Below are 56,764 nucleotides of genomic sequence, written 5' to 3' on the forward strand. Positions count from 1 at the left end.
TTTGCGCCGATGATAGTGCTGCAACCAGTGTGAAAGTAGGTTATCGTCAGGCTTGTTATTCGAAAAAACCCCCATCGTTGATACGGTGGGGGTTTTTTTACGTCCGCGAGGTTTATCCTCGGTGGCGATCACCAGGTTTTTGAAAGGGATATCTTGTCTGCTTTGCACACACTGGAACAATTACGCGCGGGCCAACTGGCCGGTGTGCGTCGCCTGAAGCTGGCGTGCGGCTTGACCGACTTTCCCAGCGAGATCTTCGACCTGGCCGACAGCCTGGAAATCCTCGACTTATCCGGCAATGCGCTATCGTCGCTGCCTGACGATTTACCTCGCCTGCACAAGCTGCGCATCCTATTTTGCTCGGATAACCTGTTCACTACTTTACCGGCCGTGCTCGGTTCCTGTCCTGCGCTGGAAATGATCGGTTTCAAAGCGAACCGGCTATGCCACGTGCCGGCCGCAGCCTTGCCACCGAAGCTGCGCTGGCTGACCCTGACCGATAATGCCATCGAAGCCTTGCCGGAAGAACTCGGCAAGTGCGGGCAATTGCAGAAACTCATGTTGGCGGGAAATCGCCTGAGCCACTTGCCAGCTAGCCTCAGCAATTGCCACCGCTTGGAACTGGTGCGTATCGCCGCCAACCGTTTCACGGCGCTGCCCGACTGCCTGCTGGCCTTGCCACGCTTGAGCTGGCTCGCGTATGCGGGCAATCCCTACACGGAAGCGTGTGAGCTGGCGGCCCTGACTGATGCGGGCGCGGCGGGCGTAGCATGGCAGCGCCTGGAACTCGCGCAGCAGCTGGGCGAGGGCGCATCGGGCGTGATTTACCGTGCCCGCCTGGATGGGCGCGATGATGTCGCTGTCAAAGTATTCAAGGGGGCAATGACCAGCGACGGCTTGCCGCGCAGCGAAATGGCCGCCTGTGTCGGCGCGGGCGCCCACGCCGGCCTGATTCCCATCCTGGGCACCCTCGATGCGCATCCGCAAGGGGCGCCTGGACTCGTCATGCCGCTCATCGATGCCGCTTTCCGCAATCTGGCGGGTCCGCCAAGTCTGGCGTCGTGCACGCGCGATGTGTATGCCGATGGCATGCGCTTTGATGCGCCGCAAGCGCTGGCGATAGCCCATGGCATCGCCTCGGCTGTCTGCCAGCTGCATGCGCGCGGCATTGTGCACGGCGACTTATATGCACACAATATCCTGCATGCGCACGCTGGTGCTTGCCTGTTGGGCGACTTTGGCGCGGCGTCCATGTTTGTGCCCGGCTCGCCGCAAGGGAACTGGCTGCAGGGTATAGAGGCGCGCGCCTTTGGCGTGCTGCTGGGGGAATTGATCGCACATTGTGCGACGCCTTTGCCCGCGCTGCAGACCTTGCAGGAAGCTTGCCTGCAGCAAGACGTGCTGTCGCGGCCGCAATTCGAGGCCATGGAACTGGCACTGCGGGACATGCTTCCTGCATAAAAAATGGCGCAGTCTTCGCAGGCGGCGCCATTTTCATTCAGGCTGACAAGATTCAGCCCTGAACTTCTTTTTCCGGCAGGGCGATCTGGTTGTCGACGCTGAACTGGTAATCCTTGAAGACATGTTCGGCCGTCAGGATCTGGTATTCGCCGTTGTCGAGCTTATGCGTGGTGTCCTTCAGGCGATACGTGTAATGGCCGCAGGTCCAGCAATTGAAGTTGCGCATGTGGGTGCACAGGCAAGTCTTGTCCATCACGACAACGGTTTTTTGTTCCGGATGGGCCGCCACTTCGCGGTTGTACGAGTTGATGTAGGCGCAGTTACCGGTCGCGTCCAGCAGATAGCCATAGGATTCGCAGCCCGGACGGATGCCGGCGCCGATGGCGGGCGTGTTCTTCAGCATGCGCATCGGGTAGCCCGTCGGCGAGACGCCATTGACGATGATGTCGTCTTCTGAGGCCTTGTAGTATTCCTGCTTGACCTTGTTTGGCAAGCCGCATTCCTCGGTGACGGTGAAGCGCGTCGCCACTTGCACGCCAGCGGCGCCCGCTTCCAGGAAGGAGACGGCATCGCTGCCCGTGAAAATGCCGCCAGCGGCGATCAGCGGAATGTCCAGCTGTTCTGCCTTCAGGTAGGCCAGCAGTTCCGCGGTAATCGTGTGCAGGTCGTAATTGGCCCAGTCCATGCCAAAACCCAGGTGGCCGCCGGCCAATGGTCCTTCGACAATGATGAAATCGGGCAAACGGTCCAGCTTGGCGTTCTTGCGCAGGAAAATTTGCAGGGCGCGCACGGACGAGACGATGATGCCCAGCTTGGCATCACGGAAACGTGGATGGTCGGCCATCAAGGCGAAGGAACCGAAGTGCAGACCGGCGGACAGGGTAATGCCATCGATGCCGGCGTCCAGCGCCGCATTCAGGCGCACGCGCAAGGTTTCGCGCGGGCCGTTCATGGTCAGCTTTTCCATGCAATTGACGAAGATCAAGCCATCGCCTTTTTTCGCTTCCATGGTGCGGCCGATATGCAGGCGCTGTGCTTCCGCCAGGCGGCCCAGGTCGAACTGCACCACGGCCTTGTCGCTGTTATTAATGTTGAACTTGTACAGTTTCGTCTTGTCTTTGACGAAGGTGGTGTCGAAACGGCGATCCGACACGTCTTCCACCATGGCATCGGAGATATGGCCGATACCGTTCAGCCGGGCCGCTTCCAGGGCCAGCTCCGAGGTGGAAATATCCACACCCATTCCGCCTATCATGATGGGCACATATTCTTTTTTGCCAAATCGCAGGCGGAAATCATCAACACGTTTCATTGCTATCCTTAGACTACCGTGGTTATCACTGAGCCAGATGTACGGTCAAGCCCGTCGCCGGTCAGGCGCGGGCGCATGTAGCTGTGCGCAGCTTCAATTCTACCCCAAGCGGGCAGGCGCTCAGGCCTGCGCTTGTCACCATGCCGGCGCAAACGCTGGCCGGAGCTTGCGCATCATCGAAATTAATCGCGGAAATTGTTAAATTCCAGCGGCATGTCAGGCACGTCCTTGCGCAGCATGGCCATGGCTGCCTGCAGGTCATCGCGCTTGGCCCCCGTAACGCGCACGGCTTCGCCCTGGATGCTCGCTTGCACTTTCATCTTGCTGTCCTTGATGACGCGCACGATTTTTTTTGCATCATCCGATTCAATGCCGTTCTTGATCTTGATGATCTGCTTGACCTTGTCGCCGCCGATCTTCTTGATGTCGCCCTCGTCGAGGAAGCGCACATCGACCTTGCGTTTGGTCAATTTGTTGGTCAGCACGTCGCGTACCTGGCTGAGCTGGAATTCCGAGTCCGCAAACGCGGTCAATTCGTTTTCCTTGTGCTCGACGCGGGCGTCGCTGCCCTTGAAGTCGAAGCGGGTCGTGATTTCCTTGTTGGATTGCTCGACGGCATTCTTGACTTCGATCATATCGGCTTCGGAGACTACATCAAATGACGGCATGGTCTGTTCCTTTCGTGTTGGAGCGAACGCGCTGGCAGCGCGCCGGGCGCGCGCATTCTTTGCAAAATGGCACAGCCCCGTTAAAGATGCGACATTTTAACGGACAACGGACGGCCTGCCCTTGTCTTGCGCTGGTTTTTTGTCGGTTTCACTCTATAATCGAGCAAAATAATCGCTATCCCATGTCTGCAGAGCTCACCATCGAACACAATTACTCCCTCCAGCGCCTGAATACCTTCGGCATCACGGCCAATGCGGCCGCCTACGTACGCATCACCTCGCAGGCCGAATTACAGGCGGCGCTGCAAGATCCAGCCCTCTCCGCCATGCCGCGCCTGATACTGGGCGGCGGCAGCAACATCGTGCTCACGGGCGACTTTCCCGGCGCCGTGCTGCACATGGCCACGCGCGGCATGCGCCTGGCGCAGGCGGATTTCGAGACAATACTTGTCACGGCCACGGCCGGCGAAAACTGGCACGATTTCGTGCAGTGGACCCTGGCGCAAGGAGTGGGTGGGCTGGAAAACCTGTCATTGATTCCAGGCACGGTGGGTGCGGCGCCTATCCAGAATATTGGCGCGTATGGCGTGGAAATCAAGGATTATCTGCATAGTGTCAGCGTCATGCACAGTGCCAGTGGCATTGTCTTCGACATGGACCGTGATGCTTGCCGCTTCGCCTACCGCGACAGCATCTTCAAGCAGGCCGAGGGGCGCGAACTGATCGTGCTGGAAGTGACGTTTGCCTTGCCGGCCGAGTGGCAGCCGAACTTGCGCTATGCGGAACTGGCGCAGGCCGTGGCCGAGCGCCATCTTGCCGAACCGACGCCGCAACAGGTGGCCGAAACGGTGATGGCGATACGCCGGCGTAAATTGCCCGATCCGGCCGTGATCGGCAATGCGGGCAGCTTTTTCAAGAATCCCGTGGTGTCACACGCACAGTGTGTGGCTCTGCTGGAACGTTTTCCCACGCTGGTACACCATGCGCAAGCCGATGGCACGGAAAAGCTGGCGGCCGGCTGGCTGATCGATCAGTGTGGCTGGAAGGGGAAAAACCTGGGGCCCGCGGGAGTGTATCCCAAGCAGGCGCTGGTTCTGGTGAATAATGGCGGCGCTCGTGGCGCGGACATTACCCGGCTGGCGGCAGCGATACAAGATGATGTCGAGGCGAAATACGGCGTGCGCCTGTCGCCTGAGCCTGTGTTTGTTTAATTAGGCAAAATGGCAGACGTAGTCTAGCGTCTCCACCGTTTCGATATCAAAATAGCTATTGCCTGGCACCTTGAATTGCGTGCCCGCGCCATAGCTGTTCCAGTCGGTGGCGTCGGCCAGGCGCACCTTGCACAGGCCACTGACGATTTCCATCGTTTCTGGCGCGCCCGTGTTGAAGCGCAACGAGGACGCGAAGATCACGCCCACGCTTTTCTTCGCGCCATCGGCCAGGATGACGTTGTGCGAGATGCATTTGCCGTCAAAGTAAATATTCGACTTCTTGACGACACTGACATTGTCCAGTTGTGTGCTCATGCTTCACTTTCCTTGCGGTTAAAAAATCAATTTTGGACGTCATCGGCGCTCAGCGCGCTGTTGCGTCCGCCGCGCTTGGCCGCGTACAGGGCCTGGTCGGCACGGTTGATCAGTTGCTCGACCGTCGAGTCGGGCGAGGGCACGACGGTGGCCACGCCGATCGAGATGGTGACGATGCCGGCGGCCGCCGCCGGGTTTTCGATCTGCAAGCCTTCCAGGTGACGCCGGCATGCTTCGGCAATCAACAATGCGCCGGCCGCTTCCGTTTCCGGCAGGATCAGGGAGAATTCCTCGCCGCCGTAGCGGGCGGCCAGGTCGGCGGGGCGCTTTAAATGTTCCGTGAGTACGGCGGCAACTTTTTTCAGGCACAGGTCGCCTGGCAAATGGCCGAAGTGGTCGTTATAACTCTTGAAATGGTCGATGTCGCAGAACAGCAGGCTCAATGGTGCTTTGTCGCGCTGACCACGCTGCCATTCGAATTGCAAGGTTTCATCGAAACGGCGGCGGTTGGCGATACCGGTCAAGCCATCGAGGGCGGCCAGCTTCTGCAACTCGATATTGGCGTCGGCCAGATTCTTTTGACTTTCTCGCAGGAAACGAAAAGCCTGGTCGCGCTGCAGGCGGCTGATGTGGGCCGCCGAGTGATAGCGTATGCGCGCCAGCAACTCCAGGCGGTCCGGCAATTTCACCACATAGTCGTTGGCGCCGACGGCAAAGCTGTGGGCCTTCAGTTTCGGGTCGTCCTTGGCCGACAGCACGATCACCGGCACATGCGCCAGCGCCGCGTTTTCGCGGTACAGCTGGATCAAGGCGAAACCGTCGATGCCAGGCATGACCAGGTCTTGCAGGATGACGGTCGGTTGCAAACGCAGCGCCGTGTCCAGCCCCTGCGTGGCATCGGTCACGTAATGAAATTCGATATCCTGTTGGTCGCTGAGCATGCGGCGCACTGCCTCGGCAATGATCAACTGGTCGTCCACCAATAGCACGCTGACCTTGAATTCGGTCAATGCCGGCTCATGCTGGGTGAAACTGGAGGAGAATTCTGGCATTGCATTCTTTTCAGATGTTAGGGGAGGACTCCCACCCATTGTTGAGTTTTGCGCCCAGGCGGTTGCGCAGGCTGGCGCTTATTCTATCCAATGGCAGGATTTGCTGCGCCGCATCGAGTTCGGCCGCCGCGCGTGGCATGCCGTACACGGCACTGCTGGCCTGGTCTTGCGCGATGGTCGTCTTGCCGGCGCGGCGCATGGCCAGCAAGCCATCGCCGCCATCGCGCCCCATGCCTGTGAGCAATACGCCGATGGCGTCGCCGCGCCAGTGCTGCGCCACGCAGTTGAAGAACACATCGACGGAAGGGCGGTAAACATACTCGCGCGGTGCTGCATCGTACCCCAAACGATAATTTTGATCTAGCAGCAGGTGATCATTGGTCTTGGCGATCAACACCGTGCCGGACGCCAGTTCGTCGCCCTCGGCGATCACGCGCACGGGCATGCTGAGCTGATCATCGAGCCATTTGGCGAAGTGCGAGGCGAAGGTTTCATCTATATGCTGCACCACCACGATGGCGCAGCCGGGCGGTGCCGTCCAGCCGGACAGCACCTTGGCTACGGCCGAAGGGCCGCCCGTCGAGGCGCCGATGGCCACCAGGGTCGATACCTGGCCGTCGCCGCGTTCGCCGCCATTGCCGTTTGCCTGGCGCGGCGGCGGCGTTTCGGTGCTATGGCGTATCAGCTTGCCGATGGTCTTGATCTTGGCCAGCAGTTCGCTGTCACCTCCCACTTGGCCCTGCAGCACGGGCGTGGCAGTGACGTCGAGCGCGCCCGCGCCCAGCGCGCGAAAAACCTGGTTGACATTGTCTTGTGGGCGTCCCGTGACCACCAAGATGGCGCACGGGCTTTGCTGCATGATCAGGCGCGTCGCTTCCACGCCATCCATCTCCGGCATGTTCAGGTCCATCAGGATCAGGTCGGGACGGTTGCCCTCGCACATGCGCACGGCTTCGAGCCCGGTGCGGGCAATCCACAGTACCTGGTGTTCTTGCGTGCTGGCCACCACGCGGCGCAGGGCCTCGGCGGCCATGGGGACATCGTTGGCAATGGCAATTTTCATGAAGTACAACTCATAAGCGGGCATCTCCTATCAGGTCGGCCACCGCGTCGAGCAAGGTCTCGTCGTGGAAGCTGCCCTTGGTCAGATAATAGTCGGCGCCGGCGGACAGGCCGCGCGCGCGGTCTTCCGGGCGATCCTTGTACGAGACGATCATCACCGGCAGCTTGTGCAAGTGCAGGTCCTTCTTGATCAGCGCGACCAGTTCGATGCCATCCATGCGCGGCATGTCCACGTCGGTGATTACCAGGTCGTATTCGCCGCTACGCACCACATTCCAGCCATCGATGCCGTCGATGGCCACATCGACCTCGAAGCCGCGCGCCAGCAGCAGCTTGCGCTCCATCTCGCGCACCGTCAGCGAATCGTCGACGACCAGGATGCGCTTGGCGCGGCGCTGTTGCGCTTGGCCCGCCTGCGCCAGCTGGTGCAGGCCGCCCTCGTGCAGCAGCTTGTCGATCGACAGCAGCAAATCGGGCACGTCGAGGATCAGCACCGGCTCGCCGTCGTCCAGCAGGGCGGCGGCGGAAATGTCACGCATCTTGCCGAAGATCGGGTCGATGGCCTGTACCGCCAGGCTTTGCTCGCCGCGGATGGCGTCGACCACCAGCGCATAGCTTTGCTTGCCGCGCCCGATCACCACCACAGGCAAATCGTCGGCGCTGCTGGCCGCCTCGCCCAGTTCCAGCACTTGCGCCGCCGACACCAGGCCCAAATGCTCGCCCTTGAGTTCAAAGAACTGCTTGTTTTCCAGCGTATGGATGGCAGCTTGCGGCACGCGCACCACGCTTTCCACCTTGACGATGGGGATGGCGTAGGCTTCGCCCTGTACGTCGACCACCAGCGCGCGCACGATCGATTGCGTCAGCGGCAGGGTAATCAGGGCGCGAAAACCCAGGCCCGGCTCCGATTCCAGGCGCACCGTGCCGTTTTGCTGGCGTATCGTCTCGTGCACGATATCGAGGCCGACGCCGCGCCCCGACAGTTGATTCGCCGTTGCCTTCAGGCTGAAGGCGGGCAAGAACAAAAATTCCAGCAGTTCGCCCGGTGACAGGGCGGCGGCCATGGCGGGGCTGGCCATTTTGCGCTCGATGACGGACTGGCGGATTTTCTCCAGGTCGACGCCACGCCCGTCATCGCTGATCTCGATGCTCAGCATGCCGGCGCGGTGGCGCGCTTCCATGCGTATCGTGCCCAGCGCTGCCTTGCCCGCGTCGATGCGCTCATACGGGCCTTCCATGCCATGGTCGATGGCATTGCGCAGCATGTGGTTCAGCGGGCTTTCGATCTTCGCCAGGATATCGCGGTCAACCAGGGTGTCTTCGCCTTCGATCTCCAGCTGCACTTCCTTGCCCAAACTGCGCGCCAGGTCGCGCACCATGCGCGGGAAAGCGTGGATGCCCTCGCGGAAGGGGCGCATGCGCAGGGCCAGCACTTCGTCGACCATGCCTTGCGACACGGCCAGCAAGCGCCGTTCATAGGTTTCAATGTCGGCGATGTGTTCGAGCATGAACTGCTTCAGGGGCTGCGTCTTTTGCAGCGCCAGCAGGGACTTTTCCATCAGGCCCGCGTCGCCCGAGCGGGCAATGGCGACATGCAGCTGCTCGATGGCGGAAAACAGGCTGCTCTGGTTGCGCTTGAAGCGCTGCAGCGCGCCGATGAACGGGTGCATCTGGTGCGCATTGATGCGCGACTCGCTGGCCAGCGACAGCAGTTTGTCGAAGTTTTGCGTCGCGGCCTTGGCAGGTGCGCCGGCACGTGGCGCGGACGCTGCTGCCGCCGATTCCACCTCATCGTCCGCCAGGCCGCCGGCACTGGGGGCTGGCAGCTCGACCGCTTCAGGCGCCAGTGGCGCGGCCGTCGCGGGCGAAGCCAGCGAGGGCAGGGCCGGCAATTCGGGCAGCTCGGCGATGCTGGCGATGGCGTTCAGGGTCTGGTCGATCTGCGCTGCATTCGCGGCCAGCCACGCTTCGGCGCCGGCATCGTCCAGGCGCGACAGTTGCACGATCAGGTCGACGCCCGACAGCAGCACGTCGACACGCTCCGGCGTGAGTTTCAGGCGGCCGTGCTGGGCGGCGACAAAGCTGTCTTCCATGCCGTGCGCCAGTTGCACCACCACCTGCAGACCGACGATGGCGGCCGCGCCCTTGATCGAGTGCGCCGCGCGCATCATCGCTTCGACGGCGGCCGCGTCGCCCGCATGGCGTTCCATGGCCAGCAAGCCGTCGGTGAGAATCTGGGTCTGGCTGTCCGCCTCCATGCGGAACAGGTCCAGCATGGAAAAGGCACTCAGGTCGCCGTGCTGGTCCTGGCTCATCGTAATAGTCTCGCAAGTTGAAAGCCGATCAGCGCCGTGTCCAGGCAGCCGATGCGCATGTCGCCCTCGGTGATGACGCCCGACAGAAAGCGCAACAGGCCCTTGTTGATGGTGGCCGCCGGCGCTTGCACGGTGCTTGAGGCATAGCGCACGATGCCATGCAGGTCGGCCACGGGCAGGGCGTAGGCCTGCTCTTCCCAGCGCATCAGCAGCAGGCGCGCAAAGGTGTGGCGGCCGCGAGCCGCTGGCGCGTCCTGTTCGTCGATGCCCAGCAAACTGGCCAGCGACATGCACGGATACAGCTTGCCGCCGATATTGACGATGCCTGCCAGGCCGCGCCCGCTGCGGTGCGGCAGCACGTGCGGCTTGGCCTGCGGCGCCACGGAGTCGAACACGCGCGTGGGCAGCGCCAGCCATTCGCGGCCGATGCGAAACACCAGCGCCGAGTTGTCGCGCACTTCGCCACCCGCATCGATCTGGCGGAAGTGGCTGGCCCAGTCGCGCTGGTAGTGTTCGTCCACGGGACGCTGCAGGTTGCGCTGGGCGGCGCCCGCATACACGTCGCAGTTACGGCAATGTACGTTGGCTGGCAGCTTGGGGCAGCTCTGGTCGCCGACCACGCCGATATGGTTCCAGCAGTCGTCGATGGTGGCGGGGGACTCGGTGGCGATGAGGTTTGTCATGCGTACCCCTTAGTTGGATGCCTGGAGGCGCTGGTAGATGCGCGCCGCGCGCGCCTTCAGGGTGGCGGCGGCCGTATGGTTGCCATTGCGTTCGGCCAGCAGGGACAGGTGGCACAGCGCTTCGTAATGGTCCGGCTGCAGGTAGATGCAGCGACGCCAGTAATCATCGGCCAGGTCCATCTTGCCGGCCAGTTCATTGATGATGCCCAGCATGAAATACGCTTCCGCCGCCTCGGGTACTCTGGCCAGGTGGGCGTGGCATTTTTCACCGGCTTCGCGCAACTGGCCACGGTCGGCCAGCAGGCGTGCCTCGGCCAGCAAATCGGCTTGCACGGCCGGCGCGGGCGATGGCAGGGACATGGGGCGCGTGCGCAAGGCCACCGGCGCGACGGGCGTTGCGGAAGAGGGGGCCGCCACAGCAGCGCGTCTCGGCGCGGGCGGCACGCTGCGCAAGGTGCGCAAGGCCGGCAGCGGCGCCACCTGCACAGCACTGGCCGGCGCCAGCATTTCCTTTTTCAGGGCGAAGGCCTGGCGTAACTGCAGCGACGCGTAGCCGTTCTGGCAGAACGATGGCACTTCCGCATAGCCGGCCAGCAGCATGCCGTCGTCGGCCAGCAGGGCGGACAGGTTGTGGATGGCGGCGCGCGTGGTCGGCTTGTCGAAGTAGATCAGCAGGTTGCGGCAAAAGATGACGTCGTAATGGCGGCTGTAGGTAGCGGTGTCGAACTGCAGTAAATTGCCCTGCCTGAAGGTCACCTGTTCGCGCAAGGAGTCGATGATGCGGTAGGCGTCGTCGGCGACGTGCGTGAAATAGCGTTCGCGGAAGCCCACGTCCTGCGCGCGGAAGGCGTTGCGCCCATACACGCCGGCCTGCGCGCGCTCGATGCAGCCGGGGCTCAGGTCATACGCGTCGATGCTGAACGCCTGTTTTGGCACGCCGCCGTCACGCAGCGCCATGGCCATCGAGTACGGTTCCTCGCCCCCCGCGCACGGGATCGACAGGATGCGCGTGGCGCGTCCCCGCGCCCAGCGCTCCTGCACCAGTTCGACGGTGGCGTAGAACGCCTGCGGGTCGCGGAACAGCCACGATTCCGGCACCACCACCAGTTCGATCAGCTGCGTCATTTCGGCCGGCGTCAGCGCCTGCAGGTAGGCGGCACTATCGGTAAAACCCGTCTGCTCCATGCGCTGCCCGACGGCTCGTTCGGCCACGGATTTGGAGACGGACAGGCCGGTCGCGCGGCGCAGCAGGGCTTGCGCCGTCATGTCGCGCTCGCGTCTTGAAACAGCAGCGCGCGCACGTCCGGCGTCAGCAGGTGCTCGAGTTCGACCAGTTGCACGATGCCGTCGGCGTCGCTGGCCACCTGGCCCAGGAAGGACGCCGTCGCCACGCCACTGTCTTCAAGCCGCAGCGGGTCGATGTCGGCGATGCCGCGCACCTGCGAGGCCAGCAAGCCCAGCGCATGCGTGGCGCCGCCAGGCGCGCGATAGTCGACGATGATGATGCGCGTGTCGTACTGCGCGGCGGCGGCCGGCAGCCCCGCCAGGCGCGACAGGTCGATCACGGGCACGTGCGCGCCGTGCAGGTCCATCAGGCCGGCCACATAGTCTGGCGTGAGCGGCAATTGCTTCAGTTCCAGCAGCGGCAGCACGCGCACGATGCCGGCCAGGGGCAGGCCATAGCGATCGCGTCCGATGTGAAAGAGCAGCACTTTCATGGGATCAGATATTGACGGCGAAAGTCGAGACGCTGGACTGCAGGTCGCCCGCCGCATATTGCAGCTGGTGCACCGCTTCGCTGGTGGCTTTCAAGGATTCCACCGTCTGCTGCGTGGCATCGTTGAGCTGCATCATGGTGTCGGAAATCTGCGAAGCGCCGATGGCCTGCGACTGCATGCCCTGCAGTACGGCGTCAAATTGCGGCGTGAGCTTTTGTACCTGGTCCATCACGGACGACAGTTGCTCGGCCACTTGCCGCACTTCGCCCACGCTGCGGCGAATTTCTTCCGAGAATTTATCCATGCCCATCACGCTGGCCGAGACGGCCGACTGCATTTCCTTGAGCATTTGCTCGATATCCCAGGTGGAGACCGAGGTCTGGTCGGCCAGGCGGCGGATTTCCGTCGCCACCACGGAGAAGCCGCGGCCCGCCTCGCCCGCTTTTTCCGCCTCGATGGCGGCGTTCAGCGAGAGGATATTGGTCTGGTCGGCCACCTTCGTGATGGTGATCAATACGCTATTGATATTGCTGGCCTTCTCCGACAGGGCCGCCAGCTTGGCGTTGATGGAATCGGTGGCAGAGACCATGTGCTGCATGGTCGAATCCATGCGCTTGAGGTTGTTTTGCGCTTCGGCCGTGGCATTTGTCGTGTAGTCGGCCACGGCGGTGGCGTCTTCCATGGTTTTGAGCAATTGGCTCGTGTTGGCGGAGATTTCCTTGGTGGTGCTGAGAATTTCCACGCTGGTTTGCGCCTGCTCGATGCCCGTGGCTTCCTGCTGGCGCGCCGAGGCGGCAATTTCCGTGGCGGACGTGGTCACCTGGATGCCGGCCTTTTGCACATTGTTGAGCAGGCTGCGCAGGTTTTCGAACATCTTCGCCAGGCCATTGCCGAGCTGACCGATGGCATCGCTGCCCGTGATGCTGACCTTGCCCGTCAGGTCGCCCGAGGCCGCCTTAGACACCACTTCCAGCAAGGAATCGACCTTGGCGCGCAAGGTGTTGGTGGCCGCCATCTGGCTGGACTGGTTGTCTTCGATGGTTTGCGCCATGCGGTTGAATTCTTGCGTCACTTTGCCCAGTTCGTCGCGCGACAAGATGGTAGCGCGCGCACCCTGTTCGCCGCCGGCGATGCGACCGACGACGTCCGTCAGGTTGTTCAGCGGGGCGAGGATGGCTTTGCCGAGTAAGATGGAAATCGCCAGCGCCAGCACGACGCACAATGCACCACCCAGAGCCAGGGTCAGCAGCATGATTTCCTGTAACTTGGCCGACGTCGCCGTGCGCTCCGTCAACAGCTTCGTTTCCACTTCCGCCACTTCGTCGAGCATCTTGTTGGCCTGGGCGACGGCAGGGTAGCCGCCAGCATGCATGGTATGCGCGATCGTTTCCGTTGCGCCGGGGGCGTTGCCCAGCGCGCGGCGCTTGGCGATCAGCGGGGTGATCCAGTCCTTGACCCAGTTCGTCGTCAGGGTTTCGATCTTCCTGAAGCGCTCTACCTGTTGCGCGTTGTCCTTGGTCAAGGCAATGGCGTTTTGCAGATGCAGGCTTAGCAGCTCCTTTTCATCGCTGTCCGGGGTCAGCGACACTTCGTTGCCGGTCAAGACATAGCCGCGCACTTCCACCTGAATTTGCAGGATGGCGTTGTGGATCTTGTCGATCTCTAGCAGCACTTCCGTCGTATGCCGGTCTAGACGATTGGCGTCGGACAGGCGCGAAAAATTATTGTAGGCGATGCCCAGCAGTATCAAAATAATCGCCACGATGGAGCCGAAGCCCAGGTACAGTTTATTCTTGATACTCAGGTCTTTGAACATGGTGGCTCCGGAAGCGGGAAGTTTTCGACTAAATTGCACTGTAGCATTTTGCCATGCGTACAGCAAAATGGGGACAATCTGCGGCTGCAGCGGGGCGTAAATTGCGGCCGAGTACGCCCGAGATGCAAAAAAGCCGCCCGTGGGCGGCTTTTGGCGGGCGCGGCAGGCGGTGCCTCCCGGCAACAGCTTACTTCTGGCCGCGCTTTTCGCGGGCGATGGCGGCGATGCGCATGCGCAAGGCGTTCAGCTTGATGAAGCCGCCGGCGTCGGCCTGGTTGTAGGCGCCGCCGTCTTCGTCGAAGGTGGCGATGTTCATGTCGAACAGCGAGTCCGTCTTCGAATCGCGCGAGACGACGATGACATTGCCCTTGTACAGCTTGATGCGTACCCAGCCGTTCACGGTTTCTTGCGTGTGGTCGATCAGGGTTTGCAGGGCAACGCGCTCGGGCGCCCACCAGTAGCCGTTGTAGATCATCGACGCGTAGCGCGGCATCAAATCATCTTTCAGGTGGGCCACTTCGCGGTCCAGGGTGATCGATTCGATGGCGCGGTGGGCCTTGAGCATGATGGTGCCGCCCGGGGTTTCATAGCAGCCGCGCGATTTCATGCCGACGTAGCGGTTTTCCACCAGGTCCAGGCGTCCCACGCCATGCTTGCCGCCAACTTTGTTCAGTTCGGCCAGCACGGTGGCGGGCGACATGCGCACGCCGTTGATGGCGACGATGTCACCTTTTTCGTATTCGATGTCCAGATATTCTGCTTCGTCCGGCGCCTTTTCAGGGCTGACGGTCCAGCGCCACATGCTTTCTTCCGCTTCGGCGCTCGGGTTTTCCAGGTGGCGGCCTTCAAAGCTGATGTGCAGCAAGTTGGCATCCATCGAGTACGGCGCGCCGCCGTTCTTGTGCTTCATGTCGATTTCGATGCCGGCATCTTCCGCGTACTTCAGCAGTTTTTCGCGCGACAGCAGATCCCACTCGCGCCACGGGGCGATGATTTTCACGCCAGGCTTCAGGGCGTAGGCGCCCAGTTCGAAACGCACCTGGTCGTTGCCCTTGCCGGTCGCGCCGTGCGAGATGGCGTCGGCGCCCGTGGCGTTGGCGATTTCGATCAGGCGCTTGGCGATCAAAGGACGGGCGATCGAGGTGCCCAGCAGGTATTCGCCTTCATACACGGTATTGGCGCGGAACATCGGGAAGACGAAATCGCGCACGAATTCTTCGCGCACGTCTTCGATATGGATGTTTTCCGGCTTGATGCCGAACTTGATGGCCTTGGCGCGCGCCGGTTCCAGTTCTTCGCCCTGGCCCAGGTCGGCCGTGAAGGTGACGATTTCGCACTGGTAGTTATCTTGCAGCCATTTCAGGATGACGGAGGTATCGAGTCCGCCGGAATAGGCCAGGACTACTTTTTTAATGTCGCTCATATTGCTTCCAGTTGTCGTTGTCGATGTATGTGTTGCGATGCTGCCGGGAGTTCTGCAGTTCCAGGCGAATTATTGGATTTTACCGAGTAACAGGTATTCAATCAGCGCTTTTTGCACGTGCAAACGGTTTTCCGCTTCGTCCCACACCACCGATTGCGGGCCGTCGATCACTTCGGCGGCTACTTCCTCGCCACGGTGGGCGGGCAGGCAGTGCATGAACAGGGCGTCGGGCGCGGCGCGGGCCATCTTCGCGCCATCGACGATCCAGCCGTCGAAAGCGGCAATGCGGGCCGCGTTTTCCGCTTCGTAGCCCATGCTGGTCCACACATCCGTGTTGACCAGGTGCGCGCCTTCGCAGGCGTCGGAGGGATGGGCGAAGAAAGTGTAGCGTTCGGTCTTGACTTGCGACAGGTCGATGTCATAGCCCTTGGGCGTCGATACATTGACGTGGAAGCCGAACACTTCGGCCGCCTGCAGCCACGAGTACAGCATGTTGTTGGCGTCGCCGATCCAGGCGACGACCTTGCCGGCGATCGAGCCGCGATGTTCGATATAGGTGAAGATGTCGGCAAAGACCTGGCAAGGGTGATGTTCATTGGTCAGTCCATTGATCACCGGCACGCGCGAATTGGCGGCGAAACGCTCGATGATTTCCTGGCCGAACGTACGCACCATGATGATGTCGCACATGCGCGACATGACCTGGCCCGCGTCTTCTACCGGCTCGCCGCGGCCCAGTTGGGAATCGCGCGTGTTCAGGTAGATGGCGGCGCCGCCCAGCTGGTGCATGCCTGCCTCGAACGACAAGCGGGTGCGGGTCGAGTTCTTTTCAAAGACCATCACCAGGGTGCGGTCGATCAGTGGATGGTAGATTTCGTAGTTCTTGAACTTGCGCTTGATCAGATGGGCGCGTTCGATCACATATTCGTACTCTTCCAACGTGAAATCGGAGAACTGGAGGTAGTGCTTGATCGGTTTTTTTGTCGACATAATGACCACTTGAAGATGCGCAGGCCGCCGGCGGCGTGCCTTTCCCGCCGGGTTGCATCAGCGTAAAACATCTCGTGCTGATGACTGCCTCGCCCGGCGCGCTGCTGTGTTGATCGGTGCCAGCGCGACGCCTGTCGCGCGGTACGATGCGGTTTGCCAAGTTGAAAATAATGCAATGGCAAGTACTTCAGCCGTTCAATTATAAGGGTTTTGCTTTTAGATTGGAAAGACCGTCCGGGCGCGTACTTGTATAGGCAAGCCTGCGCCCGGGCAAAGGGCTGTGGATTAATAGATGCTGGCGGGCGCAGCGCCGTCCAGCTGTGGCGCCACCAGAGGCAAGTCCAGGGTGAAACGCGTGCCGGCGGGGCTGCTGGCCACCTGGATGGTCCCGCCCAGCAGGGCCGTGACGATGTTGTAGCTGATCGACAAACCTAGGCCGCTGCCACCCTGGCCCAGCTTGGTAGTAAAGAAGGGGTCGAAGATGCGCGACAAATGCTGTTCGGCGATGCCGCCGCCATTGTCGGTGAAGATGATCTGCACGCGCCCCGCCTCCGTCCTGGCGGACAGGCGCATGCAGCCCGTGCCTGCGCCGCCGTCGTTGGGCGCGGGGGCGAAGGCGTGCAACAGGGCGTTGTTGATCAGATTGGTGATCACCTGGCCGAACGGACCCGGATAGCTGTCCATGGCGATGCCGAAGTCGATGTCAGTCTCGATGCGGTGGCCCGAACTGCGGATGCGGTTCATGACGGTGGCGATGATTTCATTGCTCACCTGTTGCAAGTCAAACCGGCGCCGCTGTTCGGTGGTGCGGTCGACGGCTACCTGCTTGAAGCTGTTGACCAGGTCGGCCGCGCTGCGCAGGCCGCGCATCACCAGCGCCGACGCCTTGCCCGCATCGTCGATGAAGGCAGCCAGGTCCGAGCGGCGCAGGCCGGGGCCGTTCATCAGGCGTTCCACGTCTTCCGTCTTTTGTTGCATGGTGCTGGCGATTAATAAACTGTTGCCGATCGGGGTATTGAGTTCATGCGCCACACCGGCCATCAGCGAACCGAGGGCGGCCAGTTTTTCTTGCGATACCAGTTGCGCCTGGGCATCCTGCAGTTGCCGGTAGGCGCTGGCATTGTCGAGCGCGATGGCGCCATACGCGCACAGGGTGCGGAAGATCAGCCGTTCGCGTTCGCCATACGCTTTGGCATGGCAGGCTTGCACCGTCATCACGCCCAGCACGCGCTCGCCCACCATCAGGGGCACGTACAGCACGCTCTGGTTATGCAGGGTACCTGGCACCGTGTAGGCGTGGCGCCTGGGCGGTACCTGGTCGATATACACTTCGCGCCGGCCCAGCAGGCAGCGCACTGAGTAGGCGCGTGGATTGCTCAGTGGAATGGCGTTGTCGGACAGCGGACGGCCCGCTTCCATGCCATGCGCGCGGCGCAGCGCCGTGCCGGCCGGGTCGAGCATGTAGACGGCGAAGGTGTTGACTGGCAGCAAGGCATGCACGTGGCGGTCGAGCACCTGAAATACGGCACTGGCGTCGAGGTGGGTGGTGATTTCCTGGCCGATGGCCGACAGCCGTTCCAGGGTGTCGCTGGTCTGCTGCAATACCTCGGCGCGGCGCGCTTCGGAGGCGGCCAGTTCGCGGTGATGATAGCCTTCCGAGCGCGCATGTTCCGTCTGGTGGTAAACCTGCATGGCGGTGGCGCGGTTGCTCGCTTGCTGGGTGTGGCTTTTTTCGCGCGCCACGCCCGCATCGAGGGCAATATCGTAGGCACGCGCATAGTCGCCCGCATGCGCGTATTCACGCGCCAGCGCATCGAGCAGTTCGCCGGGCGGCGAATAGCCTTCGATGGAGGCTGCCACCTGCAGCGCCCGGTGCAGATAGTGCAGGGCCGGATTGCGCTCGGCCATGCCGGGCGGTGGTGGCAGTTCGTGGCGCGCATGCAGCATGGACAGGACGCGCAAGGCCGCCACCTGATGCATGGCGTCGCCTTGCGCGGTGGCCAGCAGGCAGGCCCTTTCGGCCGCCTGCAGCGCCTCTTCCGGGCGGTCCAGGTAGGACAGCGCGTGGGCGCTGCCGCGCTGGGCCATGCTGCGGAAATCGGCCTGGCCCAGCGCTTCGGCGCGTTGCGCCAGCCGGCTGAAGGCGTCGAGCGCCGTGTCGTAGTCTCCCTTGTCCAGGCTCAGCTCGCCCAGGTGGAACAGGGCGTTGGCATAGGTGCGCGCGCCCGCCACGGGCGTCAGGATGTGCAGCGCTTCGCGCAGCAATTCCTCGGCGGCGGCCAGGCGCCCCAGCTTGCGCATGGTCTCGGCGGTATGCGTCTGGCAGGCGCCGATGCTGCGTGGCCAGCCGGTGGGGCGCGCCAGATCCAGCGCGCACTGCATCCATTCGAGGGACGATTCGTTGTCGTTGAGACTGGCGAAACAGTCGCCGATATTGATGGCGGCGGTGATCGCGCCGCGCAACTGGCCGCTCTCCAGCGCCGCCTCATAGCTTTGCATGTAGTAGCCGGCGGCCGTGCCCAGGTCGCGCGAACGGTGTGCCAGCAGGCCATGGAAATCATGCACCCAGGCAGCCAGCGGCGCGGGCAGCTTGCCGCTGGCGCTGTCGGCCTGGAAGTGGCTGCCCCAGCGCGCCTGCGCGGCTGGCGCATCGCGTAATACGGCCCAGCGCGCCGTGGCCGCGTCGGCCAGGCTGGCGCGCATGGCATCGCCTGCGCTGCGCGCTTGCTCGGCAGCGGCCTGCAGCTCGGCATCGCAGCGGCTATGGTCGCCCCGGTCGACGGCAATCGAGGACAGCAGCCAGTGGGCGTCGGCGCAACCGGCGCCATCGCCGTGCGCACACAGGATGGCGTGCGCCGCCATGGCCAAGCTCTCTGCCGCGTCGAGCGCACCTTGCAGCCATGCCACTTCCGCCTGCACCAGTTGCAGGCGCGCCTGCGCCTGTTCCAGTGCGACCGGTTCCAGGCTGGCCAGCGGCAGCAGCATTCGGGCTTCCTCGCTCAGATGAATTGCTCTAGTGCAATCACGCTGGCGCAAGTGCCAGGACAGCAACAGCAGCAGCGGTACGCGCCCGGCGCCGCGCAACGGCGGCAATGCGCTTTCCCACTGCGCTACATCATGTTCGAGCGCGAACATTTTCATTCAAGCATACTCCCCGCAAACAATGGCGCCAGCCCGCGACCGGACAGGCCATGGTCATCACATTGTAAGCGGCATTGCGGGGAATTGTTCAGTGCGCAGGACAGAATTGTGCGTCCCGCACTGGCCCCACGGCAGGGCTACCCTGCCGTGCGACGGCCTGCTGGTGGCGCCTAGCGTGACACCAGGCGGACGCCGGCGCTGCCGTTCACGTTGCTGGCGCTACGCATGTCTGCAGACATGCGCAAGCTGGGCAAGAGTTGGGCGTTATCGATCACCACATGTTCGCCTGCATCGCTGAAAACGAAGGTCGCCCCCTTTTTGCTGACAAACTGGCCGGGGCCGGTGGGGTAGATTTCCACGCTGGGCTTTTCCTGCAATTCACGGTCGTCGATCAGGCGACCAAAGAAATGCTTGTCCTGCTGGCGCACTTCCAGGCGTTGTCCATTCGACATGCGGTATTGCTGTTCGATATCGAAGGCTTCCTGGGCCGTGACGTGGTAGTAGTTGCCCGAGCTGACGCGCACGCTGCCCGCGGTTTGCGGTGCGGCGGCGGTTTGCGCCTGGGCGGTGCCGCCGGCAAGGGCGAAGAGGGCGACGAGGAGGGGGAGGACGCGTTTGGTATGCATGACATTCACCTTCGATCAGGATGGCTGGATTGATTGGAGTTAGATCGCGTGGTCGCTGGCAGGTTTCCGGCAGGGACTGGTGTCAAGTTAACAAATGCGCCAGTCCATCGCCAGCGGCAGGCGACGGATGGCAGGTTTTGCGCGCTGAAATGACTAAAACGGCGGATGAACGGTTTTGGTATTAAAGACGGAAGGCTAGCTCGGCCGCAGAATTAAATTTTGCAAGCCGAGGTTTTTTTGTTGCGATGTGTGCTTGGTGCTTAATACAAGGTTTGCGCCGACTCGTGCAGCAGCTGGCCATACAGGGTATGGCGCATCTTGGCGATCTTGCCTTCAGACAAGGCTTGCAGGATGGCGCATTGCGGCTCGATCAGGTGGCGGCAGTTATAGAACTTGCAGCCGCCCAGGTAGGGCTGGAATTCGCGGAAGGCGCGCTCCAGCATGCCTTCGCTCAGGTGGTACAGGCCGAATTCCTGGAAGCCGGGCGAATCGATGATGGAGCTGTTCGCGCCCAGTTCGTCGAGCTTGTAAAGACGCGTGAAGGTCGTCGTGTGCTTGCCCGTGTCGAGCGCGGCCGAGATTTCGCGTACGGCGATGTCCGCGTCCGGCACCAGCAGGTTGATCAGGGACGACTTGCCCATGCCCGACTGGCCGATCAGGATCGACGACTGGCCCGCCAGTAGCGGCGCCAGGGTGGCCACGGCATGTTCCGGTTCGGCGCGTGCCGACACTTCATCGACGGGATAGCCCATCGATGAATACGGCAGCAGGCGTTCGCGGGCGCGCTCAAGCGAGGCCGTCACATCTGTCTTGTTGAGGATGATGCGCGCCTCGATGCCGGCCGCGTCGGCCGCCACCAGCGAGCGCGAGATCAGGTCGTCGGCGAAGCCCGGTTCCGTCGCCACGACGATGAACAGCTGCGTCAAATTGGCCGCCAGCAGCTTCGATTTGTACTGGTCCGAGCGGTACAGCAGGGTCTTGCGTTCCTCGATGCGGTCGATGACGGCCTGGTCGTTGGAGGTGCGCGTCACGTGCACGATGTCACCCACGGCTACATTGGTTTTCTTGCCGCGCGTTACGCATTGCAGCTTGGCGCCGTCCACGTCGGCCAGGTAATGGCGGCCGTGGGCGGCGATGATGACGCCCGTCAACTTGCCTTCGCTCATGGGGCCACCTGGCTGCTCTGGTAAATGAGGTCTGCCTTGGCGGCGCAGATGAAGTCGTTTTCGGACAGTCCGCCGGCGCCCTGGTTGACCGAGTGCGTGTCGTAGCGCACGGCGCAGGTTTTATAAGTAATGATGAGCTCCGGATGATGGTCTTGCGTATGGGTCATATAGGCCAGGGCGTTCACGAACGCCAGGGTCTGGTAGTAATTCTTGAAGCCGAAGTCGCGGCACAGCTTGCCATTTTGCACGCGCCACTGGGGCAGCAGGGCGTGCAGGGTGGCGATGTCCGTGTCGCCCAGCGACTGCTGGCGCGGTGCGCAGGACAGTTCGGCCAGGTCTTGCGAAGTCGATGGCGTATTCATGGGGCAGCCCCTTTCAGGTGGCGGATGCGCACGCTGGCCGGCGGGTGGCTATCGTAAAAGGCCGAGTGCAGCGGGTCGGGCGTCAGGGTCGACGCATTGTCTTCATACATTTTGACGAGCGCCGACACCAGGTCGTCCGCTTGCGTGTGCGTGGCGGCAAAGGCGTCGGCCTCGAATTCGTGCTTGCGCGAGCTGAGCGAGGTCAACGGTCCGAGCAGGAAAGTGAAGACGGGCAAGGCCAGCATGAACAGCAGCAGGGCCAGCGCATCCGTCGGCTGGCCCGTCAGTGCCAGGGCGACGGGATCGATGCCCAGGCCCGCGTAAAACCATGGCTGCGTCTTGAGGAAGCCCAGCAGCGCCAAAAAGCCCAGCGAAATGACGAACATCATGGCGATGCGCTTGACGATGTGCTTGAGCTTGAAATGCCCCAGTTCATGCGCCAGCACGGCTTCGATTTCCTGCGGCGCCAGGCGCGACAGCAGTGTGTCGAAGAAGACGATGCGTTTGTTGGCGCCAAAACCCGAGAAATACGCGTTGCCGTGAGCACTGCGCTTCGAGCCGTCCATGACGAACAGGCCTTTCGAGGCGAAACCGACGCGCTGCATCAAGCCTTCGATGCGGTTTTTCAGCGATTCATCGGCCAGCGGCGTGAATTTGTTAAACAGCGGGGCAATAACTGTGGGAAACAGCACCATCATCAGCAACTGGAAGCCGCTCCAGACGAACCACGCATACAGCCACCACAGGTCGCCCGACTTGGCCATCAGGGTCAGCACGACCCAGATCAGCGGCAAGCCGATGGCCGCACCCAGGCCCACGCCCTTGAGCATGTCCGTAAAGAACAGCTTGCGCGCCATGGTGTTAAAGCCGAAGCGCTGCTCCAGCACAAATTGGCGGTAGTAGTCGAAGGGCAGGTCGATCAAGCCGGAAATGGCGGCAAAGGCGGCGATCAGGCCGATCTGGTACAGCATGGGCGAACCCGCCCCCATCCATTCATTCAGGTGCAGCGCCAGCCATTGCAGCCCGCCCAGCAGGGTAAAGCCGATCAGCACGGCATAGTTGACCAGCAGGGTCAGCAAGCCGAACTTGGTCTTCGCCACCGTATAGTCGGCCGCCTTCTGGTGCGCGGCCAGCGGGATCTTTTCCGCGAATTCGGGCGGGACCGCAGCGCGGTGTGCCAGCACGTGGCGGATCTGCCGCGAAGCGAGCCAGAAGCGCACGGCGAGGGTCAAAACGAGGACGGATACAAACAAAATCGAAAACGCGAGTGAATACATTCTGTGCCTGTGAGAAAATGGCTGATTATTTAGTTTGATTAGGCCAAGAGAGAATTATGTCACAAGCGACCGACTTAACTGCACCCAACTCTGCACCCACCTCTGCATCCACCCCCGCACCCGTCGTGCCGGCACGTCCAAATGAGATGAACCTGGTCTGGGTCGACATGGAAATGACGGGCCTGGAGCCCGATACCGACCGCATCATCGAGGTGGCGGTGGTGGTGACGGACATGCACTTGAACCTGCTGGCCGAAGGCCCCGTATTCGTGATTCACCAGTCGGATGAAACGCTGAACAAGATGGATGCCTGGAACAAGGGCACGCACGGCCGCTCGGGCTTGATCGACAAAGTGAAAGCGTCGACCGTGACGGAAGCGCAGGCGGAAGCGGAACTGATCGCCTTCCTGAAGAAATACGTACCGGCGGGCAAGTCGCCCATGTGCGGCAACACCATCGGCCAGGATCGCCGCTTCATGGTGCGTGGCATGCCGAAACTGGAAGCGTTCTTCCACTATCGCAATGTTGATGTATCGACACTGAAAGAGCTGTGCAAGCGCTGGAAGCCGGAAATCGCCACCGGTTTCAAGAAACACCAGAAGCACACGGCCCTGGCCGACATCCTGGAATCGATCGAAGAGCTGAAGTACTACCGCGAAAATTTCATCAAACTATAATTTTTCGGATGTTCCAAAGGCGAGGGTGGACCAGACGCCATCCTCTCCTTGCCACTCCAGCGCAAACGGTCCCGTTTGCCGCAATCCCGTGATCCACACTGTTTCGCCAGGCTGGCGGAAATATTGCGTGCACTGCCCGAACGTCTGTCCCAGCCGGCAAAGCACCAATCCCTCGCCCGCCACGGCGCACCATTGCTCATTGATATCGATCAAGGCCACGGCCGGATCGCCATAGAATTCGCCCAGGCTGGCTTGCCGGCCATCGGCAGCGATCACGCTGGCCTGTTCATACGCATGCTGGACAATGTAGGCGGCACTGCGGGCCAGTTCACTGCGCGTCATGCGCTCTCCACGGTGGGCCAGACGGTTTCCTGGTCGGCGCGCGCCTCGGCGATCAGCCATTCGCAGAATGCATGGACGAGGGGCCGCGTTTCCGCCTGGGGGGAGCGCAGCAGATAGTAGCAGTGGGGACCGCGCACGGCGTGTTCGAACACGCGCACCAGTCGGCCCGAACGCAGATCGTCGCCGATCAGGGGACTGGCGGCGATGGCCACGCCCTGGCCGCTGGCGGCCGCGTCCAGGCATAAATACGTGTGCGAAAAGCGCGCGCCGCTGTTGCCGCTATTGCCGCTGTAATGCACGCCGCAGCTGTGCAGCCAGCGCGTCCAGTCGATTTCGCCGGGCAGGTGCACTTCCGGTTCATCGTGCAGCAGCGGGTAGCGCAGCAGGTCGGCGGGCTGGCGCAGGCTGGCCGCGTTGGCGCGAAAGCCGGGGCTGCAGACGGCGGAAAACCATTCTTCCATGAGTAAATCGACCTTCAGGCCCGGATAGCGGCCCGGGCCCAGGCGGATGGCAACGTCCACGCCATCGCGCGCCAGGTCGACCGGGTGCATCGAGGCCAGCACGCGCAGTTCGATCTGCGGATAGCGGTCGCGCAGCCGGCCCAGGCGCGGCATCAGCCAGCGCGAGACGAGCGAGCTGGTAGCCGTTACCGTCACCACCTTGTCATCGCCCTGGCGCCGCGCCTGCTCGGAGACGTCGGCCAGCTGGTTGAGGATGGGGCCCAGCGAGGCCGCATAGCGTTGGCCGGCGCTAGTGAGTACCACGCCGCGCGGCAGGCGCTGGAACAGTACGACGCCGAGCCACGCTTCCAGCTGTTTCACGTGGTGGCCGATGGCGCCGGCCGAAACGTGCAACTCTTCGCCCGCGCGCTGGAAACCTTCATGGCGGGCGGCCGCCTCGAAGGCGTGCAGGGCGGCGAGCGGGGGCAGGGGACGTGACATGCGGGTGAACCTCCTCGTTGAGGCTAAGTAATATTGAGTCTATCCGTGAAGAATATTGGTTTGTTTCATTTTGCGCAAGCGAATATGATGCCGTCACTGCGTGAAGTGACCCGCAATATGATTAATGCAGGATTTTTTGCGCAAGCATCCCAAGCCAGGAACGAGACCGCCCGCAGAGGCGCTCCGGACAGCCCGCCTTGTTCTTCGTTCTACCCGATTTATTTGAAGAGGTTTCGTCATGTCTGATCGCCGCGCTGTTGCGCTGGTGTTGCTGTCGGCCGCCGGTTTCGGCAGTTCCGCAGTGTTTGCCAAGGCGGCCTATGCGTCCGGGGTCAACCCGTCGACCATGCTGGCCTTGCGTTTCGTCATCGCCGCCATGCTGTTGCTGCCGCTCGTGTGGCTGGGCGGCTGGCGCTTGCCGCGCGGCCGCCTGCTGGCCGGCTACATGCTGATGGGCCTGATGTATACGGCCCAGTCGCAAGGTTATTTCAATGCCCTCATGTATGCCAGCAGCGGCCTGTGCGGCATGCTGCTGTACGTGTATCCCGTGCTGGTCACCATCCTCGCGCTGGCGCTGGGCTGGGAAAAGCTGGACCGGCGCATGCTGGTGCTGATGGCGCTGGCGATTGCCGGCATGGCCATCACCCTGGGCGGCAAGCTGCAGGGCCAGCCTATCGGCATCGCCCTGGCATTGATGGCGGCCGGCGTGTACGCCGTGTACATCCTGTTTGGCAACAGCCTGTCGAAAAGCCGCGAGAATATTCACCCATTGGCCGCTTGCGTGGTGATCCTGGGCACGGCAGGCTTGTCGAATACTGCGATTGCCTTGTGGCAAGGCGTTTCCTTGCCGGGTACGGCGACGGGCTGGCTGGCCGTCAGCGCGATCGCCCTGTTCTCGACGGCGATTGCGATTGCCGCCTTCTTTGCCGGCGTGGCGCAGATCGGCGCGGCCAAGGCCTCCATCATTTCCACGTTCGAACCCGTCATCACGATGGCGTTCGGCGTCACCTTGCTGAAGGAATCGGTCAGCGGCACGCAATTGCTGGGCGGGGCCATGGTGCTGGCCGCCGTAGTCTTGCTGGCGCAGCGCCCCGCGCCCAAGGCGCCAGCCATGCCGGCCGTGCAGGCGAGCGCCTGACTTTTTTTCCCGAACTGATCGGCTGTATCGATCGGTCTCCTTTGCGCCGCGACGGGTTTCCTGCCGCGGCGCTTTTTTTTGCGCATAAATTCTGTCTGTAAATAAGTCTTGATTGCGAATGATTCTCATTTATAATTAACGTCAAGATTCCCCCATCACCCGCCAGCCCATGCCAGCCAGTGTTCGCCTTGAAAGGAGACACCGTGTCGAGCACCTTCCCCATTTGCAATACCGAGCTGGTCGCCAATGAATTTGCCCGCCTGCGCCGCGAAAAGAAAGCCCGCCACCGCGACATCGCCGAGGAACTGGGCATAGCCGAGGGCGAGCTGATCGCCGCGCACGCGGGCTTGTCGCTGGCCGATGGCGCTTTGCTGGGCGCCGAGCGCCTGCAGGCGGACTGGCCCGCGATCATCGCCGCGCTGGAACCGCTGGGCGAAGTCATGGCGCTGACGCGCAACGCCTCGTGCGTGCATGAAAAGATGGGCGTGTATCGAAAAGCCAGCCACAACAATCATGTGGGCCTGGTGCTGGGCGGCGACATCGACTTGCGCGTGTTTTACCGTCAGTGGGCACATGGCTTTGCGGTACGCGAGATGGGAGAGCAAGAAGTGCAGCGCAGCCTGCAATTCTTTGACGCTGCAGGCCATGTCGTGCACAAGATTTTCCTCAAGCCGCACAGCGACCTGGCGGCCTACGACGCGCTGGTGACGCGCTTCGCCGACGCGGACCAGGCGGCCGGCATCGCCGTGGCGCCGCCAGCGCCGCCGCCGGCGGAACTGCCCGACGCGCGGATCGACGTGGCCGGTTTTCGCGCCGCCTGGGCCGACCTGCGCGACACGCATGAGTTTTTCAGCATGTTGAAAAAATTTTCGGTCTCGCGCCTGCAGGGGCTGCGCCTGGCCGAGGCGCGCTTCGTGCAGCAGATCGACAAATCCTGCGTGCTTGACCTGCTCAATGGCGCCGCCCTCGAAAAAGTATCCATCATGGCCTTCGTTGGCAATGCCGGCATGATCCAGATCCATTCGGGGCCCGTGCACAAGATCGCCGTGATGGGGCCATGGATCAATGTCCTCGACACGCGCTTCAACCTGCATTTGCGCGAAGACCATGTCGCTAGCGCCTGGGTGGTCAGAAAGCCGACCGTCGATGGCCTGGTGACGTCCGTGGAACTGTTCGATGCCAGGGGCGACACCATCGCCATGTTCTTCGGCGAACGCAAGCCGGGCATGCATGAGCTGTGCGAATGGCGCCACATCGTCGAGCGCGTCGTGCAGGAGGGCGAACTATGCGCCGCATGATCGCCGCCAGCGTGGCGCGCCGCATCGCGCTGAAAAAAATGGGGGCCGGCGCATTAGCGCTGGCCGCGCCGATGCAGGCGCTGGCGGCCGTCGCCGACGCATCCAAGCCGATGCTCAAAGCGCGGCGCATCGTCAGCGTGGGCGGCGCCCTGACGGAGATCGTCTACGCACTCGGGGCACAGGGAGAACTGGTGGGCGTCGATGCCACCTCGCTGTATCCGGCCGTGGCGCAACAGCTGGCGCAGGTGGGTTATGCGCGCACCTTGTCGGCCGAAGGCGTGCTGTCGCTGGCCCCCACGCAGCTGATCGCCACCGAGGAGGCAGGGCCGCAAGCGGTGCTGCGCCAGGTGCGCGCTGCGGGCGTGCCGGTGGCGGTGCTGAACGCGAATAACAAGTTCGAAGGCTTGCTCGAGCGCGTGAAACAGGTGGGCCGCATCACGGGTCGTGCCGACCCCGCCGCGCGCCTGGCGCAAGCCTTGCAGCAGCAGTGGGACGGCACCCTGGCCAGGGTGCACCAGCGCAGTCACGCGCCTGTGCGCGTGCTGTTCATCCTCGCCCATGCGCCGAACCAGGTGATGGTGGGCGGGCGCGAGACGGGGGCCGACGCCATGCTTGCGTATGCGGGCGCCGTCAATGTGATGGGCGGGCAGGCCGGTTTCGCCGGTTACAAGCCGCTCACGCCGGAGGCCGTGATCGCCGCGCGGCCCGACATCGTACTCGTCACGGACCAAGGCTTGAAGGCCTCGGGCGGCGTGGACGGCATCCTCAAATTACCGGGCCTGGCGCAGACGCCGGCCGCGCGCAAGCACCGCATCGTCTCGCAGGAAGCCATGCTGCTGCTGGGCTTTGGCCCGCGCATGCCGCAGGCCCTGGCCGAACTCGATGCCGCCTTCGCCAAAGCCATGGCGGCATGAACGTGCGCGCGACGACGCCAGCAGCATCCTGGCGTTTGCCTCACTGGAGCGCTGGCGGGTTGCTGGCCATCGCACTGGCGTGCGGCTTGCTCGTCGCCGTGCAGGCGGGCGCCGTACCGGTGACCCTGGCCGACTGGCTGGCGCCCTGGCAAGCGGGCGATGAGGCACTGTCCGGCGGCGCGTACGTGCTGTGGCATATCCGTTTGCCGCGCGCCCTGTTCGCCATCCTGATCGGCGCCGCGCTGGCGCTGGCCGGCGGCCTGACGCAAGGGTTGTTTCGCAATCCGCTGGCCGACCCCGGGCTGCTGGGCGTGAGCAGCGGCGCCGCCTGCGCGGGCGCGGCCACCATCGTCTTCGCGGCCAGCCTGCACGTGGTGCCCGAGCTGCGCGTGTGGTTGCTGCCGGGGGCCGCCTTTGTCGGCGCCATGCTCATTTGCTTGCTGCTCGACCGCGTTGCCCGCTGGGCTACGCACGGCTCCATCGTCGGCCTGCTGCTGACGGGCGTGGCGCTGAACGCCATCACGGTGGCCATCATGGGCCTGTGCATTTACCTGGCTAGCGATGACCAGCTGCGCACCCTGACTTTCTGGACCCTCGGTTCGCTGTCTGCCGGCAGCTGGCGCCAGGTGGCGGCCCTGTTGCTGGTGCTGGCCGCTGCGCTGTGGGCCACGCGTTTCCTGATGCGCTCATTGAACGCGCTGGCGCTGGGCGAGGCGCAAGCACTGCATGTGGGCATCGACGTGGGCCGGCTGCGCACGCAGGTGATCGTGCTGGTGGCCGTGTTGACGGGCTTTGCCGTCGCCTGGTGCGGCGGCATCGGCTTCATCGGCCTGATCGCGCCCCACCTGGTGCGCACCTGGCTGGGGGCTGACCAGCGTCGCGTGCTGCCGCTGGGGATGCTGATGGGCGGCTTGCTGCTGCTGTTGGCCGACACCCTGGCGCGCACCGTCGCCATCCCGGCGGAAGTGCCCGTCGGTATTTTCACGGCCCTGCTGGGTGGGCCCTTCTTCCTGATGCTGTTGCGGCGTTTCCGCCACGGCACTGCCTGGAGGTGAACATGACACCCATACTGGAACTCTCCTTCGCCACCACGCAACTGGGCCCGCAGTATTTCGGCCCTTTCAACGTGCAGGTGGCACCGGGGGAGCGCATCGCCGTCCTTGGCCCCAGCGGCGCTGGCAAGTCGACCCTGCTCAAGCTGATGGCGCGCGAACTGCAGCCGCAGGCGGGCCGTGTGGCGTTCGCGGGCCGGCCGCTGGCGCAGTGGTCGCTGGCCGAATTGGCGCTGCGCCGCGCCGTCCTGCCGCAAGGTTCGAACGTGGCCTTCGGAATGCAGTGCGCGCTGGTGATCGGCCTGGGGCGGGTGGCACGCCTGGTTGACCCGCAACTGGGGCAGATCGTGCAGGACGCGGCCGCCCTGGCGCACGCCGCACATTTGCTGGATCGCCGCCTGGACACCCTGTCTGGCGGCGAACAGGCGAGGGTGCAGCTGGCGCGCATTTTTGCGCAATTGTGGGATGTGGAAAACGGCTTGATACTGGTCGACGAACCGCTGGCGGCGCTCGATCCCGGCCTGCAGTTCGATCTGCTCCATAGCCTGCAGCAGTTTTGCGCCGCGCGCGGCCACGCCGTCATCGCCATCCTGCACGATATCAACCATGCCTTGCTGGGTTTCGAGCGCTTGCTGCTGCTGCGTTCGGGCCAGCTGGTCGCCGATATCGCCAGCGATGCCGGCGCCGTTCCCGCCCTGGCCGCGCTATACGGCATTGCCCTGACGACGGCGACCAACAGCGACGGCGACGTGTGCGTTATCCCTGCACGAAGCGCGGTACGCAGGGCGGCCTGACTCACTCACCACACGTCCGTCGCGCGCGGCCGCGCCATCTGGCCGCTGCCCAACAGCCACACCATCAGGGCGTCGGCTTGTTCACGCGTGGCAGCAACTTCCTGCACGATGCCGAAGGCTTGCATGGCGCCGGCCGCCATTACCTGCAGGCGCGCGCGTTCCTCTGCATCGGCTTCGATGGAGACCAGGCCCCGGCAAATGGCGGCCAGCGCCAGCTTGTTATGCTTGAGCCACAGGCCACGCCGCCTGCGGTCGATGTGGGCTTCGTCGCTGCGTTCCTTTTCGAACAGCAGGACGAACGGTAGACCGTGGCGCAGCAGGGCGTCCATGTCGTTTTCCCACAGCGGGGCATAGCCGGTGACGGCTGTTTCAGGGCGAAAGCGCACGATGGGAAAGTCGCTGACGTCGTGGATGGAGAAGTGTGCGGGATTCGGTTTCATGGCGTGCTTTCTTGCGAGGTGGTTGAAAATGCTTGCCAGCCGCCGCCCAGCGCCTTGTAGACCTGGACCAGTGACAGCGCAGCGGTGGCGCGGCTGTCGACCAGCGCCGCTTCGTTGTTCAATAAAGTGTTTTGCACATGCAGCACGTTGATCAGGTCCGTGCCGCCCTGGCGGTACTGCAGTTCCGCGCTGCCCAGCGCGCGCCGTCCCTGTTTGACGGCGTCATCGAGGCTGGCCTGGCGGCGGGCGTTGGCCTGGTAGCCCGAGAGCGCATCTTCCACCTCATGCCAGGCGGCCAGCACCGTCTGGCGGTAGGCGATGGCCGCCTCCTGCTGCTGTGCCTCGCGCAATTGCAGCTTGCCGCGCAGGCGGCCAGCATCGAACAGGGGCACGCTGAAGCCGGGGCCGAAGGCAAAGTGCCTGGCGTCCCAGCCGATGTCTGACAGCTGCATCGCCTGCAGGCCGATGCTGCCCGAGAGCGTGATGCGCGGATAAAAATCGCCTTGTGCCACGCCGATGGCGGCCGTGGCCGCGTGCAGCTGCGCTTCTGCGCGGCGGATGTCGGGACGGCGTTCGGCCAGGCTACTCGGCACGCCCAACTGCACCTGCATGGCCACGGCCGGAATGTCCCCGCTTGCCGCCAGTTCCGCCTGCAAGGCTTGCGGCGGCAGTGCCAGCAAGAGGGCGAGGGCATTGCCCAGTCGCGCTGCGCGCTGCTGCAGCGGCGGCAGGCGCGCTTCGATGGTGGCCACGTGGGCCGCCGCCTCGGCTTCGTCGAGCTGGGTCGCCGCGCCTTCGCGCAGGCGGATGCGCGTCAGGTTCAATGTATGGCCGGCGATATCGAGCAGTTGCTGCGTGATGGCCAGGGTCTGCTGCGCGCCGCGCAACTCGATGTAGTCGCGCGCCGTCTCGGCCAGCACGGCCAGCAGCACGCCGCGCTGCGTTTCCAGGGCCACCTCGACCCTGGCGTCGGCCGCTTCCACTTCGCGCCGCACGCGGCCCCACAGGTCCAGTTCCCAGGCCGCATCGAGGTTGCCTTGCCACAGGCTGTAGGCGGATTGGCCGTTGTTGCGCGACGGGTCGCTCAAGCCCTGCTCGCTGTTGCGCGCGCGACTGTAGTTGCCATTCGCGCCCAGGGACGGGCCTTGCGCGGCGCCGGCCACGCCGCGCGCGGCGCGGCTTTGTTGCAGCCGGCTGCTTGCCGCCAGCACGTCGAGGTTGGCGCCGGCGGCGCGCTGCAGCAAGGACGACAGGGTGCTATCGCCAAAGCTGTCCCACCAGCGCTGTTCGATGGCGCCATCTTGTGCTGCGGCGAAACGGGCGTCCTGCGCCTGGCGCCATTGCTGTCCCAGTGTGTTGTGCGGGCGCCGGAAGTCGCTGCCGACGCTGCCGCAGCCGGCCAGGCCCAGGGCAGTGATGAAGATCAGTGCTTTCATCGTGCGCTCACCTGTTGCAGCTGTTGGCGGCGCATGGACGTATCGATGCGCACTTCGGCCGACATGCCCACGCGCAGGCGGTTGCCCCGGTCCGTGTCGCCATCCTGGCCTGCATCGAGCGCGATCCTGACGGGGATGCGCTGCACTACCTTGGTGAAATTGCCGGTAGCGTTCTCCGGCGCGATGGCGGCAAACGTCACGCCCGTGGCGGGCGCGATGCTGTCCACCGTGCCGCGCAGGAGCACGCCCGGATAGGCGTCGACGGCGATGCTGGCGCGCTGGCCCCGGCGCACGTGGGTCAGCTGGGTTTCCTGCAGATTGGCGACGACGAAAGTGCGGTTCAAGGGCACCACGGCCAGCAGGCTGGCGCCGGGAGCCACCAGGGCGCCGACGCGCACGGCACGGCGTCCCACGATACCGTCGATGGGGGCGCGCAGCTGGGTATGCGATAAATCAAGTTCGGCCCGTTGCAGACCGGCGCGGGCACGCAGCAGGGTCGCCTCTGCCGCGCCTTGCTGCGCCTGCAGGATTTCCGTCTGCTTGCGGGTGGAGGCCAGGGCGGCGCGGTTCTGCGCCAGGCGCGCGCGGCTCACATCGAAGCGCGATTGTGCCTGCTGCGCGTTTTGCACGCTGCCTGCGCCCTGGCTGGCCAGGTGCGTTGAGCGGGCCAGCTCTTGCTGCGCCAGTTTGTCTTCCGCCTGGTTGGCATCGACCAGGGTGGTGGCTTGCTCGATCACCGATTGCTGGCGCTGCACCGTGGCGTGGGTCGTGGCCAGCTGGGCTGCGGCACTGGCCACGTCGGCGCGGGCCGAGGCGACGGCCGCCTGGTAGTCGCGCTCATCGATGCGCACCAGCAACTGGCCTGCCTTGACAGGCTGGTTGTCTTCCACCAGCACTTCCCGCACGATGCCGCCCACCTTGGGCGACAGCACAGTGTAGTCGGCGCTGACGAAGGCGTCGTCGGTGCTTTGTTCGTCGCCTCGGGCGAATAGCAGTTGCCAGGCGCAAAAGGCGAGGGCGCAGGCCAGCAGGGCCAGGCCGAGGATAAAAGCGCGCGAGCGCAGGATGGGGGCAGTCATGGTGGGGTTCTTTCGTAAAAATGAAAACTCAAGAAGGTCGGTTCAAGCAGCGCGCGGCGGATAGACGCGCGTCGGCAGGATGGGAATGATCACAATCATGGCCAGCGCGATGGCTGCCACGGTGAGGTACAGGTCGGACGAGGTCAGGGTGACGACTTGGGCATGCATGCGCTGCGCCAGACCTGGCACGTCCACGGAGATCGGCAGATTGCCCAGGCGATCGCTGAGCACCGTCGAATGAAAATGGTTGCGGCGCGTGATCAGCGCATCGAGCACGCCGGTGGCGACGACGGCCGACATGCCCTTGATGGTGTTGAACCAGGCGGAGGCGAACGGGCCATCCTGCGGCGCCAGACCGGTGGTGGCCAGCAGCAGCAAGGGGATCACGGCCATGGGTTGGGCAAAGATCTGCACCGCTTGCAGCAGGTAGAAATGCGTGCGTATCGAGTCCGGCGACATGCGCGCACCCAGCATGCAGGACAGGGCCAGCATGGCCAGGCCGATGGCCAGCACCCAGCGGCAGTCGACCGCGCGGATGTTGCACAGGGCGGCCACCAGCGGCAGGGCGATCAACTGCGGCAGCGCTACCATCAGCATCACGGGCGCCGTCTGCAGCGGACGGTAAGCGTGTACCTGCGCCAGGTAGGACGAGGGGATGAGGATCACGGCCAGCAGCACGAACAGCACGCCGCCCAGGGTCAGCAGGGCGTGGCTGAGGTTGCGCCGCGACAGCAACTGCAGCTTGAAAAATGGCAGCGGGTGCGACCACTCGTTGATGAGAAACGATAGCAGCAGCAGGAAGCCGCCGCCCAACAGCACGCAAATCAGGGGCGAGGCGAACCACGCTAGGCGCTCGCCCTGCAGCAAGCCGACCACCAGCATGCTGATGGCTGGCAGGCCAAGCAGCAGGCCGCGCCAGTCGAACTGGCGCAAGCGATCGAGGCGCAGCGGGTCTTGCGGCAAGCCCCACGACACCATCAGCAGGGCGACGATGCTGCCCGGGATGATTTGCCAGAAGGCCCATTGCCAGCCCAGGTACTCGGTCCAGAAGGCGGCCAGTGGCGTGCCCAGGCTGGGACCGAAGGTGGCGCTCAGCGCATAGCCGCCCAGGCCATACAGCTTGATATTCGGCGGCAGGAAGCGCAGCGCCACCGTCATCAGCATGGGTGGCAGGGCGCCGCCGGCCGCGCCCTGCACCACGCGCAGGAAGACCAGCACGGACAGGTTCGGCGCCAACGGGCATAGCAGGCCGGCGGCCATGCAGACGATGATGGCGGCAGCCGTCAGGCGGCGCAGCGAAAATGTGACGGAGCACCACGGCGCAAACGCCATGGCCGATACCGAGGCGGCCGCATACAGGGCGACGAGCCAGCTGGCGTCGTCGCGCGTGATGCCCATGGCGCCGCGGATGTCGGCCAGCGCGACCTTGGTGATGTTTTCATTCAGGCCGGCCACCAGCACGGCCAGCAGCACGCCGGCCAGGCCCGTGGCCAGGCGCAGGCCAAAAACTGGCGGCGCGGGAGGCACTGGCGGTGAAGGTGGTGGCGCCGTCGTCGGGACGGCGCCGGGATGCAGTACAGCGGACACAGGGAACTCCGTGGATGAGAATCAGTCCACGCAGTATAGGTAGCGCTAAATAGGATGAAAATTGATCATTGATGAAGTCTGAATTGCGTGCCACGCAATGATTCAAGCATCCGCTGGCGTGCTGCTGCACAGCTCCTTGATCGTGCGACGCAGCCAGCGGTGCGCATGGTCGTGGTCGAGGCGCGGGTGCCAGGCCTGGAAGATTTCAACGCCGTCGACGGGGATGGGCAGCTGAAACGTGCGCAGCTTCAAGCCCAGCCGCTCGACGATGGCCAGCAGCGGCGTGGGCATCAGCGGCAGCAGCAGGCGCGAATCGGCCACGGCGAAGATGGCGGACTGAAAATTAGGGCTGATCAGTGAAACCCTGCGCGTGTAGCCCCGCTCGGCCAGGGCGGCATCGAATGGGCCACGTGCCAGGCCGCGCCGCGAGACGCTGATATGTTCATATTCTGTAAAACTGTCGAGGTTGACGGGGCCGTCGAAGATCGGGTGGTCATTGCGGGCGATGCCGACAAAGGAACTGGTAAACAGCTGCTGCAGCTTGATGTCGGGCGCAAAGGCGCGCCGCGCGCTGATGTAAAGGTCGATGCGGCCCGCGTGCAGGGCATCGCTTTCCGTGGCGCCGTCGCCTTCGGGCACGAAGCGCAGCGCCGTGTGCGGCGCATGGATGGCCAGCAGGTCGCGCAGCTTGCCGCCGTATGCGCCGACAAATACGTCGTTGGCGCACAGGCTGAAAGTGCGTTCCAGGGTGCGCAAGTCCACTTCACGGCCGGAGGTGAAGATGGCGTGCGCCTGCTCCACCACGCCGCGCACCTGCTCGCGCAATTCCAGCGCGCGCGGGGTAGGCGCCAGGCCGCGCCCGGAGCGCACGAAGACGGGGTCGCCGATGGCGTCGCGGATGCGCGCCAGCGTGCGGCTCATGGCCGGTGCGCTCAAATTCATGCGCCGCGCGGCGGCCACGGCGCTGCCTTCCTCGAGCAGGATGTCAAGGGCGACGAGCAGGTTCAGGTCGGGGAGTTTCATGCGGCGATTATAGCTCTTGGGCTAATGCCAGCGCTGCGCCGGCAGGACGCCGGCGCAGGGGGAGATGCTACTGCGGGATTACTCGGCTGCCGGCTCGGCGCCGCAGCACTTCTTGAACTTCTTGCCGCTGCCGCAAGGGCAGTCGTCGTTGCGGCCCACTTTCGGCTCTTCGCGCTTCATGGTTTGCACGGGAGCCTTGCGGCGCGGGACCCAGAAACGGTGGATGGCCGGCAGGTTCGCTTCGAGTTCCTGCGCCAGCTTGTGCGCCTTGACCGGGTCTTCCACCAGTTTCAGTTCTTCTTCCTTGATTTCGTCGGCGCCCAGCAGGTAGATCGGCTGCATCAGCTCGGCCACTTCGGAATCCCAGATCTCGTTCCACGAGCCAGGACGCAGTTCCATGCCGTCCCAGAAGCCCCAGCACCAGGCTTCGGCGTCGATCAGGGTCTGGCCTTCGTAGTCGTGCTCGACGAACAGGGCCTCGAATTCCTTGGGCGCGACTTCAAACGTCACCAGCACTTCGTTCATGAAGCGCATGATCAGGTTGACGATGCGTTCTTCTTCCTTGCTGTTCTTGAATTTTGGTGCATCTTCCGCATCTTCGCCCCAGACGCGCGGCAACCACTCGGCCGGCATGATCGGTTCCGGGCCGATGGCCACCGCCGTCAGATAGCCGTGCAGCATATCCATGGTCATCGCGTCTTCGGAGCAGCGCTCCGACAACAGGAATTGGTCTAGTTCGTCGAATTCTTTTTCTGATAATGGTTGTTCGAGTTGCATGGCTTGCTCTTTGATGGAATGTAAGGCGCCAGTATACGCCTAGCGGCGCTTCCTCACCGAAGTGTTTGCACCAGCGGCCAGCGCGCGCCTTACAATGTCGCTTATGCACAATGAAAACTCGCCGCACGAGGACGACCGGCCCGTCCATCCCTTTTCCGCACTGAGCCCCGATTGCGTGCTCGACGCACTCGAGAGCGTGGGGCTGCGCGGCGATGGCCGCCTGCTGGCGCTCAATAGCTATGAAAACCGCGTCTACCAGGTGGGCATCGAAGACAGCGCGCCCTTGGTGGCCAAGTTTTACCGTCCGGCGCGCTGGAGCGATACGGCCATCCTGGAAGAGCACACGTTCGTGTCCGAGCTGGTCGAGCGCGAAATCCAGGTGGTGCCGGCGCTGGACATCCATGGCAGCACCCTGCACCAGTACCAGGGCTTCCGCTTTGCCGTCTTCCCCCGCCACGGCGGCCGCGCGCCCGAGCTGGACGACCCGGCGACGCTGGAATGGATAGGACGCTTCATCGGCCGCATCCACGCCGTCGGCGCGCTGTCCACTTACAAGGAACGCCCGGCGCTCGATCACCAGACGTTTGGCGTCGAGCCGCGCGAGTTCCTGCTGGAAGGCAATTTCCTGCCGCCCGAACTGCTGGCTGCCTATTCCAGCGTGGCGCAGCAGGCGCTCGATGGCGTCAAGCGCTGCTATGACCGCGCGGGCGACGTGGCCGTGCTGCGCACGCATGGCGACTGCCATGGCGGCAACGTGCTGTGGACGGATGCCGGCCCGCATTTCGTCGATTTCGACGATAGCCGCATGGGCCCGGCCATCCAGGACCTGTGGATGATGCTGTCGGGCGAGCGCAGCGACCAGGTGCGCCAGATGAGCGACATCCTGGCCGGCTACGAAGATTTTTGCGACTTCGAGCCGCGCCAGCTATACCTGGTCGAAGCGCTGCGCACCCTGCGTTTGATCCATTATTCGGCCTGGCTGGCGCGCCGCTGGGACGACCCCGCCTTCCCCGTCGCCTTCCCGTGGTTTAACACGCAGCGTTATTGGCAGGACCGTATCCTTGAACTCAGGGAGCAGGTAGCCCTGATGGATGAAGCGCCATTGTGGTCGTTTTGACCTAAACGCCGGAAAAGGGCGGTAAACGCCCCTCTACTTGCCGCGCTGATTTGTGCATGCTTGCTCGATAATGGTGCTAATAAATTCCTATAAGCAATGGAATTCACCCGAATAAGCGAGAAATCATGCAAGCACAGCAAAATCAGCGCCAGGCCGCCTCCCTCACCGTCGCCTATTCGGCCGACGACGAGTTCGACCAGGACAGCATGGTCTCGCTGCATGATTTCAAGGACCTGGAGCGCAAGGCGGAAGCGCCAGCGCTCGCCATCACGCCCGAATTGCAAGCCGAACCGCAGGCCGAGGCGGCAGTTGAAGCCGACAGCAAGGCACCGGCTGCCGAACGCCAGAAAATGGAATTGAAAGCCATCCACGAGGCGATCGCCCGCGTGGAAGCGGAGGCGAAGGCCACCTGCGCCGCCGAAAGTCGCGCGCTGGCCGAGGCGCGCGTGCGTTCGCTGGCCGAGGACCGGGCCGCCATCGACGCGGCCGCCGCCGCCGCCGCGCAGCAAAATGCGCAGGCAGCCGAAGAGGCGATTGCCGCCAACCGCGAACGTCTCGATACCATGCGCGCCGCCGCGCAGGCCAGCGTGGCCCGCCTGGAAGCCGTCAAGCAGGAGACGGCCGAATTGCGCGCCCGCGTGGAGTCTGATAATGAAATCCGCCTGGCCGCCGAACAGCGTTCGCGCGCCGAACAGGAAAGCCGCTTGCGCGCCAGCGAGCAAGTGGCCGTGCAGTCGGAACTGGCCGAGCAGGCCGCCCGCGCCGCCGAAGAATTGCAGGTGCAGACGGAGCAGGCGCGCCTGCAGGCCGTCGAGCGCGTCGCCGCCGTGCAGGCGGCCAAGGAAGAAATGGTGGGCATCGCTTCGGCGGACGCCCGTGTCGCCGTGCTGGCGCGTGAGCGCGAACGTCATGCGCACGGTGCGCGCCAGACGGCGCAGATGCTGGCCGAAGCGGAAAGCGAAGCGCTGGACTTGACGGTGCAGCGCGAGCGCGCCGACCAGATCGCACTGGAATCGGCCTTCAACCGCGCCGCTGCCGAAGTGCGCGCCCTGGAAGAGGCGCGCGCGCTGGCGCACCTGGAACAGGAGCGTGAAGCCATCGCGCTGGCGCAGGCGGAATCGGAACGCCATGCGGCGCAGTCCCTGCGGTTGCGCCTGCAGACGGAAAAGGAATTGCGCGACGCGGCCATCCACCGCGAGCGCCTGGAAATGGTTGCCGTGGCCAGCGCGCAGGCGCGCCGCGATGCCGACGTGCGCATCCTGGCTGCCACCGAGGCGCGCATCGAAGTGGATCGTCAGTTGCGCGCCGTGGCGCTGGCCCGCGTGGCTGCCGAACAGGATGCGGAAATCGCCGGCCACGCCAGACTGGAAGCGGAAACGGCAGCTCTCGAAGAAACCAAGGCTCGCGAAGCGGCCGAACAGGCAGCCGCCGTGGCAGCAGCCCGCGAGCTGGAAGAGCAGCAGCGCGCCGCCAGCCTGGCCCACGAACGCGCCGACCTGGCACGCCAGGCGGCCGAATTGGCGGCCAGCCAGAACCAAGCCGAGCAGGTTGAAGTCGATGCCGGCCAAGCCACATTGGCTGCGCAGGCGCAAGCGTCGCAACTGGCGCAGGAAAAAGCGCGGCAGGCAGAGCAGCTGCTGCAGGCCGAGCAGGAGCGCCTGGCAGCGGAACAAGCCGCCATCGCCGCCTTGAAAGACAAACTGGCAGCCGAAGCGCTGGCATTCAATGCGGCCCGGGAACGCATCGCCGCCGAAGGCGCGCAAGCGGAACTGTTGCGCGGCCAGCATGCGGCCGAGCAGGCCTTGCAGGAAGCGGCGCAAAAAGAAGCCGACGCGATTCGCATCCTGATGGACCAGGCCCTGGTCGAAGGCGAACAGAAAGCGGCTGCCGCGCAAGCCGTGCAGGCGCAGGCGCGCCTGGCCGTGGAACTGGGACAAGTGCATAGCGAGCGCGCCCGGGTGGAAGAAGACAAGGCGCAAGCTGCCGATGCGCTGCTGGCGTCCGAGCGCGATTTCGTTGCTGCCGAGCGCGAGTCGCTGGCCCTGATCGCGCAAAAACTGGTGCAGCAGCGCCAGACCAGCAGTGCCGAAGAGCGCGCCTCGCAAGCCATCGCCGGCCGCCTTGAAGCGGAAAAGCAGGCCACGGTGGCAGCGGAAACGCGCGCCGCCATGGAACAGCAGGCGCTCGACGCCATGCGCCAGCGCGAGCAGCTGGAACTGGCCGCGCAGCAGGCCGCCAGCGAGAAGCTCGCCGCACAGCAAGCCTTGCTGGCCAGTGCCCAGGCCCACGCCGCCTTGCAGCGCAAGGCGGCTGAGACGACGGTTGCCATGGCCGCAGCCAGACAGCAATTGCTGGAGATGGAGACGGCGCGCGCGCAACAGCAGGAGCGCGAACTGGCCGCCCTGCGCTCGAGCCTGGAACAGCCGCAAAACGCGTTTTCCAGCTCCTTGAGCGCCGCCCGCGCAAAAGCCGAACAAGTCAGCTCGGCCAGTTTGACGCGCGAAGTGATCGAGCGCTTGACGCAGCCAAATGAGGCGGGAGCCGTCTGGCGTTCGCGCTAGGTCGGACAGCGAACAAAATCTGCCGTAGCGCGCACGGCGGCCCGCTATGCCGTCACTGTGCCAGGGCGGAAAGGCAGATACGCCCGTAGCGTCAGGGCGGGAAGCGGATAAGTGGCTGGCGGGAGTGGCGCCGGCCCGAGCATGCCTGGCCGGCGCGGTGCTGCTGGAGTGGCTGTGTTACTGGCTCAATACGACTTTATCGGCAAAATATTCCGTCTCGCCGAAGCATTGCGTGGGCACGCCCTTGTGCTGGCTGTAGGTGACGAGGATGCGCTTGCCGGCGGCGGCCGTCAACTGCTTCGCCACGTCTTCTTCGCGCACGCTGAACTGGAATTTTTCCGGGATGGTGCCCGGCAGCGCCGTCAGCAGCAATTCACCTTCCCATGTCTTGCAAATCCAGCCCCGTTTGGAGAACTTTTGCAGGTAGCCCGCCCGTTCGCCTTCCGAGTACGAGAAGCTGAGTGTCATCCACGTATAGGCGGCCAGCAGCAGGAAGCCGGCCACGAGGAAGATGGCGAAGGCGAAGGTGACTTTTTTTGTCGTTGGGGTCATGGTAGGGTTGTCTAGGTAAAAGGATCAGTCCTTGCGGCCGGCTTTCCAGTTCAGTCCAAAGTTGTATCTTTCGTCCATGGCCTGGTGCGCCGTGATTTTACCTTGGCCGCCGAAGTATTCCACCAATTTTGTCACCTGCAGATTGCCGCCGTGGTTTTCCAGCATGGCGATGGCGCACATGGCGTGCGAGCTGTCGGTGTCGAGGCGCACTTCCACGCTCGGCTGGCCGGGAATGTCGATCGTCACGACGCCATCGGTCGCGGCCCAGTTCGGCACGCCTTCGTAGATGAATGCATACACGAGCACGCGCTTGATCTGGTCGAAATGGGTGCCGTTGATGAAGATGTTTTCACCGCTGCTGACGTTGCCCGTGCGGTCGTCGCCTTCCAGGTGGATGTACGGTGGGCGTTCGTAGGCGCCCCAACTGTTGCCCAGCGCCTGCACGGCGCTCTTGGCGCCATTGCTCATCTCGAACAGGCAGCCGATGTCGAGATCGATGCCGCCCGCGCGGCCGGCCGGCTTGTTGAACAACTTGCCGAGGAAGCCAGTGTCCAGCTTCGAGGCCGGCGCCTGGCCTTGCGCGGCGTTCTGGTTCCAGTTCAGGTTGACGCGGATGCGGCCATAGCCGCCGCTGTCGCGCTTGTCGAGCGAAATCTTGTCGCCGCGTTTTTCCAGGCGGATCTTCGACAGCGAGATTTTATTCGCCGCTGGCGGGGCCGCTGGTGTGGGAACGGGAATCGGTGCAGGCGCCGGCGACGACGCCCCTGCCTCGCTGCCGCCAAAGTGCTTCAGCAGCGCCGCCAGGCCGCCGGCAAAGCCCTGGCCCACGGCGCCGAAGCGCCAGCTGCCGTCGCGGCGATACAGTTCGCCGATGATGACGGCTTTTTCGTCCTGGAAGTCATTGCCCGTGAAGGCAAATGTGGCGGCCTGGCCCAGCGCCATGCTGGAGTTGCCCAGCGCGCGCATGCTGCCCTGTTCCGTCGCTGCCGTAAATACCAGCTTGTCGATGGAGGCGGGCAGGCGCGAAAGGTCCACCTGGAAAGTGGAGCGGGGGCCGTTCAAGTCCACCGTGATGGCGTTGTCCGGCGCGCTTTTCTGGTTGAAGAACACCATGTAACGGTCGTCCGACAGTTTGCCGGCCGCATCGACGCCGAAGCAGCTGACGTCCACTTCCATCGAGCCGGAAATGATATCGAGAGTGACGGCAAACGGGCCATTCAAGCCCAGGTCAGCCAGTTTGCCTTTTTGTCCGCGTGTGAAATTGGTCATGGTCGTGCAATCCCTTCGTCGCTTGAGAGTTGAGTCAATGAGTTATTCGTCTGTTGCGCCGGTGCCGCGTCGGCCGCATGGCGGATGCCGAACAGGCGCGCCTGCTCGATGATGCGCTGCGCCCAGCTCGAATGGGTCGCCACTTCGCACATCGATTCCTGCATGCGGAACACGGCCGGGCTGTCCGGGTCGATGATGCGCAGCGCCAGTTCGATGTCCGACTGCGCCACCTGGTAGTGGCGCTCGATCTGCGGTACCTGATCCGGGTGGATGGCTGTCTTGGCGATCATGCCGTGTGCCATGTCCTGCGCCACTTCGGCGTCCAGCCAGCTGCCCTGCGACAGGTGCTCGAAGACGGGCGCCGTCAGCTGGAAGCCGTGCGGCTTGAAGATGGTGACCAGGCGGCCGATGACCTGGCCCAGCGGCGTCTGGTAGATGGTGCCGCTGGTGGGGCGGCGCAGTCCCAGCAGTGCCAATAAATCGTTGCCGCCTATGCGCAGGGCCAGGATGCGGCGACGCACGTCCGGCGCCGACAGGAGGATGCGGAACTGCTTCATTTCCTCGTCGTCGAACACTTCCGCCGTTTCCAGCGTCGGCATCAGCAAATGGTGCGTGTGGCGCACCAGCTCGAAATAGGCGGCGAAATTGTGGCGCGTGGACTTGGGCAGCACGAAGCCGCTCAATTTCTCGGCGCCGGGCATGCCCAGCACGCGCGCCAGCACCTCGAGATTGCGCACGCGCACGAAGCGCAAGGTATCCGATTCGTCGCCCATGTTTTGCAGCGCCAGCGACAGGTTGAACAGCGCGTAGCTGAGGTCGCGCTCGGCGATGGCGTCTTCGGTACACAGGATCACCGAACGCAAATGGCTGAATTTGTCGCCATTGGCGATCGCCAGCAAGTCCTTGTGGGTGGTCGGCACGTACATGGAGGCGCCCAGCGCCGCCTTGTGCTCACTTTGTGGGTGTAGGGAGTTGTTATCCATCGACTGCGCTCCTGATGAGGGCGACCGCCTGGTAAGGCAGCGCCGGTTCTACTGTGACGGGTATGGCTTTTTCCTGCGCCAGTAGCAGCAAATGTGCCACGTCCGGCGCATTCGTGTCGCGCACGATCAGGCGCTCGGGCACGCGGCGCAGCAGCACGCGCGTCGCCTCGCCGATGCCTGGCTTGATCAGGTTGATGTCGCTGATGCCGTATTCCTGCTGCGCGGCGGCCATGTAGGCTTGCGAGCGGGCCGCCATGGCTGGCGCATCGCTCGCTTCGGCCAGCGGGATGCCGCTGCTCGAAGCAATGGCCATGGCGTCGGCCACCAGGCCATCGGCGAAATCGCGCGACTGGTCGTGCTGTTCGAACTGCGCGTAGTACACGCAGCCATGGAAGTCGTCGGGGCCGATGCTGTCATTGAGCACGGAACGGCTCACCAGGCCCGAGACGGTGGCATTCAAGATGCTCGACGGGATCAGGTAGTCGCTGGCCGAGGCGGCGCAGGCTGCCGTGCCGGCCAGGTCGGACAGCACGAACAGGCCGCCGTCTATCGCCGTGCCATGGGCGGCATTGAAATCGTTGACCGTCTGGCGCAGTTCGCGCGAGATCACCCCTTTGCCCGTCCAACCGTCGACGAAGACGAGCGAGGCGTCACTGTGGCCCTGCGCCAGCATGTGCTTGACGGCATTCGCATCGATGCCGCGGTCGCGGATGATGGAGACGGAATAATGGCTGCATGCGCGCTGGAACACCTGGCGCAGCAAATGCCCGAGGATGACGCCCACGGGCGTGCCGGCGCGCGCCAGCGAGACCAGCGTGATGGGGCCAGTGCGGCGCGCCGCGATCAGGGCCGCCAGGCGCAGGCAATCGCGCGCCATCTGCAGGCGGTTGGCCGCAAACGCGCTCTTGAACAGGGCCAGGTAGGCGGGCGAGGGCAGCGATTCCGGCGACAGCATTTCGCTGTAGTGGCGCTGGCCCGACTGGATCAAGCGTTCCTTTTCGGCCAGGTCGAGGATGGGTTCGAGCGCCATCGGCGTGAGGAGAAATTCCACGTCTTCCTGGCGGTAGCTGCCGCTGAAGTGCTGCGTGCTGTGCGTCATAGCGCCGCCACCGTGAGGGCTGCCAGCTGGGTGCCATTGGGGATGATGGCGTAGTCGCAGGCTGCCATGAAACGCGCGTCCGAACGGCTGTCGCCCATGCCGAAGCTGACGATGGCGCCATGCTCGGCTTCCAGCTCCGCGCGCAGGTAGGCCACGGCGCGCGCCTTGTTCAAGGTCTTCGGCAGCACTGCCAGGTTGTTGCCGTTACGGTGGATGAAGTAGTCGGCGCCTTCGGTCGCGATCCATTGCTGCAGCACCTGCTCCTCGATGTCGGCCAGACGTTCGCCACGCGCTTCATGGTCCTTGACGACGATGTAGAACGGCGTGTTGTAATCTTCGATCAGGCGTGCGCGCGAGGGCATGCCTGCCGTGATCTGGAAATCGTCGATGATGCGCATGGCGTCCTGCAGGCCGGGCAGCGCTGTCTGCATGTCGTTCTGCATCAGCGCCAGCCAGCCCGCGTCGAGCGCGCCGCCAGGCTGCAGGACGATGCCGCCGTAATCGAGCACGCTGTAGCTGGTAAACGGCAGGTCGACCCGGCGGAAGGCGTCGCCATTCCTGGCCGTGGCGGGTATGAGGGTCATGCCGCTTTGCGCGAATTCAAAAAAGGCGCGCTGGCGTGCCGTCGTAAAGGAGCAGGCGTCGCCATTTTTCAGGTAGGCGGCTGGCTGCAGGTCGGTCTCGCCCGGGCATTTTTTCGGGGTCTGGAACAGTGTGTCGTCCAGATCAACAAACAGGAATTTCTTCAATTTTGGTCTCTGACTGAAAGTGGAACAGGCGGCCATTCAACTGGCCTGCGAGTTGCATGAGGGCCGGGCTGGCCGGGGTTTCATGGCAGATGAAAACGTGCTGGTACTGGCCAGGGGCCACGTTGTACAGGTAATTGGCGATGCCTTCGCCGTAATTGTCGTCGCAGCGGACGATCTGGCCGACGGAGCCCCAGGACAAAATCGGCGAGCGCGTGGTCGATTGCACCACCACGTTCCTGCCCAGCGCTTCGAGTTCGCGCGCCAGCAAGAACGAGGGGTGCATGAATTCGCCCGTGCCCAGCACCAGCACGGAGTCGCCGGCGCCGATTTCCTGTGCCAGTTGCACCGCCAGGCCTTGCGGCGGGCTCAAGGCGCGTCCCACGCCGATGCGTCCGAACGCGGGGCTGGCGCCCCGTTCCTCGTTGGCTTCGAAGCGCTGCGCGCTGGCCGCTATCGGAGCCGGTGCATCGCCGGCCTGGAAGGCGTAGTGGCCGGAGAGCGCCGCGCCTACGCTGGTGGGCAGGCCGAAACGCTGCGTCAGGCCCGCGTTGGCGGCCTGGCCCATGAAATTGGTGATCACGCCCAGGTGCAGTTTTTCCAGCTGAGGATAGCGTGCGCGGCACACTTGCACCAGGTTGGCGAAGGTGTTGCCGGTCGACGCTTCATCGTCGATCAGCACCAGGCTGCGGGCCGTGGAAAACAGCGCGCTGGCAGTGTCGGACAAATGCAGAAACTGGCGCGGCGCGTGGCTGTGCGATTCCTCGAATTCGAAGAAGGGCACGCTGCCCACGCGGTAGCGTGAGCTGTGTAAAAACAGCGCCTTGCAGGAAGAGCCGGGATTGGCGCGCAGCCAGGCTTCGAACACGCCCTGGCCCAGGCCGACGGCTGTTTCCGCCATGGCGATGAAGACCACGGGGCCGGGCAGGCTGGGGGGAATCTGCGCGGCCAGGTCGTCGTGGATGGCTTGCATGGCGCGCGGCGTAACGGGCCAGTGCTTGCCCAGCACCTTGGACAGGAACAGGAAGCCGCGCTTGGCGTTGGCGCGCGCGGCAAAGCCGATCAGCCAGTCCAGCGGAAAGCGCGCCTCGTCCACTTTCAAGGTCAGCTCGCCCGTGGGCATCTGCTGCTTGACGAGGTTCATGGCAGCTCCACGGCGTAGGCGGCTTCGCCCACGCGCATGCCTTCGTGGATGGCGGGCACAGTGAGCTTGTCAAAGCCCTGGTCGAAGCCGGCCAGCGCCAGGTAGGGCAGGTTGGGACCTGCCGCGCAAGCCATGCCGATGCCGCCCGACATGCGCGGGTTGATTTCCAACAAAGCCAGGCCATTCGCGCCGACGCGGAACTGAATGTTGAAGACGCCGTTCAGGCGGTAGTCACGTGCCAGTTTTTCGCAGGCTGCCAGCAAGTCGGCGCGCAGTTCGATCAGCTGGCCGCTGCCGCCCGTGTGCAGCTTCTTGCGCGGCACGGCGCAAATGAGCTTGCCCTGCTCGGCCACGCAGTCGGCGCTGTATTCGTGGCCATCGAGGTATTCCATCAGCAGCAGGGTCTTGAAAGACGCCATCTGCGCCAGGCCGTTGCGCAACTCTTGCGCATTGACCTGATAGGCGGCGCCGGCCAGCAGCAACTGGGCGCTCGAGCGCTCTTCATCGAGCACGGCAAAGCCCAGGCCATACACGGATTCCGAGGGCTTGATGCACAGTTTGCGATGCAGCGGGCGCAGCTCGGCGTAGGCGGCGTCGTATTCCTCGATGGTCGTCACGGCGCGGTAGTCGGCCGGGCGCGCCATGGGCAGATCGAGGCCGTCGCAGAAGCGCGCCTTGTCATGCATCAGGTTCAGCGTCTCTTCGCTGGCCACGCTGAGCACGCGCGTGCCGAGGGCGGCGAAGCGCGCGCTGGCGCTGCCGATCAGGCCCGCTTCCTTGCCGGGCCAAAAAATCGTGATGTGGCGGTCGCGGCAAAATTCCAGGCACCACTCGACATAGTTGTGCCCCGTCAGTCCCGACGGTTCGACCGCATATTCGTGGGCCGACAAGAAGGCGGCAGCATGCGCGTTCGTATTGCTGCACACGAGGTGATAGCGGGGCACACCGCCAGTGGCGGCCATATCGGCCTCGCGGATCAGGCGCATGGCCGTGCCAACCGAGGAAAATGTTTTGTTGAACCAGACTCTTTGCATGTACGGGGACCGGGTGGAAATAGGGGAAGCCGCGCGCAGGTGCGCGCGCGGGGAGCTTAGCCAGAAAAACTTAACCTGGCCTTAGAGAGAGGGGACTAGCCGGCCTTGCCGCTGGCCGTCCATTTTAAAAATGCGTCGCGGTTGCGCGAGCAGATAAACACTTTGCCCGAACCGGAAAAGCGCAGCACAATGCCTTCGCCGCTGGTCACGCTGTTGACGATATTGCCGAGGAAGCCGCCGATGCCGCCGCCGTTGGCGCCGCCACCCGTGGTCACGGAAATCTCGTATTTCAGGCTATTGTCCCAGCAGACGACGTGGGAATTGTCGATCACGACATCCTTGCCCGGTTCGACGTCGAGCTGGAACATGGAGCCGAAGCCCGACACCACGACTTGCCCCGTGCCTGCCGTTTCCATGACGAAGAAGCCACCCGACTGGGCGAACAGCGCGTTGCCGATGCTTTGCGTGCGCACCTTCATCTCCGTGCCCGAGGTGGCGGCGACAAAGGCGCCGTCGTTGAGCAGGTATTGGCGCGCGCCCACGTCGACCACTTCGATGGCGCCCGGCAGGGTAGGCGAGAGCAGGCAGTCGCCGCTGCCGCGCACCGCTTCGATATGCTGCTGGAAGAACGATTCGCCATTCGCGAAGCGGCGCATGATGGCGCTGCCCAAGCCGCCCGTCATCTTTCCTTTCAAGTCCAGCGCCGTTTCCATCATCACCATCGCATCGGATTCGCAATAGATGGTTTCGCCCTGCTTCATGCTGACGTGCAGGAAAGGATCGACGTCGCCCGTGACACTAAATACTGGCATGATAAATCTCCAAAAAAAAGCCGCCTGATGATATTCAGGCGGCTGCGTTTAGCTTATGAAAAAATCAAGCGTTGACGCCGAACGAGCGTGCGAGTGGGCCCAGGCCGCCATTGAAGCCCTGGCCGATGGCCTTGAACTTCCATTCGCCGTTGTGGCGGTAGATTTCGCCAAAGATCATCGCTGTTTCCGTCGAGCTGTCTTCGGACAGGTCGTAGCGGGCGATTTCTTTTTCGCCTTCCGCGTTCAGGCAGCGGATGAAGGCTTTCGAGACCATGCCGAAATTCTGGCGGCGCGCGTCGGCGTCGTGAATGGTGACGGTGATGCTGATGCGGTCGATGTCGTTTGGTACGCGTGTCAGGTCGATTTCGAGGCGCTCATCATCGCCTTCGCCTTCGCCGGTCGTGTTGTCGCCCGTGTGCACGACGGAGCCGTCGGTCGACTTCAGGTTGTTGTAGAAGATGAAGTCAGAGTCGCCACGGACTTTGCCGTCGTTCTTCAGGAGGAAAGCGCTGCCGTCAAGGTCGAAGGTGGCACCATCCGTCGAACGCGGATCCCAGCCGAGGCCGACGATGATCTTCTTCAGGTTCGGTGCTTCCTTGCTCAGGTTGACGTTGCCGCCTTTTTGCAAACTGATTGCCATGTGGTGCTCCTTTTCAATAAATAACTCAAACATGCCTTCATGGGATGAGCGCAAGGCGCTCGTGCCATTACTCTCTCAATTGGGGGCGGAACCCCCGATTTCAAGCTTGTGCCGCGTGCCGTTTGCGATAACGCAGGGACGACCACAGCGAGACCAGGATGAAAGCCACGCCCGACAGGCCCGTGAACCACTCCGGAATATGGTACTTGACGGACGCCAGCATGATCAAGGCGAGGATGCCGATCGCATAATGGGCGCCGTGCTCCAGGTAGACGAATTCGTCCAGGGTGCCCTTGTGCACCAGGAACACCGTCATCGAGCGCACGAACATGGCGCCGATGGCAAGGCCCAGCATGATGATGACGACGTCGTTGGTGATGGCAAAGGCGCCGATCACGCCGTCAAAGCTGAACGAGGCATCCAGCACTTCCAGGTACAGGAAGCCGCCGATGCTGCCGCGCGCCACCGTTTTGACGAGATCGCCATTGCCGCTTTTGGCTGGCGCGGCGCCTTCTTCGTCATCCTGCAAGTCCGGTTCGCCTTCTTCCAGCAAGCCGCTGATCCAGTTCACGCCGATATACACGGCGATGCCGACGATGCCCGAGGCCAGCACGCTGTATTTTTCTTCCGCAGGACCCATCGCCACGCAGGCGGCCACGGCGCCCATGGTGATCAGCACGGCCAGGCTTTCAGTGCCCAGCGCATTGACTTTTTCCTCGGCCCAGCCCAGCCAGTGCAATTCCTTTTCGTCGTCGAACAGGAAGTTCAGGAACACCAGCAGCAGAAAGGCGCCGCCGAAGGCCGCCACCTGCGCGTGGTTGTCCGTCAGGTGCTTGGCATACACATCCGGCGTCGTGGTGGCCATGGTCCACACATCGACCAGGCCCAGGCCCGTGGCCACCGAGACGATGACCAGCGGGAACAGCAGCCGCATGCCGAAGACGGCCACGAGGATACCGACCGTCAAGAACAGTTTTTGCCAGAAGGCATTCCAGTGACGCAAGACCGAGGCATTCACCACGGCATTGTCGAATGACAGCGACACTTCCATGACGCCCAGCACGCCCGTGATCCACAGCGCCTGGATCAAGCCGGACATGCCGCCATGGCTGTAACCCCACCAGCCCGACACCGCCATCAGGACAAAAGTGACTAAAAAGGAAATTCTGAAATGCCGCATGAGGACCCCGTTGCAAGTGTGAAAGACGTTTGATTATCCGCGCCGCTGTGCGCGCCGCACTCAGTGTTGATATACGTCAATTGTTGTATATGCCATGATTTTATATTAGTTGCCGCCGGGAGCTGCGTTTTTTAGGCTGACGCCAGACAGTTTTGCTGGCGCGGACGATCTGCGATAATTGCGGCGCGCCCCTCCGGCCGCCGCAGTCTTTTGCACACTCTATACATATAAGAAGGAATACCCCGTGGATATCGCTTACCTCGTCACGCCCCTGATCACCTGGATCCTGGTCGGACCGATCAAATTCCTGATCAACAGTGTCCGCACGCGGCAATGGGCGTTCGGCCTGGTCGGCAATGGCGGCTTTCCCAGCAACCATAGCGCCGTCGTTTCCAGCATGGCAACCCTGATTGCCTTGCGCGAAGGCATAGGCCATCCCGCCTTCGGCGTGGCAGTGACTTTGGCCTTCATCGTCATCATCGACGCCAACAGCTTGCGCCAGCACGTGGGCAAGCAGGCCGCGGCCATCAACCGACTGGCCGGGGAAGCGGCCAGCGCCGCGCACAAGACCTTGCGCGAGCGCATGGGCCATACCCTGGTGGAAATCGCCGGCGGCCTGTGCACGGGCGTGGCCATCGGTTTCCTGGTCAACACCATTTTTGGCCGCTAAGTTCGCTTCCCCTGAAACGCAAGACCCCGCTTGAAGGCGGGGTTTTGCGTTTCAGGGCGTAAAAACTACGTTTCATCCATTGATTAAGGCATTACAGGAAACGGCCGATTGACATGCCCGGACACGCTCATGGATACTTTGGCGCTTGTGGTTTTAATAAAAAATAAATGCCTGCTACAGCCTGCTACCCTATCCGGGGAGCCGGGACGCTAGCGGTGCTATCTATCCGGAGAATTACCCATGTTGCGCAAAACCCTGCTTGTTCTGGCAATTGCTTCTGTCCTGGCCGCCTGCGGCAAAGAGTCCAAAGATCCTGGCAAAGGCACTGGCAACGGGGGCAAGGATGAGACGGCCAGCGCCGCCGTCAATCTGCTGGTATCGCCGGAAGACCTGCTGACCATACAGAGCAATGCGCTGGCATCGGGTCCCGTCATCACCGGTTCCGTGCAGCCCGAGCGCAACGCGGACTTGCGCGCCGAAGTGTCGGCCGTGGTGATCCAGGTCATGAAGGAAAATGGCGAGGTCGTCAAGCGGGGCGACGTGCTGGTGCGGCTGGACGAAACGTCCATCCGCGACAGCCTCAATTCGGCCGAAGAAGCCAGCCGTGCCGCCGGCCAGGTGCTGGAGCAGTCCGAACGCATGTTCCAGCGCATGAAAACCCTGCGCGCCTCGGGCATGACGTCGACGCAGGCGCTGGAAGACGCGGAAATTCGCCGCAACAATGCGCAAAGCGATTTGTCCGCCGCGAAGAGCCGCGCCGCCCAGGCGCGCCAGCAGTTGCAGCGCACCCTCGTGCGCGCGCCGTTTGACGGCATCGTGAGCGAGCGCAAGGTGTCGAATGGCGATACGGCGCAAATCGGCAAGGAATTGATCAAGGTCATCGATCCAACCAGCATGCGCCTGGAAGGCCTGGTGTCGGCCGACAAGATCGGCATCGTCAAGGTGGGCCAGCCCGTGCTGTTCCGCATCAATGGTTATCCGGGCCAGGATTTCTCGGGCAAGGTGCGCCGGGTCGATCCTGCCGCCAACGCCGTCACGCGCCAGGTGGCCGTGCTGGTCGATTTCAATGACAAGGAACAACCGCGCGTGGCCGGGCTGTATGCGGAAGGGCGCATCGAGACAGACAGCATCAGTGCGCTGATGATACCCGACTCGGCCCTGGTGAAGGCGGGCGACGTGACGTACACGTGGAAAGTCAAGGACAAGGCTTTGCATAAAGTCACACTGCGCATCGGCGCGCGCGATGTGCGCACGGGCCAGTGGGAAGTGCAAAGCGGCCTGGCCAGCGGCGACACCGTGCTGCGCACGCCCGGTTCGACCTTCAAGGATGGGCAGAAAGTGGAATTGACGGCCGGCAAGACCGCGCCGGCCGCCGCCATGGCCAGCAGCAGCGCCGCCGTTGCCGGTAAAGGAAACTAAGCCATGTTCCTTTCCGATTTCAGTATCAAGCGGCCCACCGCCACCATTGTCCTGATCCTGGCCATGATGTGCGTCGGCTTGCTGGCGCTCAAAAAACTGCGCGTCAACCAGAACCCGGACGTCGAAGTGCCCTTCATCGTCGTCAGCATTCCTTACCCTGGCGCCTCGCCCGATACGGTCGAGCGCGAAGTGGTGAACCGCCTGGAAAAATCGTTGCAGAGCATTTCCGGCGTGACCGAAGTCAACAGCGATTCGAATGAAGGTTCGGCCAGCATCTTCCTGAAGTTTTCCTTCAATACCAATTTGATCGAAGCGTCCGACAATATCCGCAATGCGATTGCCGCCGTGCGCTACAAGTTGCCGACGGAAATGCGCGAGCCTATCTTGCAGCGCATCGACCCGGCTGCCGAGCCGATCATGCAACTGGCCCTGTCGTCGAATTCGCAAAGCCATGCGGAAATTTCGCGCCTGGCCGAGGACGTCCTGTCTGACCGCTTCCGCACCGTCGATGGCGTGGCGCTGGTCAACGTGGGCGGTTCGCTCAAGCGCGAACTGTCCGTGCTGCTGCGGGCGGAAAAATTGCGTGAGTACAATGTGTCCGTCAGCGACGTCGTCACCGCCTTGCGCAATCAGAACACGAATGCGCCCGTGGGCAAGGTGCGCGGCATCCTGGACGAAAAAAGTATCCGCCTCGTCGGCCGCATCGAGTCGCCTGCCGACTTCGAGAAAGTGGTGATCAAGCGCCGCGGCGAGGAAATCGTGCGCCTGGCCCAAGTGGCCACCATCCAGGATGGCTTTGCCGAAGTCAACAGCCTGAGCATGCGCAGCGGCAAGCCCAACGTGGGCATGTCGATCACCCGCGTGCGTGACGCCTCCACCGTCAGCGTGGCCAACAAGATCCGCGACATGGTGGCGGAAATTAACAAGACCTTGCCGAAAGGCACGATCCTGCAAGTGACGCGCGACGGCGGCGAAAACGCCCAGCATAGCCTGAATAATGTGATCGAATCGCTGGTGCTGGGCGCCGTGCTGACGATTTTCGTCGTCTACGCTTTCTTGAACTCGTGGCGTTCGACCCTGATCACGGCGCTGAGCCTGCCAACGTCCGTGATTGCCGCCTTCATTGCCGTTTGGCTGTGCGGCTTTACCCTGAACTTCATGACCCTGCTTGGCCTGTCGCTGGCCATCGGCGTGCTGATCGATGATGCCATCGTGGTGCGCGAAAACATCGTGCGCCACATGCAGATGGGCAAGGACCGCCGCACGGCCGCGCTGGAAGGCACGGCCGAGATCGGCATGGCCGTGGCCGCCACGACCTTCTCCATCATCGCCGTCTTCATTCCCGTGGCCTTCATGCCCGGCATCTCTGGCGAATGGTTCCGCCCGTTTGCCTTGACGGTGACGTGTTCGGTGCTGGTCAGCCTGGGCATCTCGTTTACGCTCGATCCCATGCTGTCGGCCTACTGGGGCGACCCGGTCGAGGAACACTCGGCGCCGAAAAAAGGTATCGGCCGCGTGCTGGAAAAATTCAACCACTGGTTCGACCACCAGGCCGACCGTTATGGCCGCGTGATTGCCTGGGCACTGCATCACCGCCGCTGGATGGCTGTCATCGCTTTCGGCAGCCTGGTGGGCGCCATCGCCCTGCACGCCACGCATGGCGGCACGAGTTTCTTGCCGGCATCTGATTCGGGTAACTTGATGATCAATGTCCGCACGCCTTCGTCGAGCAGCATCGAGTATTCGCGTTTGAAACTGGAAGCGGCGGCCGTGCTGGCGCGCACCTTGCCTGAAACCAAGGATACCAATAGCTCGATCAATGCGGGCGGTGGCAGAGTGTATGTCGACATCGGCAAGCGCAACACCCGCAAGCGCTCGGCCAAGGAAATCGCCGTCGAGCTGCGCGAGAAAATGTCGCGCCTGGTGGGCGCCGAATACGTGGTGCAGGATGACTTGAGCAATGGTTCGCAAAAACCGATCCAGGTGGAATTTACGGGTCCGGATTCGCGCAAGCTGATGGCCATCACGAATGCCTACATGGACAAGCTGCGCGCCATTCCCGGTGCCGTCGACGTGGGCCTGTCCGAGCAAGACCCGAAGAACGAGCTGCAGATTGAGCTCAACCGTGGCCTGGCCAATTCGATGGGCATTTCCGTCAATGATGCGGCGCAATCGTTGCGCGTGGCGTTTGCCGGCGTGGAAGTGGGCGACTGGGTCGATCCGACGGGTGAAACGCGCGATGTGGCCGTGCGCCTGCATCCCGATGACCGCGTGGCGTCGGAAAACATCGAGCGCCTGCCGATCAGCGTGACGGGCACGTCGCAAATGGTGCCGCTCGACCAGATCGCCACCATTACCATGGGCAAAGGCCCGTCCGGCATCGAGCACAAGAATGGCAAGCGCACGATTACCGTGTCGGCCAATGCGCAAGGCCGCTCGAACGGCGAAGTGACGACCGACGCCATGAAACTGGCCAAGTCCATCGACTTCCCGCCCGGCTACGGCCTGGCGCTCGGCGGCGCCGGCCAGGACCAGCAAGAGCTGTTCACGGAAATGCTGATCGCGTTGGTGATGGGCATCGGCCTGATGTATTTGATCCTGGTGATGCAGTTTGGTTCATTCACCGCGCCCGTGGCCGTGATGATGTCCTTGCCGCTGAGTCTGATCGGTGTCGTGGTGGCGCTGGTGATCACGAATAACACCCTCAATCTGATGAGCTTTATCGGCATCATCATGCTGATGGGTCTGGTCGCCAAGAACGCCATCTTGCTGCTCGACGCGGCGCGCAAGCGCGAAGAAGAGGGCCATGGCCGCGAAGACGCGCTGATGTATGCAGGCCGCATGCGTTTGCGTCCCATCCTGATGACGACGTTTGCCCTGATCGCCGGCATGTTCCCCGTGGCGCTGGGCTTGGGCGAAGGCGGCGAGTTCTACCGTCCTTTGGCGATCGCCATCATCGGCGGTACCATCACCTCGACGATTTTGACCCTGCTGGTCGTGCCGACCTTCTATGACAGCATCGAAATCGCCCGTGATGGCGCCGTGGCCAAGTTCCACCGCCGCGCCGCGCGCATGCCGGTGGCCGTGGCCATGATACTGACCCTGCTTGAATGCGTGCTGACCCTGCTGCTGGTGCGCTTCGTCTATCGCATGTTGAAAAAGGCCGTGTTGTTTCTGATGGGACGCCGCGCGCCGAAAGCGGTGTCGGTCAGCCTGCAAAAATAAGTCTCGCCAGCTTCTGCTGCGTAGTACTTGTGCCAAATCAAAGAGCCTTCTTCGGAAGGCTCTTTGTCGTTTGAGGCAGGGCCGTCGAGGCGCTTTTTAGCGGCTGTCTGGCGCTGCTGTGCACGGGCAGGCGGTCGAGGAGCGCAGGCGCTCGTCGGCCACCACGGAGCGCACGCCGTCCGCATCGCTGCGTGCCAGCATGGCTTGCGCCGTCTGCTGTGCCCGCAATTACGGCGAACACAGCACGACGCTCGGTTGTTGTGATGGGGGAGGGTGGCGAACCAGTCGCGCCGCTGCTAGCGGACTTAAGCGGCGTGTTCCGCTTCGTCCAGGTCGGGCGCGTCGTCGCTGTTGTAGACGGCCAGGTCGGTTTCGCCCATGACCCGGCTGGTGACGGTGCCGGCCGTAATCGAGCCGCTCACGTTGAGGGCCGTGCGGCCCATGTCGATCAACGGTTCGACGGAGATCAGCAAGCCGGCCAGCGCGACGGGCAAGTCCATGGCCGACAGCACGATCAGGGCGGCAAACGTGGCGCCGCCGCCCACGCCGGCCACGCCGACGGAACCGATGGTGATGATGGCCAGCAAGGGCAGCAGGAAGCTGACGGTGAACGGGTCGACGCCGACGGTGGGGGCGATCATCACGGCCAGCATGGCCGGGTAGATGCCGGCGCAGCCATTCTGGCCGATGGTCGAACCGAATGAGGCGGCGAAGTTGGCGATGCCTTCCGGCGTGCCCAGGCGCTGGGTTTGCGTCTGCACGCTCATCGGGATCGAGCCGGCGCTGGTGCGCGAGGTGAAGGCGAAAGCCAGCACGGGGAAGACTTTTTTCACGAAGCGCAGCGGGTTCAGGCCGACGCCGGCGATGATGGCTAGGTGCACCAGGAACATCAGGATCAGCGCGCTGTACGAGGCGACGACGAAGTTGATCAATTTCAAAATGTCCGTGTAGCTCGACGAGGCTACCACTTCAAACATCAGCGCGAACACGCCGTAGGGCGTCAGGCGCAGCACCAGGGTGACCATGCGCATGACGATGGCGTGCGCCACTTTCATGAAGCTTTCGAAAGAGGCAAAGATTTCCGGTTTCTTCGCCGCGATGCCCGTGGCCGAGATGCCGATGAAGATGGAAAACACCACCACGGCGATGGTCGACGTCTTGCGCGCGCCCGTCATGTCGAGGAAGGGGTTGGTCGGCACGAAGCTGACCAGCAGTTTCGGCAGCGACAGGGCTTTCGCTGTTTCCAGCGAACCTTGCAGCTGCACGCCGCGCGCCACTTCGGCGGCGCTGGACGTCAGTCCGACAGCCGTCAGGCCGAACAGCTTGGCCATCAAAATGCCCAGCGCGGCGGCGATGGTGGTGGTGATGAGCAGGGTGCCGATGGTCAGCGCGCTGATCTTGCCGAGGGAGCTGGCGTCCTTGAGTTTCAGGATAGCGGAAATGATGGAGACCATGATCAGCGGCATGATGATCATTTGCAGCAGTTTTACGTAGCCGCTGCCGACGATGTCGACGTATTCATTGGTGCCCGCGATGATGGGCGAACCGGCGCCATACAGCGCTTGCGCGGCCGCGCCCAGCAGCACGCCCAGGCCCAGGCCCGTGAAGACGCGCACGGTAAATGTCGCGTGTTTGCGTTGCTGCTGGAACATGAAAGCGAAGACGATCAGCGCAACGAGCAGGTTCAGGATGATGTTAATTGCCATGAAGGGGCCTTATCTTGGTTTTATTCGAGACTGCAGAGAGCATGAGAACTTTACTACAAGTAATTGCTGCCCCAGCCCGGGGCGAAAGGGCAAGCACTGTACAGGACTATGGGGGCGTTTTGCGCAATACCGCTGCGAATATTACGCTATATAAATATGCTGCACAGGCATAAGCGCAGATATAGGTCTGCCGGACGATTGTGAAAAGGAAGATTTCATGCCAGCATGGTACGTTTGTTCGTTTGCTAATCTGGCGTGCTATTTTTTAAGGAAAAAGATGAATGCTTTAACGGAAGCTCAAGTACTCGATGCGGAAGAGCGCTTGCGCCTGGCCATGATGGCCTCCGATGTGGCTGTACTAAATGCGTTGCTGGCCGACGACTTGTTGTTCACCAATCACCTGGGGCACTTGCTGAGCAAGCATGCGGACCTGGCCGCACACGAGCAGCGTTTGCTGACCATCACCGATCTGCGCGCCTCCGAGCGCCATGTGCGCGTCAATGGCCAAGTG

Annotated in this window: 50 protein-coding genes (1 of these 50 cut by a window edge); 14 read left to right on the forward strand and 36 right to left on the reverse strand. The window is 63.2% G+C overall.

Going from position 1 to position 56,764, the window contains the following annotated elements; all coding sequences use genetic code 11:
- The first annotated feature begins 162 nt into the window (after positions 1-162).
- Positions 163-1,461, forward strand: coding sequence for a leucine-rich repeat-containing protein kinase family protein (locus K0F85_RS22990; RefSeq protein ID WP_219118330.1), 1,299 nt, complete (start codon positions 163-165; stop codon positions 1,459-1,461).
- Between the two features lie 52 nt (positions 1,462-1,513).
- Here the strand turns inward: K0F85_RS22990 and K0F85_RS22995 are convergent, their stop codons facing one another.
- Positions 1,514-2,773, reverse strand: a complete 1,260-nt coding sequence (locus K0F85_RS22995) for a nitronate monooxygenase (protein WP_219118252.1) — start codon at positions 2,771-2,773, stop codon at positions 1,514-1,516.
- 182 nt (positions 2,774-2,955) lie between these two features.
- On the reverse strand, positions 2,956-3,441 hold the full coding sequence (locus tag K0F85_RS23000) for a YajQ family cyclic di-GMP-binding protein (protein ID WP_034759416.1): 486 nt from the start codon (positions 3,439-3,441) through the stop codon (positions 2,956-2,958).
- Positions 3,442-3,623: 182 nt separating this feature from the next.
- On the opposite strand from K0F85_RS23000, the gene murB reads away from it, so the two are divergent.
- Positions 3,624-4,652 carry a UDP-N-acetylmuramate dehydrogenase gene (gene murB, locus K0F85_RS23005; protein ID WP_219118253.1) on the forward strand — a complete coding sequence of 343 codons (1,029 nt, stop codon included), beginning with the start codon at positions 3,624-3,626 and terminating at the stop codon, positions 4,650-4,652.
- Here the strand turns inward: murB and K0F85_RS23010 are convergent, their stop codons facing one another.
- The 15 genes from K0F85_RS23010 to K0F85_RS23080 all read right to left on the reverse strand — a co-directional run bounded on the left by K0F85_RS23010 (position 4,653) and on the right by K0F85_RS23080 (position 22,598).
- Entirely contained in the window at positions 4,653-4,967 is a 315-nt protein-coding gene (locus K0F85_RS23010) for a pyrimidine/purine nucleoside phosphorylase (RefSeq protein ID WP_219118254.1), read from the reverse strand. It lies immediately after the preceding gene.
- A 26-nt stretch (positions 4,968-4,993) separates the two neighbouring features.
- Positions 4,994-6,019, reverse strand: a complete 1,026-nt coding sequence (locus K0F85_RS23015) for a diguanylate cyclase (protein WP_219118255.1) — start codon at positions 6,017-6,019, stop codon at positions 4,994-4,996.
- Positions 6,020-6,029: 10 nt separating this feature from the next.
- On the reverse strand, positions 6,030-7,082 hold the full coding sequence (locus K0F85_RS23020) for a chemotaxis response regulator protein-glutamate methylesterase (protein WP_219118256.1): 1,053 nt from the start codon (positions 7,080-7,082) through the stop codon (positions 6,030-6,032).
- A 10-nt stretch (positions 7,083-7,092) separates the two neighbouring features.
- Positions 7,093-9,396, reverse strand: a complete 2,304-nt coding sequence (locus K0F85_RS23025) for a hybrid sensor histidine kinase/response regulator (RefSeq protein ID WP_219118257.1) — start codon at positions 9,394-9,396, stop codon at positions 7,093-7,095.
- Positions 9,393-10,079, reverse strand: a complete 687-nt coding sequence (locus K0F85_RS23030) for a chemotaxis protein CheW (RefSeq protein WP_219118258.1) — start codon at positions 10,077-10,079, stop codon at positions 9,393-9,395. Before K0F85_RS23030 ends, K0F85_RS23025 begins: the two co-directional genes overlap by 4 nt.
- A gap of 9 nt (positions 10,080-10,088) precedes the next feature.
- Entirely contained in the window at positions 10,089-11,345 is a 1,257-nt protein-coding gene (locus K0F85_RS23035) for a protein-glutamate O-methyltransferase CheR (protein WP_219118259.1), read from the reverse strand.
- Complete coding sequence (locus tag K0F85_RS23040) at positions 11,342-11,797, reverse strand: chemotaxis protein CheW (protein WP_219118260.1); 456 nt, start codon at positions 11,795-11,797, stop codon at positions 11,342-11,344. The genes K0F85_RS23035 and K0F85_RS23040 overlap by 4 nt, the downstream gene beginning before the upstream one ends.
- 4 nt (positions 11,798-11,801) lie before the next feature.
- Positions 11,802-13,613 (reverse strand): methyl-accepting chemotaxis protein, encoded by a 1,812-nt coding sequence (locus tag K0F85_RS23045; protein ID WP_219118261.1) that lies wholly within the window; start codon positions 13,611-13,613, stop codon positions 11,802-11,804.
- A gap of 187 nt (positions 13,614-13,800) precedes the next feature.
- On the reverse strand, positions 13,801-15,036 hold the full coding sequence (locus K0F85_RS23050; protein ID WP_219118262.1) for an argininosuccinate synthase: 1,236 nt from the start codon (positions 15,034-15,036) through the stop codon (positions 13,801-13,803).
- 69 nt (positions 15,037-15,105) lie between these two features.
- Complete coding sequence (gene argF, locus K0F85_RS23055) at positions 15,106-16,026, reverse strand: ornithine carbamoyltransferase (protein WP_219118263.1); 921 nt, start codon at positions 16,024-16,026, stop codon at positions 15,106-15,108.
- A gap of 285 nt (positions 16,027-16,311) precedes the next feature.
- A complete protein-coding gene (locus K0F85_RS23060; protein WP_257572992.1) occupies positions 16,312-19,161 on the reverse strand; it encodes an ATP-binding protein in 2,850 nt (949 codons plus the stop codon).
- A gap of 176 nt (positions 19,162-19,337) precedes the next feature.
- The gene (locus K0F85_RS23065) at positions 19,338-19,793 is read right to left on the reverse strand and encodes a hypothetical protein (RefSeq protein WP_219118265.1); all 456 of its coding nucleotides are present in this window, start codon (positions 19,791-19,793) and stop codon (positions 19,338-19,340) included.
- A 260-nt stretch (positions 19,794-20,053) separates the two neighbouring features.
- A complete protein-coding gene (rsgA, locus tag K0F85_RS23070) occupies positions 20,054-20,959 on the reverse strand; it encodes a ribosome small subunit-dependent GTPase A (protein WP_131689205.1) in 906 nt (301 codons plus the stop codon).
- Positions 20,956-21,321, reverse strand: coding sequence for a 4a-hydroxytetrahydrobiopterin dehydratase (locus K0F85_RS23075; RefSeq protein ID WP_219118266.1), 366 nt, complete (start codon positions 21,319-21,321; stop codon positions 20,956-20,958). The genes rsgA and K0F85_RS23075 overlap by 4 nt, the downstream gene beginning before the upstream one ends.
- Entirely contained in the window at positions 21,318-22,598 is a 1,281-nt protein-coding gene (locus tag K0F85_RS23080; protein WP_219118267.1) for a M48 family metallopeptidase, read from the reverse strand. The genes K0F85_RS23075 and K0F85_RS23080 overlap by 4 nt, the downstream gene beginning before the upstream one ends.
- A gap of 56 nt (positions 22,599-22,654) precedes the next feature.
- Here K0F85_RS23080 and orn point away from each other — a divergent pair, with 56 nt between their 5' ends.
- Positions 22,655-23,275, forward strand: coding sequence for an oligoribonuclease (gene orn, locus K0F85_RS23085; protein WP_219118268.1), 621 nt, complete (start codon positions 22,655-22,657; stop codon positions 23,273-23,275).
- Here the strand turns inward: orn and K0F85_RS23090 are convergent.
- Positions 23,270-23,617 (reverse strand): hypothetical protein, encoded by a 348-nt coding sequence (locus K0F85_RS23090; protein ID WP_219118269.1) that lies wholly within the window; start codon positions 23,615-23,617, stop codon positions 23,270-23,272. The genes orn and K0F85_RS23090 overlap by 6 nt on opposite strands.
- Positions 23,614-24,558, reverse strand: coding sequence for a transcriptional regulator GcvA (gene gcvA / locus K0F85_RS23095; RefSeq protein ID WP_071078774.1), 945 nt, complete (start codon positions 24,556-24,558; stop codon positions 23,614-23,616). Before gcvA ends, K0F85_RS23090 begins: the two co-directional genes overlap by 4 nt.
- 238 nt (positions 24,559-24,796) lie before the next feature.
- On the opposite strand from gcvA, the gene K0F85_RS23100 reads away from it, so the two are divergent.
- The 5 genes from K0F85_RS23100 (at position 24,797) to K0F85_RS23120 (ending at position 29,754) form a co-directional block, all read left to right on the forward strand.
- Positions 24,797-25,696, forward strand: coding sequence for a DMT family transporter (locus tag K0F85_RS23100; protein ID WP_219118270.1), 900 nt, complete (start codon positions 24,797-24,799; stop codon positions 25,694-25,696).
- A gap of 203 nt (positions 25,697-25,899) precedes the next feature.
- Positions 25,900-26,994: a hemin-degrading factor gene (locus K0F85_RS23105; protein ID WP_219118271.1), complete on the forward strand. Its 1,095-nt coding sequence runs from the start codon at positions 25,900-25,902 to the stop codon at positions 26,992-26,994.
- Complete coding sequence (locus tag K0F85_RS23110) at positions 26,982-27,908, forward strand: hemin ABC transporter substrate-binding protein (RefSeq protein WP_219118272.1); 927 nt, start codon at positions 26,982-26,984, stop codon at positions 27,906-27,908. Before K0F85_RS23105 ends, K0F85_RS23110 begins: the two co-directional genes overlap by 13 nt.
- Complete coding sequence (locus K0F85_RS23115; protein WP_219118273.1) at positions 27,905-28,963, forward strand: iron ABC transporter permease; 1,059 nt, start codon at positions 27,905-27,907, stop codon at positions 28,961-28,963. The genes K0F85_RS23110 and K0F85_RS23115 overlap by 4 nt, the downstream gene beginning before the upstream one ends.
- A gap of 2 nt (positions 28,964-28,965) precedes the next feature.
- On the forward strand, positions 28,966-29,754 hold the full coding sequence (locus K0F85_RS23120) for an ATP-binding cassette domain-containing protein (protein ID WP_219118274.1): 789 nt from the start codon (positions 28,966-28,968) through the stop codon (positions 29,752-29,754).
- Positions 29,755-29,759: 5 nt separating this feature from the next.
- On the opposite strand, the gene K0F85_RS23125 is transcribed toward K0F85_RS23120, so the two are convergent.
- The 6 genes from K0F85_RS23125 to K0F85_RS23150 form a co-directional block, all read right to left on the reverse strand.
- On the reverse strand, positions 29,760-30,194 hold the full coding sequence (locus K0F85_RS23125; protein ID WP_219118275.1) for a hypothetical protein: 435 nt from the start codon (positions 30,192-30,194) through the stop codon (positions 29,760-29,762).
- Positions 30,191-31,630, reverse strand: coding sequence for an efflux transporter outer membrane subunit (locus tag K0F85_RS23130; RefSeq protein ID WP_219118276.1), 1,440 nt, complete (start codon positions 31,628-31,630; stop codon positions 30,191-30,193). The genes K0F85_RS23125 and K0F85_RS23130 overlap by 4 nt, the downstream gene beginning before the upstream one ends.
- Positions 31,627-32,709, reverse strand: coding sequence for an HlyD family secretion protein (locus K0F85_RS23135; RefSeq protein WP_219118277.1), 1,083 nt, complete (start codon positions 32,707-32,709; stop codon positions 31,627-31,629). Before K0F85_RS23135 ends, K0F85_RS23130 begins: the two co-directional genes overlap by 4 nt.
- Before the next feature lie 42 nt (positions 32,710-32,751).
- Positions 32,752-34,296 (reverse strand): MFS transporter, encoded by a 1,545-nt coding sequence (locus K0F85_RS23140; protein WP_257638131.1) that lies wholly within the window; start codon positions 34,294-34,296, stop codon positions 32,752-32,754.
- Between the two features lie 102 nt (positions 34,297-34,398).
- Entirely contained in the window at positions 34,399-35,319 is a 921-nt protein-coding gene (locus K0F85_RS23145) for a LysR family transcriptional regulator (RefSeq protein ID WP_219118278.1), read from the reverse strand.
- A gap of 78 nt (positions 35,320-35,397) precedes the next feature.
- Positions 35,398-36,096, reverse strand: a complete 699-nt coding sequence (locus K0F85_RS23150) for a UPF0149 family protein (RefSeq protein WP_034785080.1) — start codon at positions 36,094-36,096, stop codon at positions 35,398-35,400.
- Between the two features lie 103 nt (positions 36,097-36,199).
- On the opposite strand from K0F85_RS23150, the gene K0F85_RS23155 reads away from it, so the two are divergent.
- Positions 36,200-37,213 carry a serine/threonine protein kinase gene (locus tag K0F85_RS23155; RefSeq protein WP_219118279.1) on the forward strand — a complete coding sequence of 338 codons (1,014 nt, stop codon included), beginning with the start codon at positions 36,200-36,202 and terminating at the stop codon, positions 37,211-37,213.
- Positions 37,214-37,338: 125 nt separating this feature from the next.
- Positions 37,339-39,774, forward strand: coding sequence for a hypothetical protein (locus K0F85_RS23160; RefSeq protein ID WP_219118280.1), 2,436 nt, complete (start codon positions 37,339-37,341; stop codon positions 39,772-39,774).
- Between the two features lie 177 nt (positions 39,775-39,951).
- Here K0F85_RS23160 and K0F85_RS23165 read toward each other — a convergent pair whose 3' ends face one another.
- From K0F85_RS23165 to K0F85_RS23210, 10 genes are all read right to left on the reverse strand, one after another.
- Positions 39,952-40,326 carry a hypothetical protein gene (locus K0F85_RS23165; RefSeq protein ID WP_219118281.1) on the reverse strand — a complete coding sequence of 125 codons (375 nt, stop codon included), beginning with the start codon at positions 40,324-40,326 and terminating at the stop codon, positions 39,952-39,954.
- 24 nt (positions 40,327-40,350) lie between these two features.
- Positions 40,351-41,595, reverse strand: a complete 1,245-nt coding sequence (locus tag K0F85_RS23170; protein ID WP_219118282.1) for a TerD family protein — start codon at positions 41,593-41,595, stop codon at positions 40,351-40,353.
- On the reverse strand, positions 41,592-42,578 hold the full coding sequence (locus K0F85_RS23175) for an HpcH/HpaI aldolase/citrate lyase family protein (protein WP_219118283.1): 987 nt from the start codon (positions 42,576-42,578) through the stop codon (positions 41,592-41,594). The genes K0F85_RS23170 and K0F85_RS23175 overlap by 4 nt, the downstream gene beginning before the upstream one ends.
- Positions 42,571-43,677 carry a cysteine protease StiP family protein gene (locus K0F85_RS23180; RefSeq protein WP_219118284.1) on the reverse strand — a complete coding sequence of 369 codons (1,107 nt, stop codon included), beginning with the start codon at positions 43,675-43,677 and terminating at the stop codon, positions 42,571-42,573. The genes K0F85_RS23175 and K0F85_RS23180 overlap by 8 nt, the downstream gene beginning before the upstream one ends.
- Positions 43,674-44,426, reverse strand: coding sequence for an HAD family hydrolase (locus K0F85_RS23185; protein ID WP_219118285.1), 753 nt, complete (start codon positions 44,424-44,426; stop codon positions 43,674-43,676). The genes K0F85_RS23180 and K0F85_RS23185 overlap by 4 nt, the downstream gene beginning before the upstream one ends.
- Positions 44,404-45,567: a phosphoribosyltransferase domain-containing protein gene (locus K0F85_RS23190; RefSeq protein WP_219118286.1), complete on the reverse strand. Its 1,164-nt coding sequence runs from the start codon at positions 45,565-45,567 to the stop codon at positions 44,404-44,406. The genes K0F85_RS23185 and K0F85_RS23190 overlap by 23 nt, the downstream gene beginning before the upstream one ends.
- Positions 45,564-46,553, reverse strand: coding sequence for an ATP-grasp domain-containing protein (locus tag K0F85_RS23195; protein ID WP_257638132.1), 990 nt, complete (start codon positions 46,551-46,553; stop codon positions 45,564-45,566). The genes K0F85_RS23190 and K0F85_RS23195 overlap by 4 nt, the downstream gene beginning before the upstream one ends.
- 143 nt (positions 46,554-46,696) lie before the next feature.
- Positions 46,697-47,413, reverse strand: a complete 717-nt coding sequence (locus tag K0F85_RS23200) for a TIGR00266 family protein (RefSeq protein ID WP_101480265.1) — start codon at positions 47,411-47,413, stop codon at positions 46,697-46,699.
- Positions 47,414-47,477: 64 nt separating this feature from the next.
- Complete coding sequence (locus K0F85_RS23205; protein WP_219118288.1) at positions 47,478-48,053, reverse strand: TerD family protein; 576 nt, start codon at positions 48,051-48,053, stop codon at positions 47,478-47,480.
- 100 nt (positions 48,054-48,153) lie between these two features.
- On the reverse strand, positions 48,154-49,233 hold the full coding sequence (locus tag K0F85_RS23210; RefSeq protein ID WP_219118289.1) for a DUF475 domain-containing protein: 1,080 nt from the start codon (positions 49,231-49,233) through the stop codon (positions 48,154-48,156).
- Between the two features lie 244 nt (positions 49,234-49,477).
- Between K0F85_RS23210 and K0F85_RS23215 the strand changes: the two genes are divergently transcribed.
- The 3 genes from K0F85_RS23215 (at position 49,478) to K0F85_RS23225 (ending at position 54,547) form a co-directional block, all read left to right on the forward strand.
- The gene (locus K0F85_RS23215; protein WP_219118290.1) at positions 49,478-49,903 is read left to right on the forward strand and encodes a divergent PAP2 family protein; all 426 of its coding nucleotides are present in this window, start codon (positions 49,478-49,480) and stop codon (positions 49,901-49,903) included.
- A gap of 240 nt (positions 49,904-50,143) precedes the next feature.
- Positions 50,144-51,322 carry an efflux RND transporter periplasmic adaptor subunit gene (locus tag K0F85_RS23220; protein WP_219118291.1) on the forward strand — a complete coding sequence of 393 codons (1,179 nt, stop codon included), beginning with the start codon at positions 50,144-50,146 and terminating at the stop codon, positions 51,320-51,322.
- Positions 51,323-51,325: 3 nt separating this feature from the next.
- Positions 51,326-54,547 (forward strand): efflux RND transporter permease subunit, encoded by a 3,222-nt coding sequence (locus tag K0F85_RS23225; RefSeq protein ID WP_219118292.1) that lies wholly within the window; start codon positions 51,326-51,328, stop codon positions 54,545-54,547.
- A gap of 305 nt (positions 54,548-54,852) precedes the next feature.
- Here K0F85_RS23225 and K0F85_RS23230 read toward each other — a convergent pair whose 3' ends face one another.
- Entirely contained in the window at positions 54,853-56,253 is a 1,401-nt protein-coding gene (locus tag K0F85_RS23230; protein WP_219118293.1) for an L-cystine transporter, read from the reverse strand.
- Between the two features lie 277 nt (positions 56,254-56,530).
- Between K0F85_RS23230 and K0F85_RS23235 the strand changes: the two genes are divergently transcribed.
- A protein-coding gene (locus tag K0F85_RS23235) for a nuclear transport factor 2 family protein (RefSeq protein ID WP_219118294.1) crosses the window boundary here: on the forward strand, positions 56,531-56,764 show its 5' portion. It continues 144 nt past the right edge of the window; 234 of the gene's 378 nt are visible here — the first part of the coding sequence; it begins with the start codon at positions 56,531-56,533; the stop codon falls past the right edge of the window.

Origin of the sequence: Janthinobacterium sp. UMAB-56 (assembly GCF_900095265.1) — a bacterium.
Taxonomy (GTDB): domain Bacteria; phylum Pseudomonadota; class Gammaproteobacteria; order Burkholderiales; family Burkholderiaceae_D; genus Janthinobacterium.

What these genes read in the sequence shown, in the direction of transcription:
- K0F85_RS23000 (WP_034759416.1), bottom strand. Translation starts at nt 3,441, where the DNA reads ATGCCGTCATTTGATGTAGTCTCCGAAGCCGATATGATCGAAGTCAAG.
- K0F85_RS23090 (WP_219118269.1), bottom strand. Translation starts at nt 23,617, where the DNA reads ATGACGCGCAGTGAACTGGCCCGCAGTGCCGCCTACATTGTCCAGCAT.
- K0F85_RS23020 (WP_219118256.1), bottom strand. Translation starts at nt 7,082, where the DNA reads ATGAAAATTGCCATTGCCAACGATGTCCCCATGGCCGCCGAGGCCCTG.
- murB (WP_219118253.1), top strand. Translation starts at nt 3,624, where the DNA reads ATGTCTGCAGAGCTCACCATCGAACACAATTACTCCCTCCAGCGCCTG.
- K0F85_RS23150 (WP_034785080.1), bottom strand. Translation starts at nt 36,096, where the DNA reads ATGCAACTCGAACAACCATTATCAGAAAAAGAATTCGACGAACTAGAC.
- K0F85_RS23175 (WP_219118283.1), bottom strand. Translation starts at nt 42,578, where the DNA reads ATGGATAACAACTCCCTACACCCACAAAGTGAGCACAAGGCGGCGCTG.
- K0F85_RS23180 (WP_219118284.1), bottom strand. Translation starts at nt 43,677, where the DNA reads ATGACGCACAGCACGCAGCACTTCAGCGGCAGCTACCGCCAGGAAGAC.
- K0F85_RS23100 (WP_219118270.1), top strand. Translation starts at nt 24,797, where the DNA reads ATGTCTGATCGCCGCGCTGTTGCGCTGGTGTTGCTGTCGGCCGCCGGT.
- K0F85_RS23170 (WP_219118282.1), bottom strand. Translation starts at nt 41,595, where the DNA reads ATGACCAATTTCACACGCGGACAAAAAGGCAAACTGGCTGACCTGGGC.
- rsgA (WP_131689205.1), bottom strand. Translation starts at nt 20,959, where the DNA reads ATGAGCGAAGGCAAGTTGACGGGCGTCATCATCGCCGCCCACGGCCGC.
- K0F85_RS23035 (WP_219118259.1), bottom strand. Translation starts at nt 11,345, where the DNA reads ATGACGGCGCAAGCCCTGCTGCGCCGCGCGACCGGCCTGTCCGTCTCC.
- K0F85_RS23065 (WP_219118265.1), bottom strand. Translation starts at nt 19,793, where the DNA reads ATGCATACCAAACGCGTCCTCCCCCTCCTCGTCGCCCTCTTCGCCCTT.
- K0F85_RS23205 (WP_219118288.1), bottom strand. Translation starts at nt 48,053, where the DNA reads ATGGCAATCAGTTTGCAAAAAGGCGGCAACGTCAACCTGAGCAAGGAA.
- K0F85_RS23145 (WP_219118278.1), bottom strand. Translation starts at nt 35,319, where the DNA reads ATGAAACTCCCCGACCTGAACCTGCTCGTCGCCCTTGACATCCTGCTC.
- argF (WP_219118263.1), bottom strand. Translation starts at nt 16,026, where the DNA reads ATGTCGACAAAAAAACCGATCAAGCACTACCTCCAGTTCTCCGATTTC.
- K0F85_RS23115 (WP_219118273.1), top strand. Translation starts at nt 27,905, where the DNA reads ATGAACGTGCGCGCGACGACGCCAGCAGCATCCTGGCGTTTGCCTCAC.
- K0F85_RS23060 (WP_257572992.1), bottom strand. Translation starts at nt 19,161, where the DNA reads ATGTTCGCGCTCGAACATGATGTAGCGCAGTGGGAAAGCGCATTGCCG.
- K0F85_RS23160 (WP_219118280.1), top strand. Translation starts at nt 37,339, where the DNA reads ATGCAAGCACAGCAAAATCAGCGCCAGGCCGCCTCCCTCACCGTCGCC.
- K0F85_RS22995 (WP_219118252.1), bottom strand. Translation starts at nt 2,773, where the DNA reads ATGAAACGTGTTGATGATTTCCGCCTGCGATTTGGCAAAAAAGAATAT.
- K0F85_RS23135 (WP_219118277.1), bottom strand. Translation starts at nt 32,709, where the DNA reads ATGACTGCCCCCATCCTGCGCTCGCGCGCTTTTATCCTCGGCCTGGCC.
- K0F85_RS23165 (WP_219118281.1), bottom strand. Translation starts at nt 40,326, where the DNA reads ATGACCCCAACGACAAAAAAAGTCACCTTCGCCTTCGCCATCTTCCTC.
- K0F85_RS23010 (WP_219118254.1), bottom strand. Translation starts at nt 4,967, where the DNA reads ATGAGCACACAACTGGACAATGTCAGTGTCGTCAAGAAGTCGAATATT.
- K0F85_RS23030 (WP_219118258.1), bottom strand. Translation starts at nt 10,079, where the DNA reads ATGACAAACCTCATCGCCACCGAGTCCCCCGCCACCATCGACGACTGC.
- K0F85_RS23125 (WP_219118275.1), bottom strand. Translation starts at nt 30,194, where the DNA reads ATGAAACCGAATCCCGCACACTTCTCCATCCACGACGTCAGCGACTTT.
- K0F85_RS23015 (WP_219118255.1), bottom strand. Translation starts at nt 6,019, where the DNA reads ATGCCAGAATTCTCCTCCAGTTTCACCCAGCATGAGCCGGCATTGACC.
- K0F85_RS23220 (WP_219118291.1), top strand. Translation starts at nt 50,144, where the DNA reads ATGTTGCGCAAAACCCTGCTTGTTCTGGCAATTGCTTCTGTCCTGGCC.
- orn (WP_219118268.1), top strand. Translation starts at nt 22,655, where the DNA reads ATGTCACAAGCGACCGACTTAACTGCACCCAACTCTGCACCCACCTCT.
- K0F85_RS23075 (WP_219118266.1), bottom strand. Translation starts at nt 21,321, where the DNA reads ATGAATACGCCATCGACTTCGCAAGACCTGGCCGAACTGTCCTGCGCA.
- K0F85_RS23040 (WP_219118260.1), bottom strand. Translation starts at nt 11,797, where the DNA reads ATGAAAGTGCTGCTCTTTCACATCGGACGCGATCGCTATGGCCTGCCC.
- K0F85_RS23045 (WP_219118261.1), bottom strand. Translation starts at nt 13,613, where the DNA reads ATGTTCAAAGACCTGAGTATCAAGAATAAACTGTACCTGGGCTTCGGC.
- K0F85_RS23155 (WP_219118279.1), top strand. Translation starts at nt 36,200, where the DNA reads ATGCACAATGAAAACTCGCCGCACGAGGACGACCGGCCCGTCCATCCC.
- K0F85_RS23130 (WP_219118276.1), bottom strand. Translation starts at nt 31,630, where the DNA reads ATGAAAGCACTGATCTTCATCACTGCCCTGGGCCTGGCCGGCTGCGGC.
- K0F85_RS23200 (WP_101480265.1), bottom strand. Translation starts at nt 47,413, where the DNA reads ATGCCAGTATTTAGTGTCACGGGCGACGTCGATCCTTTCCTGCACGTC.
- K0F85_RS23110 (WP_219118272.1), top strand. Translation starts at nt 26,982, where the DNA reads ATGCGCCGCATGATCGCCGCCAGCGTGGCGCGCCGCATCGCGCTGAAA.
- K0F85_RS23195 (WP_257638132.1), bottom strand. Translation starts at nt 46,553, where the DNA reads ATGCGCCTGATCCGCGAGGCCGATATGGCCGCCACTGGCGGTGTGCCC.
- K0F85_RS23230 (WP_219118293.1), bottom strand. Translation starts at nt 56,253, where the DNA reads ATGGCAATTAACATCATCCTGAACCTGCTCGTTGCGCTGATCGTCTTC.
- K0F85_RS23190 (WP_219118286.1), bottom strand. Translation starts at nt 45,567, where the DNA reads ATGAACCTCGTCAAGCAGCAGATGCCCACGGGCGAGCTGACCTTGAAA.
- K0F85_RS23120 (WP_219118274.1), top strand. Translation starts at nt 28,966, where the DNA reads ATGACACCCATACTGGAACTCTCCTTCGCCACCACGCAACTGGGCCCG.
- K0F85_RS23080 (WP_219118267.1), bottom strand. Translation starts at nt 22,598, where the DNA reads ATGTATTCACTCGCGTTTTCGATTTTGTTTGTATCCGTCCTCGTTTTG.
- gcvA (WP_071078774.1), bottom strand. Translation starts at nt 24,558, where the DNA reads ATGTCACGTCCCCTGCCCCCGCTCGCCGCCCTGCACGCCTTCGAGGCG.
- K0F85_RS23050 (WP_219118262.1), bottom strand. Translation starts at nt 15,036, where the DNA reads ATGAGCGACATTAAAAAAGTAGTCCTGGCCTATTCCGGCGGACTCGAT.
- K0F85_RS23210 (WP_219118289.1), bottom strand. Translation starts at nt 49,233, where the DNA reads ATGCGGCATTTCAGAATTTCCTTTTTAGTCACTTTTGTCCTGATGGCG.
- K0F85_RS23225 (WP_219118292.1), top strand. Translation starts at nt 51,326, where the DNA reads ATGTTCCTTTCCGATTTCAGTATCAAGCGGCCCACCGCCACCATTGTC.
- K0F85_RS23025 (WP_219118257.1), bottom strand. Translation starts at nt 9,396, where the DNA reads ATGAGCCAGGACCAGCACGGCGACCTGAGTGCCTTTTCCATGCTGGAC.